43 protein-coding genes and 1 pseudogene (1 of these 44 running past the window's edge) are annotated in these 57,671 nt (G+C 73.8%); 25 read left to right on the plus strand and 19 right to left on the minus strand.

Features of this window, described 5'->3' with window-relative positions; all coding sequences use genetic code 11:
- The coding region (locus tag IEW03_RS11195) for a glycosyltransferase (protein ID WP_188523779.1) at positions 1–3,443 on the minus strand (3,443 nt) is incomplete at its 3' end.
- 283 nt (positions 3,444–3,726) lie between these two features.
- Here IEW03_RS11195 and IEW03_RS11200 point away from each other — a divergent pair.
- Positions 3,727–4,950: a sulfotransferase family protein gene (locus tag IEW03_RS11200; protein WP_188523780.1), complete on the plus strand. Its 1,224-nt coding sequence runs from the start codon at positions 3,727–3,729 to the stop codon at positions 4,948–4,950.
- 102 nt (positions 4,951–5,052) lie between these two features.
- On the opposite strand, the gene IEW03_RS11205 is transcribed toward IEW03_RS11200, so the two are convergent.
- The 3 genes from IEW03_RS11205 to IEW03_RS11215 are packed head-to-tail and all read right to left on the minus strand — an operon-like array spanning position 5,053 to position 8,917.
- Positions 5,053–7,014, minus strand: a complete 1,962-nt coding sequence (locus IEW03_RS11205; RefSeq protein ID WP_188523781.1) for a glycosyltransferase family 2 protein — start codon at positions 7,012–7,014, stop codon at positions 5,053–5,055.
- The gene (locus tag IEW03_RS11210; protein WP_188523782.1) at positions 7,011–7,361 is read right to left on the minus strand and encodes a hypothetical protein; all 351 of its coding nucleotides are present in this window, start codon (positions 7,359–7,361) and stop codon (positions 7,011–7,013) included. The genes IEW03_RS11205 and IEW03_RS11210 overlap by 4 nt, the downstream gene beginning before the upstream one ends.
- 26 nt (positions 7,362–7,387) lie before the next feature.
- The gene (locus IEW03_RS11215) at positions 7,388–8,917 is read right to left on the minus strand and encodes a LicD family protein (protein WP_188523783.1); all 1,530 of its coding nucleotides are present in this window, start codon (positions 8,915–8,917) and stop codon (positions 7,388–7,390) included.
- A gap of 176 nt (positions 8,918–9,093) precedes the next feature.
- Here IEW03_RS11215 and IEW03_RS11220 point away from each other — a divergent pair, with 176 nt between their 5' ends.
- From IEW03_RS11220 to IEW03_RS11240, 5 genes are all read left to right on the plus strand, one after another.
- Complete coding sequence (locus IEW03_RS11220) at positions 9,094–10,956, plus strand: glycosyltransferase (RefSeq protein ID WP_188523784.1); 1,863 nt, start codon at positions 9,094–9,096, stop codon at positions 10,954–10,956.
- 101 nt (positions 10,957–11,057) lie between these two features.
- Positions 11,058–12,428, plus strand: coding sequence for a polysaccharide pyruvyl transferase family protein (locus IEW03_RS11225; RefSeq protein WP_188523785.1), 1,371 nt, complete (start codon positions 11,058–11,060; stop codon positions 12,426–12,428).
- 34 nt (positions 12,429–12,462) lie between these two features.
- Positions 12,463–14,313: a glycosyltransferase gene (locus IEW03_RS11230; RefSeq protein ID WP_188523786.1), complete on the plus strand. Its 1,851-nt coding sequence runs from the start codon at positions 12,463–12,465 to the stop codon at positions 14,311–14,313.
- A 37-nt stretch (positions 14,314–14,350) separates the two neighbouring features.
- Positions 14,351–15,484: a UDP-galactopyranose mutase gene (glf, locus tag IEW03_RS11235; RefSeq protein WP_188523787.1), complete on the plus strand. Its 1,134-nt coding sequence runs from the start codon at positions 14,351–14,353 to the stop codon at positions 15,482–15,484.
- A 128-nt stretch (positions 15,485–15,612) separates the two neighbouring features.
- On the plus strand, positions 15,613–16,695 hold the full coding sequence (locus IEW03_RS11240; protein WP_188523788.1) for a hypothetical protein: 1,083 nt from the start codon (positions 15,613–15,615) through the stop codon (positions 16,693–16,695).
- A gap of 74 nt (positions 16,696–16,769) precedes the next feature.
- Here the strand turns inward: IEW03_RS11240 and IEW03_RS11245 are convergent, their stop codons facing one another.
- Together IEW03_RS11245 and manA are read right to left on the minus strand one after the other, a co-directional pair.
- Positions 16,770–18,878: an acyltransferase family protein gene (locus IEW03_RS11245; RefSeq protein WP_188523789.1), complete on the minus strand. Its 2,109-nt coding sequence runs from the start codon at positions 18,876–18,878 to the stop codon at positions 16,770–16,772.
- Positions 18,879–19,023: 145 nt separating this feature from the next.
- Positions 19,024–20,328 (minus strand): mannose-6-phosphate isomerase, class I, encoded by a 1,305-nt coding sequence (manA, locus tag IEW03_RS11250; RefSeq protein ID WP_229737929.1) that lies wholly within the window; start codon positions 20,326–20,328, stop codon positions 19,024–19,026.
- A 59-nt stretch (positions 20,329–20,387) separates the two neighbouring features.
- On the opposite strand from manA, the gene IEW03_RS11255 reads away from it, so the two are divergent.
- From IEW03_RS11255 to IEW03_RS11265, 4 genes and pseudogenes are all read left to right on the plus strand, one after another.
- A complete protein-coding gene (locus tag IEW03_RS11255; RefSeq protein WP_188523790.1) occupies positions 20,388–21,161 on the plus strand; it encodes a sulfotransferase family protein in 774 nt (257 codons plus the stop codon).
- A 157-nt stretch (positions 21,162–21,318) separates the two neighbouring features.
- Positions 21,319–22,392 (plus strand): annotated as a pseudogene (locus IEW03_RS20405) (cytidylyltransferase domain-containing protein); the annotation flags it as partial.
- 180 nt (positions 22,393–22,572) lie between these two features.
- Positions 22,573–23,478, plus strand: coding sequence for an N-acetylneuraminate synthase family protein (locus IEW03_RS20410; protein ID WP_229737954.1), 906 nt, complete (start codon positions 22,573–22,575; stop codon positions 23,476–23,478).
- A 41-nt stretch (positions 23,479–23,519) separates the two neighbouring features.
- On the plus strand, positions 23,520–24,593 hold the full coding sequence (locus IEW03_RS11265; RefSeq protein WP_308808208.1) for a glycosyltransferase: 1,074 nt from the start codon (positions 23,520–23,522) through the stop codon (positions 24,591–24,593).
- Between the two features lie 54 nt (positions 24,594–24,647).
- On the opposite strand, the gene IEW03_RS11270 is transcribed toward IEW03_RS11265, so the two are convergent.
- Both IEW03_RS11270 and IEW03_RS11275 read right to left on the minus strand, forming a co-directional pair.
- Positions 24,648–25,862 (minus strand): DUF6716 putative glycosyltransferase, encoded by a 1,215-nt coding sequence (locus tag IEW03_RS11270; RefSeq protein ID WP_188523792.1) that lies wholly within the window; start codon positions 25,860–25,862, stop codon positions 24,648–24,650.
- On the minus strand, positions 25,859–26,884 hold the full coding sequence (locus IEW03_RS11275; protein ID WP_188523793.1) for a hypothetical protein: 1,026 nt from the start codon (positions 26,882–26,884) through the stop codon (positions 25,859–25,861). The genes IEW03_RS11270 and IEW03_RS11275 overlap by 4 nt, the downstream gene beginning before the upstream one ends.
- A gap of 201 nt (positions 26,885–27,085) precedes the next feature.
- Between IEW03_RS11275 and IEW03_RS11280 the strand changes: the two genes are divergently transcribed.
- The 3 genes from IEW03_RS11280 to IEW03_RS11290 all read left to right on the plus strand — a co-directional run bounded on the left by IEW03_RS11280 (position 27,086) and on the right by IEW03_RS11290 (position 30,615).
- On the plus strand, positions 27,086–28,069 hold the full coding sequence (locus IEW03_RS11280; protein WP_229737930.1) for an ABC transporter permease: 984 nt from the start codon (positions 27,086–27,088) through the stop codon (positions 28,067–28,069).
- Complete coding sequence (locus tag IEW03_RS11285) at positions 28,062–29,099, plus strand: ABC transporter ATP-binding protein (RefSeq protein WP_188523794.1); 1,038 nt, start codon at positions 28,062–28,064, stop codon at positions 29,097–29,099. The genes IEW03_RS11280 and IEW03_RS11285 overlap by 8 nt, the downstream gene beginning before the upstream one ends.
- A 112-nt stretch (positions 29,100–29,211) precedes the next feature.
- Positions 29,212–30,615, plus strand: a complete 1,404-nt coding sequence (locus IEW03_RS11290; RefSeq protein ID WP_188523795.1) for a glycosyltransferase family protein — start codon at positions 29,212–29,214, stop codon at positions 30,613–30,615.
- A 31-nt stretch (positions 30,616–30,646) separates the two neighbouring features.
- Here IEW03_RS11290 and cysC read toward each other — a convergent pair whose 3' ends face one another.
- Entirely contained in the window at positions 30,647–31,888 is a 1,242-nt protein-coding gene (cysC, locus tag IEW03_RS20605; RefSeq protein WP_188523796.1) for an adenylyl-sulfate kinase, read from the minus strand.
- Entirely contained in the window at positions 31,885–32,913 is a 1,029-nt protein-coding gene (locus tag IEW03_RS11300) for a sulfite exporter TauE/SafE family protein (protein WP_188523797.1), read from the minus strand. Before IEW03_RS11300 ends, cysC begins: the two co-directional genes overlap by 4 nt.
- A 142-nt stretch (positions 32,914–33,055) precedes the next feature.
- Between IEW03_RS11300 and IEW03_RS11305 the strand changes: the two genes are divergently transcribed.
- The 6 genes from IEW03_RS11305 (at position 33,056) to IEW03_RS11330 (ending at position 40,508) form a co-directional block, all read left to right on the plus strand.
- Positions 33,056–33,913: an inositol monophosphatase family protein gene (locus IEW03_RS11305; RefSeq protein WP_188523798.1), complete on the plus strand. Its 858-nt coding sequence runs from the start codon at positions 33,056–33,058 to the stop codon at positions 33,911–33,913.
- Positions 33,910–34,812, plus strand: coding sequence for a sulfate adenylyltransferase subunit CysD (gene cysD / locus IEW03_RS11310; protein ID WP_188523799.1), 903 nt, complete (start codon positions 33,910–33,912; stop codon positions 34,810–34,812). Before IEW03_RS11305 ends, cysD begins: the two co-directional genes overlap by 4 nt.
- A gap of 3 nt (positions 34,813–34,815) precedes the next feature.
- Positions 34,816–36,126: a sulfate adenylyltransferase subunit CysN gene (gene cysN, locus IEW03_RS11315; protein WP_188523800.1), complete on the plus strand. Its 1,311-nt coding sequence runs from the start codon at positions 34,816–34,818 to the stop codon at positions 36,124–36,126.
- Positions 36,127–36,322: 196 nt separating this feature from the next.
- The gene (locus IEW03_RS11320) at positions 36,323–37,561 is read left to right on the plus strand and encodes a hypothetical protein (protein WP_188523801.1); all 1,239 of its coding nucleotides are present in this window, start codon (positions 36,323–36,325) and stop codon (positions 37,559–37,561) included.
- A 134-nt stretch (positions 37,562–37,695) separates the two neighbouring features.
- Positions 37,696–39,768, plus strand: a complete 2,073-nt coding sequence (locus IEW03_RS11325; protein ID WP_188523802.1) for an acyltransferase family protein — start codon at positions 37,696–37,698, stop codon at positions 39,766–39,768.
- A gap of 101 nt (positions 39,769–39,869) precedes the next feature.
- Complete coding sequence (locus tag IEW03_RS11330) at positions 39,870–40,508, plus strand: sulfotransferase family 2 domain-containing protein (RefSeq protein WP_188523803.1); 639 nt, start codon at positions 39,870–39,872, stop codon at positions 40,506–40,508.
- Positions 40,509–40,521: 13 nt separating this feature from the next.
- Here the strand turns inward: IEW03_RS11330 and IEW03_RS11335 are convergent, their stop codons facing one another.
- The 7 genes from IEW03_RS11335 to IEW03_RS11365 all read right to left on the minus strand — a co-directional run bounded on the left by IEW03_RS11335 (position 40,522) and on the right by IEW03_RS11365 (position 49,094).
- Positions 40,522–42,102, minus strand: coding sequence for a glycosyltransferase family 61 protein (locus tag IEW03_RS11335; protein WP_188523804.1), 1,581 nt, complete (start codon positions 42,100–42,102; stop codon positions 40,522–40,524).
- 68 nt (positions 42,103–42,170) lie between these two features.
- The gene (locus IEW03_RS11340; RefSeq protein WP_188523805.1) at positions 42,171–43,040 is read right to left on the minus strand and encodes a class I SAM-dependent methyltransferase; all 870 of its coding nucleotides are present in this window, start codon (positions 43,038–43,040) and stop codon (positions 42,171–42,173) included.
- A 107-nt stretch (positions 43,041–43,147) separates the two neighbouring features.
- Entirely contained in the window at positions 43,148–45,058 is a 1,911-nt protein-coding gene (locus tag IEW03_RS11345) for a gamma-glutamyltransferase family protein (protein WP_188523806.1), read from the minus strand.
- Positions 45,058–45,759, minus strand: coding sequence for a YoaK family protein (locus IEW03_RS11350; protein WP_308808209.1), 702 nt, complete (start codon positions 45,757–45,759; stop codon positions 45,058–45,060). The genes IEW03_RS11345 and IEW03_RS11350 overlap by 1 nt, the downstream gene beginning before the upstream one ends.
- A 142-nt stretch (positions 45,760–45,901) precedes the next feature.
- Positions 45,902–46,822: a glycine betaine ABC transporter substrate-binding protein gene (locus IEW03_RS11355; protein WP_188523807.1), complete on the minus strand. Its 921-nt coding sequence runs from the start codon at positions 46,820–46,822 to the stop codon at positions 45,902–45,904.
- 59 nt (positions 46,823–46,881) lie between these two features.
- A complete protein-coding gene (locus tag IEW03_RS11360) occupies positions 46,882–47,766 on the minus strand; it encodes an ABC transporter permease (protein WP_188523808.1) in 885 nt (294 codons plus the stop codon).
- A complete protein-coding gene (locus tag IEW03_RS11365; protein WP_188523809.1) occupies positions 47,763–49,094 on the minus strand; it encodes a quaternary amine ABC transporter ATP-binding protein in 1,332 nt (443 codons plus the stop codon). Before IEW03_RS11365 ends, IEW03_RS11360 begins: the two co-directional genes overlap by 4 nt.
- Before the next feature lie 624 nt (positions 49,095–49,718).
- Here IEW03_RS11365 and IEW03_RS11370 point away from each other — a divergent pair.
- The 5 genes from IEW03_RS11370 to IEW03_RS11390 all read left to right on the plus strand — a co-directional run bounded on the left by IEW03_RS11370 (position 49,719) and on the right by IEW03_RS11390 (position 55,670).
- Positions 49,719–50,360: a sunset domain-containing protein gene (locus tag IEW03_RS11370; RefSeq protein WP_188523810.1), complete on the plus strand. Its 642-nt coding sequence runs from the start codon at positions 49,719–49,721 to the stop codon at positions 50,358–50,360.
- 185 nt (positions 50,361–50,545) lie between these two features.
- Positions 50,546–52,096, plus strand: a complete 1,551-nt coding sequence (gene ahcY / locus IEW03_RS11375; RefSeq protein WP_371870620.1) for an adenosylhomocysteinase — start codon at positions 50,546–50,548, stop codon at positions 52,094–52,096.
- Between the two features lie 96 nt (positions 52,097–52,192).
- Positions 52,193–53,572 (plus strand): sensor histidine kinase, encoded by a 1,380-nt coding sequence (locus IEW03_RS11380; RefSeq protein WP_188523811.1) that lies wholly within the window; start codon positions 52,193–52,195, stop codon positions 53,570–53,572.
- Positions 53,573–53,598: 26 nt separating this feature from the next.
- Complete coding sequence (locus IEW03_RS11385; RefSeq protein WP_188523975.1) at positions 53,599–54,267, plus strand: response regulator transcription factor; 669 nt, start codon at positions 53,599–53,601, stop codon at positions 54,265–54,267.
- Positions 54,268–54,431: 164 nt separating this feature from the next.
- A complete protein-coding gene (locus IEW03_RS11390) occupies positions 54,432–55,670 on the plus strand; it encodes an acyltransferase family protein (protein ID WP_188523812.1) in 1,239 nt (412 codons plus the stop codon).
- Here IEW03_RS11390 and IEW03_RS11395 read toward each other — a convergent pair.
- Positions 55,646–56,461, minus strand: coding sequence for an RDD family protein (locus IEW03_RS11395; protein WP_188523813.1), 816 nt, complete (start codon positions 56,459–56,461; stop codon positions 55,646–55,648). The two genes, IEW03_RS11390 and IEW03_RS11395, sit on opposite strands and share 25 nt — an antisense overlap.
- A gap of 75 nt (positions 56,462–56,536) precedes the next feature.
- On the opposite strand from IEW03_RS11395, the gene IEW03_RS11400 reads away from it, so the two are divergent.
- Complete coding sequence (locus IEW03_RS11400; protein WP_188523814.1) at positions 56,537–57,526, plus strand: stage II sporulation protein M; 990 nt, start codon at positions 56,537–56,539, stop codon at positions 57,524–57,526.
- Positions 57,527–57,582: 56 nt separating this feature from the next.
- On the opposite strand, the gene IEW03_RS11405 is transcribed toward IEW03_RS11400, so the two are convergent.
- Positions 57,583–57,671, minus strand: the final stretch of a protein-coding gene (locus IEW03_RS11405; RefSeq protein WP_188523815.1) for a DUF58 domain-containing protein. Its footprint extends 1,318 nt past the window's final position; 89 of the gene's 1,407 nt are visible here — the last part of the coding sequence; its start codon lies beyond the right edge, outside the window — the gene reads right to left on this strand; its stop codon occupies positions 57,583–57,585.

Here is a 57,671-nt window from a genome sequence, read left to right on the forward strand (position 1 = left end):
GGCACGTCGAGGGCGTCGGCGAAGATCAGGCCGTGCATGGAGGAGGAGAGGACGACGTGGCAGGCCGCGATCTCGCGGGCGACTTCTTCGGGCGTCCAGGCGACGTCGATGCGGCGGGTGCCGGGCAGGGTGGTGAGGGCGCGGATGGTGGGGTCGGTGGCGTCCTTGTAGTGGGGGATGACGCCGAGGGTGTATCTCTTCGTGACGGGTCCGTCGACGAGGCGGTCGGCCAGGATGCCGGGATCGCCCAGCGCGGTGCTCGCCTGCGCCGCCGGCGAGAGGCTCTCCAGGCTGAGACGGCCGCGGACGGCCAGCGGGACGAAGTCGGCCGGCGCCTCCTTCGTGAACGGCCGGATCATGCCGGCGCCCCAGACGGCGGGCATGTCGGAGCCGCGCTCGCGCAGGGCCATCTGGAGCACCGACCCGGCGCCCACGAGCTCGGCCTGCGCCATCGGGGTCCAGACGACCCGCCGGCCCGTCAGGCGCTCGACCAGCGGCGCCGTCACCTCGTCGCCGAAGTTGAGCTCGGTGGGGAAGCGCCAGCGCCACCACCACATGCGGATGGGGTCGTCGGCACCGCTGGCGGCCGCCGCGCCGGTGCGCGGGCGCTCCGGCGCGCGGGCGCCGGACGTCCGCGTGACGCGGACCGTGGCGGCCGTCCGCGGGCCGGGCCCGCCGGGGGCGCTCTGGGCCACGACCGTCGCCGAGCCCTCCCGGAGCGGGACGTCGCCGACGACGGGGGACAGGAGCTTCCGCTGCGACAGCGCGAGCGTCATCGTGGACGTGCTCGCGGTGAACGGCACCGGGAGCCGGGCGGCGACGTGCTCGTCGTCGACGCGGGACCACGGGAGCCGCTGGCGGCTCTCGGCCTGCTCGAGGTAGGCGTACACGCGGACGGCCGACGTGCCCGGTCCGACGTGCAGGACGGCCTCGGGCCGGCCGTCGGCGTCCGGGCGCAGCGCCGTGAGCCGCGCCGGCCGCACCGTGTGGTGGGCGCCGTCGCGGTCGATCGCGAGGTGGCCGGTCCGGTCGGACCGGAACAGCACGGACTCCGTGCCCTCGAGGGCGACGGCGTCCGTGTCCACGGAGCGGTCGCGTTCCGCGCCGAGCTGCACCGGCGCGCCGGCCGCGGCCCCCCAGAAGGGGGTGACCCACAGGTCCCACAGCCCGGCGGCCGGCAGCGTGCCGACCTCCGTCTCGATCGAGAACCGCACGGCGTCCGGGGCCCGTGAGCCGGCGGTGGTGCCCAGGACGGTGCCGCGGGCCTCGACCGACTCCGCGGTGGCCCTGCGGGGCCCGCGCCGGCGCCAGTGCGCCTGGACGCCGGTCGGGAGTGCGGCGCCCGACGGCGGGTGCATCCGGCCGAGCGCGGTGACGTGGCCGCCGGCGGTCGTGAGCCCGGTGAGCTGGAGCTCGACCGGCGGTGGGTCCACGCGGAGCGCGTCGCGGCCCACGGCTTCCTCGACGCTCGCCGGGACGGCCAGCCGGATCCCGTCCTCGTCGGTGATGACGGCGAGACGGCGCGGATCGCCCCCCGCGTGCTCCACCAGGGCCGTGAGGTTCTCCGGGTCGCGCGCGAACACGAGGTCGTACACCGGGCGGGCGTGGTGCACGACCCGCGCGCGCAGGCCGGGGGTCCACAGGTGCCCGAGCTCGTCGGCCACCCGGTCGACGAGCTCGGCCCGTGCGGACGGTTCCAGGGCGAGGTAGGCCTTCCGGAACGCTCCCTCGAGCGCGCGGTCGCCGAACGGTCGCGGCAGCAGGGCATCCCGGCGGTCCCCGGGCTCGGTGTGGCGCTCGACCAGCCGCGTCAGCAGGCGCGTCTTGCGCAGCCGGATGTCGATGACCGACTCCGTCGGCGGCGTGTGCCGCACCTCGTGGCCCCGGACCCGGTAGTACACCGCGTCCGTGAGGATGACGATGCGGCGCGCCGTGAACTCGGCCTCCACGACGAACGCCTGGTCCTCGCCGTGGCGCAGGCCCGCGGGGAACCGGATGCCCTGGCGCTTGATGTGCTCCGCGCGGAACATCTTGGTGGGCCCGAGAGCGTTCATCATGGAGTTCGCGACCATGTCGGCGTCCACGGTGGTGCGCCGGAACACGCGGCGGGGAACGTTGGTGCGCCCGGCGAAGCCCTCCATCTTGCCGAGCACCACGTCCGCCTCGAGGGCGTCCGCGGCGTCGGCCATCTTCTCCAGGGCGGTCGGCGTGAGCAGGTCGTCGGAGTCGAGGAAGAACAGGTGCCGGCCCGTCGACGCCTCGATCCCCGCGTTCCGCGGGGCTGCCGCCGTCCCGCTGGGCGCCTGGGTGAAGACCTGCATCCGGGGGTGCTGGCGCTGCAGCCGTCGCAGGATCGCCAGGGAGTCGTCGGACGAGCCGTCGTCGACGGCGATGATCTCGACCTGCTCGGGCGGCAACGACTGGGCGAACGCCGAGCGGACGGCCTCCTCGACGGTGTCGGCGGCGTTGTACACCGGCATGACGACGGACACGCGCGGCGGTGCCGACACGGCCGCGGCCGCCGGCTCCGCCGGCGCTGCGACGACCTGCGCGGAGCCGTCCCTGCCGAGGCGCACCAGCAGCGGGAGCGGGGTGCGGGACCCGTGGGCCGTCGTCGCGACCCGCCACAGGCCGGGCGTCGCCGCCACGGTGACGTGCAGGACGGCGTCGTCGCCCTCGGCCACCACGGTGAACCTGCCGGTGGCCGCGGGCGCGCCGGCACGGCGACGCATCTTGCGCAGCACCCGGTCGGCGAACGAGACGTCCGCCGCCTCCAGCTCGACGGTGCCGCGCCCGACGGCGTCGCCCCCGCCGGCGGGGAAGACGCGGACGCCCTCCACGGGGACGGCGACCCGGACCGTGGTCCGCCCGCCCTCGCCGGGCGCGGTGTCGACCCGGGCCGCGGCGGTGCGCAGCCGCCGGCCGTCGACGAGGGTGCGCGCCTCGACGCCCGACTCGAGGCACAGCGTGCCGTCCTGGTCGCCGCGCGCGAGGTACGGCACCGTGCCGACGACCGCGGGCCGTGCCGGGACCTCGTGCTCGTCCTCCACCAGGACCGGGTGGAGGTCTCCCCGGGCGGAGGGCTCGGCGCACACGTCCCAGGTGCCGCCGTCCTCCTGCGGAAGCTCGCGCGGGTCGAGGCGGGCCTCGGTGCGCACCCGGACGGTCACGCGGTCGTCGTCGCCGGGGACCGGGACGAGGACGGCGGTGCTGCTGGTGGGCAGGTCGTGGGTGGTGCGTCCCGCGCGCGACCGCGCCAGGAGGCGGCAGGTCAGCCCGTCGGCGACGTCGTCGGCGCCCGGCCGGCGCACCGTCCGCTCCGCCCCGTGCTCGTCCACCCAACGGGTGGTGCCGCGCAGGTGCAGCACGCCGTCGATCCACACCGTGCCGTCGACGGACGACCGCGCCTGGTGGCGGCCCTCGTCCCTGTGCTCAGCGTCCACTGGGCTCCTCGAGAAGGTATCGGCGCCGCGCGGCGTCAAGGGTGGCGGGCTGTCGCCGTGGTGCCGTCAAGGTCATGCTTCCTGCTCCTCGTGCCTGCGCGTTCCGGCGGCGTCCGGTACCCCCTGGGCGGAGGGGATCGCCGCTGGATGCTGCCGAGGCGGTCGACGAGCCGAGCCATCTTCCCATACGGGAAATCGTCGTTCCGACACCCGCGCCGGCGCGCGTCGGAACGGCGGTAGAGTGTGCGGTCATCCACCCCGCCCCGTGACTGATGGAAGTTCGATGACCGCCACTGAACCGCGCCAGACATCGCTGCTGCTGCCCGAGCGCGCCCGCCTCTTTCACATCGGTCTGCCGAAGACCGGGACCACCCATCTGCAGAACGCCGCCGCCGCGCTGCGCCCCGAGCTCCTCGCGCACGGTGTGCACTACCCGGGGCGGACGTTCAACCACCGGCGCGAGGTCTCCTCGTTCATGGGGCGTGGCTGGGGCTGGGGGGAGAAGCCCACGCGCGAGAACTGGGACCGCCTCATGGCCGAGGTGGAGGCGGACACGGAGAACCGGATCTGGCTGGGGCACGAGTTCGCCTCGGAGAGCTCCGAGAAGACGGTGCGCAGCTTCCGCGAGGCGCTCGGCGAGCGCATCCACGTGGTCGTCACCCTCCGTCACTACGGCTCGATCCTCGCCTCGTCCTGGCAGCAGTACATGAAGATGGGCGACGTCGTCGGCTTCGAGGCATGGCTCGACGCCGTCCTCGCCGACCCGCCGAACCGCAAGGTCACCAAGACGTTCCACACCCGCAACGACCAGGGGCTCGTCGTGTCGCGGTGGGCCGACGTCGTCGGTCCCGAGAACGTCACCGCGATCGTCATCGACAAGGCGACCCCGAACCTGCTCACCGACGCCTTCGAGGACCTGCTCGGGCTCCCGCGCGAGCTGCTCGCGACCGCCGAGCAGGACGGCTACTCGTCCAACCGGGGCATGTCGGTCGAGGAGGCGGAGCTGCTGCGGGCGATCAACGCCGAGTTCCGCCGGCGCGAGCTGCCCTGGACGGCCTACGAGCACTGGATGCGCCAGGGCGTCGCCGGGCACATGATGAGCGCCCGCCTGCCCGGCGACCGCGACAGCTCGTTCGAGCTGCCGGAGTGGGCGGCGGCCAAGGCGACCGCACGGGGCAACCGGTACGTCGACCAGATCGAGGCGACCGGGGTCCGCGTGGTCGGGGACCTGGACGTGCTGCGGGTGCCCGCCCGGAGCAGCAAGGACCCGGTCTTCACCGTCGACCAGGTGCCCCTGGACGCGGCCACCGAGGCGGTCCTGGGGTCGATCGAGGCCGGGCTGAAGAAGGAGGAGAAGCTCGAGGCCGCGAAGGAGAAGCTCGCCGCCCAGCGCCGGCGGCAGCAGCAGCAGCGGCCGACTCTCGACAGCTTCCGCGCCTCCGAGCTGGCGACCGAGGTGGGCCGTCGCGCGGCACGCCGGGCCAAGGGCCTGCTGCGCCGCGGCTGACGGACCGACGACGGCGGCCCGCGGCCGGCACCTCCAGGTGCCGGCCGCGGGCCGCTCGTCTCTGTACCGCTCCGTACCGCTCGCCTCAGGGTCGCGCGGGCCTCACGGGGCGGGGACGTCCCACCCGCGCTTCGTGCGGGCGCCGCCCGCCAGGCGCGGGCGGAGCTGCCAGCGCCACGCCGGGGCGCTGAACGTCGCCAGCAACCGGCTGCCGGACGGAGCGGCCTCGAGCGTCGCGGTCCCGCGCGCGGGCAGGTTCCGGGCCAGCGGCCGCGCGACCGGGCCGACCGCGGCGTGACGCTCGGCCGCCGAGTGCGGGACGACTCCCGCGGCGCCGGTGAGGCGGGCCTCCGCGTCGACGTAGAGGTCCGGCACCGGCACGTCGACCGTGTGCCGGCGCCACGGACCCCGGCCCGAGACCGTCACGGTGCCGTGCGCCCAGTCCGGCCGGAGGTGGTCCAGCACCCCGTGGCCCACCTGCCCGACGTCGATCGTCAGCGCGCCACGCCGGGTACGCGACGCGACGACGGTGCGTCCGCCCACGACGGCCGGACGGGCGGGCTCCGAGGAACGCACGGGGTGCAGGGAGAGCTCTCCCAGCAGCCGGTTCTTGGCGTGCACCACCCACTCCGCGTCCGCCAGGGCCTTTCCCTGGGCAGCCGTGGCAGGGGAGAGCTGGGTGATCGTCGACACCGCGACGCTCACGACGGAACCCTCCGGGGGCTCCGACTCGGCGCCGGGCCGAGCCATGCGCTCCAGGACGACCCGGCTGCGCGCCCGCAGGCTCCAGGTGTCCTTCGAGCGGTCGTCGCGCAGGACCAGGTGCGACGACGCCGCGCGGACGTCGTCGGTCACGTCGCGCAGCGCGGGTGGCAGGTCGGAGAGCGAGGGCGGCAGCACCCGGTGCAGTCGCCCGTCCGCCTCGCGGAAGCGCACGGGCCGGCCGCTCGTGTCGGTCCACCGCGCGGTCGCGCGGATGCGCAGCGTGCCCTTCTCCCACCAGATCGCGTCGACCGTGGAGTGCCCGACGACGGACGAGTCGACCCGCTGGAGCTCGCGCAGCAGGTCGACGCGCCGGCGTCGCAGCAGCCACGCCTTGGGCCGGTCGAGCGCGGGCAGGTCGGCGTCCCACGCCTCCGGGACGTGCTTCTCCACGATCTCGACGGCACGCTCGACGGCGTGCTCCGCCCGGTCGGCGTGGTGGCCCGAGCGCAGGTAGCTGGTGAGGCGTGAGAGCACCCGCAGGCGGTACTGGTGCATGAGCTGCGTCTTGCGGGCGTCGGCGAGCTCGTCGGTGTCGAGCGTCGCCGCGATGAAGTCGAACAGGGCGCCGAGCTTGTCCCAGAACTCGTCCTCCCACGGGCCGTACGTGGCGGAGTTGTTCTGGTCGGTCGCGTGCCACAGGTAGACGGGCGTGTCGGACAGGACCGACACGACCTGGGCGTGCTTGAAGCAGGCGACGTTGAAGTAGACGTCCTCCCACAGCATCCGGCGGCCCTCGGGGAACCGGATGTCGTGCTCGAGGAGGAAGTCCCGGCGGTAGAACTTGTGCGGCATCATCGGCATCAGGGCGTTGATGCCGCGGCGGGGCAGCGCGTTGGGGATGTTCCCCGTGTAGTTGCCGAGCCCCCAGCGCGGGTCGGAGGTCTTGAGCTCCTTCGGGCTGAGCACGTCGGCGTGGTGGGCCGCGGCGTACTCGTAGGAGGCGCGCAGGCCGTCCGGGAGGATCTCGTCGTCGTGATCCATGAACAGCACGTACTCGCCGCGCGCCATGCCGATGCCGACGTTGCGCGGGCGGCTCGGCCAGCCGGAGTTCTCGATGCGCTCGATCCGGACGTTGGGCCGTTCGGCACGGATCGCCTCGAGCCGCGACCAGGTGTCGTCGGGCGAGCCGTCGTCGACGATGATCAGCTCGAACTCGTCCTGCGGCAGCGTCTGCGCCGCGAGCGAGTCCACGACGCGCCGGATCCCGTCGCCCGGCCGGTACGCCGGCACGACCACCGAGATCTTGAGGGTGGCAGGCGGCACGGTCTCTCCGGTCGAGGGGGCGAGCGGCTGGGTCACGCGCCGGGCTCCTGCGTCGCGGTACCTCGGCCCTTCTCGGACTCGAGGCGCTCCTCCAGCGCGGCGACGGCGCGGTCCGTGACCTCGCGGTCGGGGGTCGGGGCGACCCCGCGCTCGGCGGCGTCGCGGCGCGCCTGCTCGAAGACGACGTCGTAGAGCTCGGCGACGCGACGGCTGTCGCGGCGCAGCGCGTCGACCTCGCGGCGCAGGTCCTGCAGCTCGCGCTCGTAGGCGACGAAGCGCAGGGGCCCCTCGCCGTGGTCGGCCGTGAGGTCGCTGAGCGCCTCGAGGTTGCGGACGGTGCGCGGGGCGACGCGGCGGGCGATGCGGGCGACGTAGGTCTTCATGGTGCAACGGCTCCTGTGGGGTGGGGTCAGCGCCAGATCAGCGTGGTGAGGAACTGCCGGTCGCCGATGGACGTCGGCTGCTCGCTGGACTCGATGGTGTGGATGCCGAGCTTGAACCGGCGCGTCTCGGACCGGAGCTTGGCGACGGAGAGCGCCCAGGTCTCCGGGTCCTGCGGGTCGCGCAGCGGCCGGTCGGTTGCCACCGTCGCGAAGCAGAACGTCTGGGCGTCGAGGGATCCGTGCAGCAGGGTCTGGAAGAGGTCGGCGCGGCCGAGCTCCGGCATCTCGTGCAGCAGGTGGTGGGCGAAGAAGTACGGCTGGCGCCCCTTCGCGATGAGCTCCAGCGTCAGCCGGAGCAGCATGTGCCGGTCGTTGAAGTTGCAGAACCGGTACTCGACGTTCTCGGGCCGGGTCTGGCCGGCGAGGCGCAGCGCCTCGTAGCTGTAGTCGAGGCCGAGCACGTCGTGGCCCGCCGCGGCGATCCGTTCGGTGAGCCGGCCGTCGCCGGAGCCGAGGTCGACGACGAAGGCGTTCTCGGGCAGCAGCGAGAGGAACTGGTCCACCTGTCGCTCGCCGCCGGCCGGCCCCTCGGGACGGGTCGAGTACTTCTCGTAGTGCTTCTCCCAGTAGACGCGCTGCCGGTTGAAGACGCCGAAGTGGTTGTCGAAGCGGCGCCGCGTGGAGCGCGGGGAGACGAAGACGAACGAGGGGTCGGGCACCCGCCACGAGGGCCCGTACGCGAACTCGAGCCAGGCCTCCGGGCTGGCGGGCGCGGGCAGGTCGACGCCGTCGATCCGCATCGTCGACACCGGGACCAGCGTCTCGCGCGGGAGCTCGCCCCGCAGCGCGAACGGCTGGTTGTAGAGGCCGTCCTCCGTGTGGTAGCCGGTGAAGATGTCGATGTAGTGGTCGGTCTCGCCGTCGTCGGTGAAGAAGGTCACCTGCAGCTGCGCGAGGCTCAGCACGATCGCGGTGAACCCGGCGTCGGCGAGCTTGCGCTGCAGGTCGTAGCTGACCTGACCGGCCTCGAGGTCCGTCCGCGCCTCGGACAGGAAGGCGAAGTCGATGTCGTCGTCGTGCGGCAGCATCCCGCCGTTGCGCATGGCGCCGAGCAGGCTGCCGCCGACCATGTAGATCGGGTAACCCCACGACTCCATGAGGTCGGCGAGCCGGCGACCGTTGGCGAGCAGCCGGTCGCGCACCCCGTTCTCCGAGCCCTCGAGGACGGGACCCAGCCGGTTCCACTTGTTCATGGCCAGCCAGCGGCCCTGCGTGTCGGTCACGCTCACCCGGGTGTCGCGGTCGCCGCCACCGAAGCGCACGTCGCCGGTCGCCAGCACGGCGTCGTCGGCGGAGCGGCGGACGGTGAGGGTGGTGCGCCCGCGCAGGTACGGCCGCAGCGAGTCGGGCCAGGAGAGGCGCCGGCCGAACAGCGAGCGGCGGTGCGGGGGCAGCTTCGTCGACCACACACGATGCCCGTCGAAGAGCACGTCCACCGTCTCCGCGGGCTGTTCGGCGGGGACGCGGACGCGCAGCCCCAGACGGGAGGCGGACACGGAGGTCATCGCAGGAACGGCCCTTCGTCGGTGGCTGGAGCAGGTCGAGAGTCTACGGGACCGCCCGGAAGGGGCGGTTCGTGGTCCTGCTCTCGCGCCGCCGCGACGGACGCTCGACGGACGCTCGACGGACGCAGGGGGCAGTGGTTCCGAACGTTAGGGTAGGCACGCTCCCGATGACCAGCCGACGGAAGGTCTCCATGCACGTCGCCCACGTGCTGTCCCTGCCCAGCGCGGAGGACCGCCGCTCGCTCTATCTCGAGGGAAGGGGCGGCAAGGACGACCGCGCGGTCGTGCGCACGGACGGCACGCTGCTCGTCCCGGCCGACTCCTCCCAGGGCTTCGCGACCTACTTCGCGGCCTTCCCGGCGTCCTACTGGGTGCGGTGGGCCGGTGCGTCCGTGGTGCGGCTCGAGCTCGAGCTGTCCGGGGCCGGCACCGTGCGGGTGCTGCACAGCGACGCGGCCGGGACCGCGCGCGAGGTGGGGCGGGCGGACGTCGCCGCCCGGGCGGCGGTCGACGTCCCCGTCGACGGCGCCGCGGACGGCGGCTGGCTCTGGTTCGAGATCGACGCGCAGGACGACGTCGTGCTGCACGGCGCCCGGTGGCTCGTCGACGTCGCGCCGCGCCGCGAGGGCCGGGTGTGCCTGGCGATCACCACCGTCAACAAGCCGGACTACTGCGTGGCCACGCTGCGGGCGATCGCGGCGGCCCCGGCGCTGCGCGAGGTGGTCGAGACGGTCCTCGTGGTGGACCAGGGCACGCGCAAGGTGGCGGACGAGGAGGGCTTCGCCGAGGTGGCGCGGGAGCTCGGCGCGCAGCTCACCGTCATCGACCAGGGGAACCTCGGGGGCTCGGGAGGGTTCTCCCGCGGGATGCTCGAGACGCTCGACCGCCCGGGCTGCGACGCGGTCATGCTGATGGACGACGACGTCGCCGTCGACCCCGAGGCGCTCCTGCGGGCCGTGCGGTTCCACCGGTCCGTCGTCGACCCGGTCGTCGTGGGCGGGCACATGCTCGACTACAACGAGCCGACCGTGCTGCACGCGTTCAGCGAGGTCGTGGACCAGCGGCACTTCATGTGGGGCTCGCCCGACCGGGAGCACGAGCGGCACGACCTCGCGACGGGCCCGCTGCGCGACACGCCCTGGATGCACGAGCGCGCCGACGGCCAGTTCAACGGCTGGTGGATGTGCCTGATCCCGGTGACCGCCCTGCGGGCCGTGGGGCTGTCGATGCCGTTCTTCCTCAAGTGGGACGACGCCGAGTTCTGCCTGCGCTCCGGCGAGGCCGGGTTCCCGACCGTCTCGCTGCCGGGCGCGGCGCTGTGGCACGTCGCCTGGGTGGACAAGGACGACACGGTGGAGTGGCAGGCGCTGCTGCACACACGTAACCGGGTGGTCACCGCGCTGCTGCACGCCGAACGACCTCGGGGCGGCGCGCTGCTGCGCGACCTCCTCGCGACCGACCTCAAGATGCTGCTCGGCATGCGCTACTACCCCGTGGAGCTGCACGTCCAGGCGCTGCGCGAGGTGCTCTCGGGCCCGGAGAAGCTGCACGCCGAGCTCGAGAGCACCGTCACGGACGCGCGGGCCGTGGGGGCCCGGCACCCGGAGACCGTGCGGCACGCGGCGGGCGAGGACGTCTTCGACGCCGCCGTGGCCGGGCCTCGCGCGGGCGGGGGCCGGCCCAAGCCGGCCACGCGCGGCGCGCAGGCGGCGTTCGCCGCGCGCAGCGTCCTGGGGACGTTGCGGCCCGTCCCGGCCGCGGCCCGCCGCCGGCCCGCCGTCGCGCTCGAGCGGACGCAGGCCACCTGGTGGGAGGTGCCGCACCACGACTCCGTGCTGGTCCTGGCCGCCGACGAGCGGTCGGGGACCTGGCTGCGCCGCGACCCCGCGACGTTCTGGCGCCTCGCGGCCGCCACGCTCGGGGCGCACCTGCGTGTCGCCGTCCGGTGGCGCTCGCTCGCCAGGACGTGGCGCAACGCCGCGCCCGGGCTGACCTCCACGGACGCGTGGCGGCGCACTTTCGGGGCGTGAGCAGGACTTCCGACGGCCCGAGCGCGAGGGGCCACGGGGCGGGTATGACAGCCCCCAGGAATTCCGACTAGTATCATCGGACTTTCTCTCCTGGAGGCCACATGACTTCGACCTCGCCCGGCCCGTCCGCACGCCGGCGTGTGCTCTTCGTCGGCGCCTACGAGCGCGACAACTTCGGCGACCTGCTGTTCCTCCTCGTGAGCGAGCAGTACCTCGCCGAGGCCGGTTTCGAGGTCGTGGCGGCCGCACCGCTCGCCGCGGACATGACGGAGCTGCTCGACCGGAAGGTCGGCGCCTTCGTGCCGCTGCTCGAGTCGGAGCGCTACGACCAGGTGTGGACGGTCGGCGGCGAGGTCGGCGGCACCCGGGTGCACACGGCGCTGTGGATGTCCGTGCCGCGGGCGACCTTCCGGCGGTACAAGGCCGCGAGCCCGGCGGAGAAGAGCGCCATGCGCGCCGAGCTGATCGGCGGGACGGACATCGAGTCGCCCTACATGCCGCGCCTCTCGCAGTTCCCGCTCAACGCCACCACCCCGTCCGTCCTCAACTCGGTCGGCCTCGCGGGGATCGGCGGTCGCGACGCCGCCGACCAGGAGAAGCTGCTGCGCATCCTGCGCGAGGCCACCGCGGTCTCGGTGCGCGACCAGCTCTCGAGCGACCTGCTCGACCGGCACGGGGTGGAGCACCGTCTGGTGCCCGACGTCGTGCACACCATCCGCTACACCCACCCTCGCCCGCAGGGCGAGGAGGGCAGCGGCGCGGTGCTCGTCCAGGTCGCGCGGCGGATGCTCGCGAACGTCGGCCTCGACACGTTCGCGCAGGCCCTCGCGACCTCCGAGGCGCTCGCGCCGTACCCGATCCGGCTCTTCGCGGCCGGCCTCGCGCCGAACCACGACTCCCTCGAGGACTACGAGAAGATCGTCGAGGCGGTGCGCCGGCACGACCCGGACCGCGACATCGCCGTGCTGGACGGCTCGCGCCGGCCCTGGGACCTCGTCGACGAGATCCGGCGGGCACACCTGTGGATCGGCGGCTCCCTCCACGGCCGCATCGTGTCGTCGGCGTACGACGTCCCCCGCATCAGCTTCCCGAAGCGCAAGCTCGACACGTACGCGCGGACGTGGGACCCCCACATGCCGTACGGCACCACGCCGGAGAGCCTCGACGACGACGTGCGCCGGGCCCTCGACCCGCGGACGCAGAAGCGCGCGGCGGGGACCGGCGAGCGGCTCGCGAGGCTCGCCGACGAGAGCATCCGGGCGGCGGTCGCCGAGGCCTCCCGCGTCACTCCCGACGAGACGGCGGCCCGACGACGCACCGCGACGCAGCTGGCGGTCGAGGAGCGCGAGGCGCGGGAAGGTCGCGAGCAGCAGCCGGAGGGCCCGGCCCCGACGGCAGGGCTGGTCTCCCGGCTGCGGCCGCTGGCCGGCGCGGTCCGGCGGCGGGCGGGGCGGCTGCTCGGGCGGGTGTGATCGGCACGGGTTGCGCACCACTAAGATGTGCGGGATGCCCACCCCTTCTGTCGTCGCCGTCGTCGTGTCGTACAACCGGTCCGCGCTGCTCGGCGCGGCCCTCGACGCGCTCGCGGCCCAGACGCGGCCCGTCGACCGCGTCGTGGTGGTCGACAACGCCTCGACGGACGACGCCCTCACCGTGGCGCGCGAGCACCCCAGCGCGCCCGCGGTCGTCGCGCTGAAGCGCAACACCGGAGGTGCGGGCGGGTTCGCCGTCGGCCTCGCGGCCGCCGTCGCCGACCACGGCGCCGACCTCGTGTGGCTCATGGACGACGACACGGTGCCCACCCCCACGGCGCTCGGCGCCCTGCTCGGCGCGCGCGACGCCTACGACGGCGACGTCACCGCGATGGCCAGCCGGGTCGTGTGGACCGACGGCTCCGACCACCCGATGAACACGCCCCGCAGCCGCCCGGGCGCCTCGCCGGAGGCGCTGCGCCGGGCGAAGGCCGCCGGGGCGATGCCGGTGCGGTCCATGTCGTTCGTGTCGATGCTCGTCGACGCCGGCGCGGTGCGGCGGCTCGGGCTGCCGGTGGCGGACTACTTCATCTGGAACGACGACTTCGAGTACTCGACGCGGCTGCTGCGCCGCGGCGTCGGCCTGTACGTGCCGGGCAGCGTCGTCGAGCACCGCACGGCGCGCCTGGTCGGCACCGACCACGACCCGGGCCCGCGGTTCTACTACGAGGTGCGCAACAAGGTCTGGACGTTCACCCGCTCGTCCGCGCTCAGCGCCTCCGAGCGGCTGCTCTACGGCGGGTCGACCCTGCGCCGCTGGGCGCGCACGGTCGCGCGCTCGTCCGACCGGGGCACCCTGGCCAAGGCGGGCGCGCGAGGGCTCTGGCACGGGACCGTGCGCCGGCCGCGCGCCGCCACCGAGGTGCTGTCGGGCGTTCGCCCCGCCGCGCTGAGCGTGGCCCGCCTGGAGGCGGGCGCGAGCGCCCCGGCGGCCGCGCCGGTCGCCCGGGTGGCCGCCGCGCCGGCGCCGGCCCCCGGCTCCGTGGCCGACGACCACGGGTTCTCGGTGCTCCTGCCGGTGTACGCGGGCGACGACGCCGCGCACCTGGAGCGCGGCTTCCTCTCCGTCACGCGCGACCAGACGCTGCGCCCCCACGAGGTCGTCGTCGTGCGGGACGGCCCGGTCGGGGACGACATCGCCGCGGTGCTCGCGCGGCTGCACGAGCTCACCGACGTCCCCGTCTCGCTGGTGCCGCTCGAGCGCAACGTCGGCCTGGCCCGCGCGCTGGAGGCCGGGCTCGAGGCGTGCAAGCACGAGATCGTCGCGCGCGCCGACGCCGACGACATCTCCCGGCCCGAGCGCTTCGCCGTGCAGGTGCCGCTGGTCGCCGCCGGGCACGACGTCGTCGGCTCGGCCATCCAGGAGTTCGAGGACGACGAGCTGGACCCCGGCATGGTCCGCGTCCCCCCGACGGGGGACGAGATCGCGGCGGCCGCCCGGTTCCGCGACCCGTTCAACCACCCGTCGGTCGTGTACCGGCGCTCGGCCGTCGCCGCGGCCGGGGGGTACGAGCACCTGGACCTCATGGAGGACTACCTGCTCTTCGCCCGCATGATCGCGGCGGGCGCCCGCGCCGAGAACGTCACGGAGCCGCTGGTGCTGTACCGGGTCGGCGCGGGCGCGTACGCGCGCCGCGGCGGCCGGCGCCTGCTGGCCTCCGAGCTCGCGCTCCAGCGCACCCTGCACTCCGAGGGCTTCGTCACCGGACCGCAGATGGTGCGCAACGTCGTCGTGCGGGCCGGGTACCGTCTCGTGCCCGAGGGGGTGCGCAAGGTCGGCTACCGTGCGTTCACCCGCCTCCGCGGCGGCTACGTCCCCGACTGACCCAGACCACCGCCGAACCCACCAGGAGGCAGCCACCATGACGGACCTCGTCGTCGTCGGCACCGGCTTCTTCGGCCTCACCGTCGCCGAGCAGATGGCGAACCAGGGCCGCAAGGTGCTCATGATCGACCGCCGTGACCACATCGGCGGCAACGCGTACAGCGAGGCCGAGCCGGAGACGGGCATCGAGGTGCACCGCTACGGCGCGCACCTGTTCCACACCTCGAACGAGCGCGTGTGGGAGTACGTCAACCGGTTCACGTCGTTCACGTCCTACACCCACCGCGTGTACACCACGCACCGCGGCGAGGTGTTCCCGATGCCGATCAACCTCGGCACGATCAACCAGTTCTTCCGGTCGGCGCACGGCCCGGACGCGGCGCGCGCGCTCGTGCGCGAGCAGGCGGCCGAGCTCGGCGGCAAGCGGCCCGAGAACCTGGACGAGCAGGGCGTCTCGCTCATCGGCCGCCCCCTGTACGAGGCGTTCATCAAGGGCTACACGGCCAAGCAGTGGCAGACCGACCCGCGCGAGCTGCCGGCGTCGATCATCTCCCGGCTGCCCGTGCGGTACACGTACGACAACCGGTACTTCAACGACGCGCACGAGGGGCTGCCCACCGACGGGTACACGGCGTGGCTCGAGCGCATGGCCGACCACCCGAACATCGAGGTGCGCCTCGGCACGGACTTCTTCGACGACGCCCAGCCGGCGAGCAAGAAGGCCGTCGTGGGCCAGGTCCCGGTCGTGTACACCGGCCCCGTGGACCGGTACTTCGACCACGCCGAGGGCGACCTCAGCTGGCGCACGCTCGACTTCGAGCAGGAGGTCCTGCCCGTCGGGGACTTCCAGGGCGCTCCGGTGATGAACTACGCCGACACGGACGTGCCGTTCACGCGCATCCTCGAGTTCCGGCACTTCCACCCGGAGCGGGACTACCGCGACGACAAGACCGTCGTCGTGCGCGAGTACTCCCGCTTCGCGGAGCACGGCGACGAGCCGTACTACCCGATCAACACCCGCGACGACCGGGACCGGCTCAAGCGCTACCGCGAGCTGATGGCCGACGAGCCGCAGGTGCACTTCGGCGGGCGGCTGGGCACGTACCAGTACCTCGACATGCACATGGCGATCGGGTCGGCGCTCTCGATGGTGGACAACAAGCTCCAGTAGCGCCGAACAGGCAGTTGCGCTCGGATTCGTCGCCCAAAGCAAGCGGAACTGCCTGCTCGGGCTTGGCTGGTCGGGAGTTCTCCACAGACCGGCCGCCACCCCCCGCGGAGGACGGTCGTCCTGGTGGGATGAGCGCCGTGCGCACCTTCGCCGAGATCCCCGCCGCGCTCCTCGCGCTCGCCGACGCACAGGAAGGGCTGCTGAGCGTGCAGCAGTGCGACCGGAACGGTGTCGACCACTCGCGGCGGACACACCGGGTACGCGCCGGGCTCTGGCGCGTGGCTGCCCGCGGTGTCGTCGACACGTGCCCGGTCCTGCCTGGCGCCCGCTCCGCCTCGGACCTCCCGCAGCGGCCCGTCGCCCCCCTGGTGGTCACGGACGACGCAACCGCCTGGGCGCGGTCTCGCGAGGCGTGGGCGGCAGCTCGACGGTCCCGCTCGCCGGCGGACCGGCTGTTCGACCATCTGCGCCGTCGGTCGGCATGGGCAGGGATGCTCGCCTATGGACCGGACGCGATCGCGGTCGCCTCGTGCGCGCTCGCCTGCCACGGGGTCGAAGGGCTCCCGGTGCACATCGCACCGCAAGCGGCGTTGCCCACCGGATCGAGACGACGAAGCAAGGCGGGGGTGCGGCTCAGGCAGTTCGACGACGGCATGATGACGGTCGCGTTCGGAGACCGTCGGACGGGCGTGCGCCGGATCGCGAGCGCGGAGCGGGCGTTGGCGCAGGCAGTGCCGGAGCTGCCGGCGATGCACGGTCTGGCGGTGCTGGACTCGGCGCTGCGGCTCGAGGTCGTGAGCCGGGCCGGCGCCGCACGGGCTCACGACCACGCCCGAGGACGACGGGGCGTGGCGGCCCGGCACGAGCTGTGGGACCTCGCGGACCCACGCGCGGAGTCGCCGCTGGAGTCGTTCGGGCGTTGGCAGTGCATCGAGGCGGGCGTTCCGCCGGACACCCTGCAGCGTCCCGTGCGCGATCGACACGGCCGGCTGCTCGGCGTCGGCGACATGGCGTGGGAGCTGAACGGGGGCGGCTGGCTCGTCGTCGAGATGGACGGGTACACCTGGCACGAGGGTGACGCCGGGCGGGCGCGCCGTGACCGTGATCGCGACAACGACTTCGCCGCCGCGGGCATCCATGTGCTGCGTTTCGATGCCCGGCACGTGCGGGAGCATACGGTCGGGACCCGGGTGCGTTCCTTCCTCGGCTGACGTCGCCGAACAGGCGGTTCCGCTCGTCTTGCCCCGCCGATACGAGCGAAACTGCCTGCTCGGCGGGGTGGTAGTCAGTCCAGCGCCCCCGCGCGGCGCAGCTCGCGCAGCAGGTACGGCGCCATGGTCTTGGTGTAGGTCGTGGTGAGGTGGTGGGCGTCGCGGTAGACGTTGACCCCGCCGATCACCGCCGGGCAGGTGACGTCCCGGCAGTAGAAGTCCGTGAGGTCGACGTACGACGCGCCCGGCACCGACTCGGCCGCCGCGGCGAGCGTCTGGTGCTCGGGGAGGACCTGCCGGCGCGGGGACGCGCAGCGGTCCGCCTCGGCCCGGGTGACCTCGCCCAGGCACCGGGCCGGCTCGCGCGGGTGGGACGGGTTGTCGGAGAGCGCCACGACGGGCACGCCCCGGTCGGCGACCGGTCGCCATGCCGTCGCCATCTCGCGGGCCTGCTGGTCGGCGCCGCCCGTGAGCTTTCCCTGGTAGGCGGTCGTGACGACGAGGTCGGTCTCGGCCGCGTGCCGCACGAGCCACGGCGCGAGCCGGTCCCGCCACCGTTCGCAGGTGCGGGCCTGCTCGCCCTCGGGGTCGGAGGCGACGGCGCCCGTGCTCCAGGCGCACGCGGACTTGACGTGCGCCGTCAGGCTGATCCGTCCCTGGGCGGCCAGCCCGACGAGCGCCGGCATCATCGCCCGGGCGTGCGAGTCGCCCACCAGCACGACGTGGGGCACGTCCGCGTCGTCGACGGGGCCGAAGGTGCAGTCCTTCAGCTCGTCCTCGTCGACGTCCACCCAGCAGCCCGGGTAGTCCGCCTTGTCCTCGCTGACGGCCTCCGGGGACGGCACGACCATCCGCTCGAGCCCGGGGTTCTCGCAGGGCTCCTCCGGGTCCATGGCGGCGGCGCCGAAGCATTCCGGCTCGTCCCGGACGAGCTGCTGGGCGAGCTCCCCCTGCTTCTTCGTCTCGTGTGCCGCGACCCCCCACGCGCAGCCGGCGGCGAGGGCGAGGACCGCGGCCCCGGCGGCGGTGAGGCCGAGGGCCCGACCGGTGCGCTGCATCCCCCACCGGTGGGAGAACCGGGCCGGGTCCTCGACGAACCGCTTGGTCGCCACGGACAGCAGCACGACGCCCGCCAGCAGCGCGACGCGTTCGGCGAGCCCGGGCTCGTGACGCAGGACGAACGGGGCGAGGACGATCGCCGGCCAGTGCCACAGGTAGAGCGCGTACGAGATCTCGCCGGCGTACTGGACGGGCCGCCAGGTGAACAGCGGCGCGGGGGACAGGCGCCCCGCCGGGGTGCCGGCCCAGATCACGGCGGCCGTGCCGAGCACGGGCACCAGCGCGGCCGTCCCCGGGAACGGGGTCTCGGCGTCGTACACGAAGGCGCACGCGACGACGACCGCCAGCCCGGCCCAGCTCACCGGCGTCCGCCAGGCGTCCGGGACCGGGCGCCGGCGCTGCCGGGCGAGCGCCAGCGCGAGCAGCGCCCCCGCGCCGAACTGCCAGGCGCGCGTCGTGGTGACGAAGTAGGCCGACGAGGGGTTCTCGGTCGTCAGCCACAGCGAGTACCCGAACGAGGCGACGGAGGCCACGCCCAGCACCGCGGCCGTCACGCCCCGCGCGGAGCGGCCCGCGCGTGCGGCGCCGAGCGTCGCGAGCAGGACGAGCAGCGGCCAGACGAGGTAGAACTGCTCCTCCGCCGAGAGCGACCAGTGGTGCTGCACGGGCGACGGGTCGGTCTCGGCCGCCAGGTAGTCGACGGCGTCCGCCGCGAGCACCCAGTTCTCGGCGTAGAGGGTGGCGCCCAGGATCTCCCGGAACCACTGCTGCCACAGGATCGGCGGGACGAGCAGCAGGGTCGCGGCGGCGGAGACCGCGATCACGAGGTAGGCGGCCGGCAGCAGACGGCGGGCGCGCCGCGCCCAGAACCGGCCGAGCCGGACCCGGCCGGTCGTCTCCGCCTCCCGCAGCAGGTGGCCGGTGATGAGGAACCCGGAGATGACGAAGAAGACGTCCACCCCGACGTACCCGCCGGGCAGGCGGCCGGGCCAGAAGTGGAAGGCGACGACGAGGCCGACGGCGAGCGCGCGCAACGCCTGCACCTCCCACCGCAGGGCGCGCCGGGGCGCGGCGGTGGTGCCGTCGTGCGGTGTCGGTCGGGACTGGTCCAGCGTGTGGCTCACGGTGCGAGGCCTCGTGGTGCGGGGTCTGGCGGGTGCGTCACGTGCGTCGGATGCCTCCAGCGTGGGGTGCGGGGTGCGACGGGCCACGCTAGCCCGAACCTGTTGCTCCGCCGAACCGGCAGGTCAGGCGTGTCTGAGGGCCCGGTCAGGGCACCCAGGCGCAGACCACGTGGGCGCCGCCGTCGACGGTGAGCGGGCCGGCGGCGTCCGGGACGAGGCACGACTCGCCGCGCCGCAGCGTGACGTCCCCGGCGGTGGTGAGGAGCCGTGCCTCGCCGTCGAGGGCGAGCACGATCCGCGGGCCGTCGGCCGCCAGCGCCACGGGCTCGCCGCCGACGACGTCGGCGAACGTCAGCGCGAACTCGCCCACCGGGGCACGGTAGGTCGTCACGACGCTCAGCTCCCCGGACACGGTGGTCTCCGGGCGCGCGGGCGGCCGGGGCGCGAACGAGGCGCACTCCAGCAGGGCGTCGGCGTCGACGTGCTTGGTGGTCAGGCCCGCCCGCAGCACGTTGTCGGAGGCGGCCATGACCTCGATGCCGAGGCCGGACAGGTAGGCGTGCACCTCGCCCGCGGGCACGAACATCGCCTCGCCGGGCTCGAGCGTCACGCGGTTGAGCAGCATCGAGACCAGGGCCCCGGGGTCGCCGGGGTGCTGCGCGGCAAGCGCGAGGACGGTCGCGTCGGCGCGGGCGGTGGACGACGCGGGCGCGCCGGCCGGAGCCGGGCCGGCGTCGTGCCGGGCGGCGACCGACGCCACGGCCTCGGCGACGTCGGCGGCGCAGGTGGGCGAGGTGCGGGCGGCGACGAGGACCTCGGTCGCGGCCCGGACCCCGGACGTCGACGGGCCGGCGTCCAGCGCCGCGCGGACGTCGTCGAGCAGCGTGCCCGCGAGCCCGTCGAGCAGCGCGCGGGCGGACCGGCGGCTGCGGAACCCGGCGAGGGCCTCGAACGTGCTCAGGGCGACGACCATCTCGGGCTTGTGCTGCTCGTCGTGGAACGACCGGCGGGGGTCGCCGGCCTGCAGGCCGGCCCGGACCTCGCGGTGGTAGCCAGCGCGGGCGAGGTGCGGGTGCGGGTGCACCTGCAGGGACAGGGCCCGCTCCGCCGCGAGCACCTTGAGCAGGTAGGGCAGCCGGGGGCCGAACCGGTCGGAGACCCGCGAGCCCAGCGTGCCGAGCGGGTCGGACGCCACGAGGTCGGCGAGCGAGCGCCGCGGGCCGCCGTCCGGGGCGTGGACGTCCGACGGCGCGCCCGGGTGGGCGCCGAGCCACAGCTCGGCGGCCGGGCGCCCGTCGGGCTCGTGGCCGAGCAGGTCGGGGATGAGCGTGGGGGAGCCCCAGTCGTAGGTGCGGACCGCGTTGCGCATCCGCAGCACGGGGAGTGCACCGATTGTTGTCCTGGCGTTCATCACCATGTCGTCGACTTTCTTCTCGAATGGATGCTGCACTGTGCGACCGGACGCAACGCTGTGTCCCACCCGGTGACCCGAAGAAAGGCCGTTCCTTCGTGCACGCATTCGTCTCGCTCGCTTATCTGGACGTCGAGAAGTCCGGGTCCACCTTTGTCTCGGGGTTCCTGCGGGACTTTCTCGACGACGAGGAGGTCGGCTTCGGCAAGCACGAGCCCCTCGAGGACTCCCCGCCCGCGGGGCGCCTGCACGTCCTGTCGGTCCGCGACCCGTTCGACACCTACCTGTCCCTGTACTCCTACGGGTGCCAGGGGCGCGGCGTCCTGGGGCGCAGCCTGCGGCGGGAGGGCTTCGGCGTGCTCTACGACGGCACCGCCGAGGGGTTCCGGCGTTGGCTCGACGTCGTGCTGGACCCGGCGCACGCCGCCCTGATGCGACCGCTGGGCTACCACCGGTCGGGCGTCGCCGAGCACGTGGGCCTGCTCTCGTTCCGCGTGGCGAGGCTCTCGGCGCCCCGGCCGCTCGAGTGGTTGTCGCAGGTGGGCAGCGCCGACGAACTGGTCGCGGCGTACCGGTCGCGGTCGGTCGTGGACGAGGTGCTGCGCAACGAGTCCCTCGTCGCGGACCTGGAGCGGCTGGTGCGCCGGCCGGACCTGCGCTGGCGCCCGACCCGGGAGGCGGCCCTGGAGGCGCTCGGGGGCCTGGCGCGCGTCAACGCGAGCGAGCGGGTCGACCGCGGCCCGGGCTTCACGGTCCCCCCGGGGGCCTGGGAGGCGGTCGCCGAGCGCGAGGTGCTGCTCACCGAGGTCTTCGGCTACGACGGCGCCCGGTGGTCCGGTGAGGCTCATCGTGGGCTCCGATCGCGGGTGTGACAACTGCGGTTCCGCCTCTATGAAAGGCCACGAAAAAGGCCGTCCCGGCCGTTCCGCAGGCCGATCGACAAGAGTTCACCTGACCGCGTCATGATGTTTGCCGACAGTTATCCGAAAAAGTCCGGTCGGGTCTTGTCGCGCTCTTAGTGTCAGCCCCATGAACGACAACCACCCCGACGGTGGCGCCCTCGTCGTGATTCCCGCCCGAGGCGGTTCTGCGGGGATCCCGCTGAAGAACCTGCAGCGGGTCGGGGGCACGACGCTCGTCGCCCGGGCCGTGCGGTCCGCGCTGGCCGCCCCGTCCGTGACCAGGGTCGTGGTCTCGACCGACCACGACGAGATCGCCCGCGAGGCGGCGGCCCACGGCGCGCAGGTCGTGTCGCGACCGGCGGACCTCGCCGGCGCGGCCGCGAGCTCGGAGTCCGCCGTCCTGCACGTCCTCGACACGCTGCTCAGCGAGGCGGGCGCCGACGGGCGCGACCCGGCCGTGACCGTGCTGCTGCAGGCGACGTCGCCGTTCGTCGACCCGGCCGACCTGGACGCCGCGGTGCGCCGGGTCGCGGGCGGTGCCCAGGACGTCGTGGTGGCGGTCGCGCCGACGCACGACTTCCAGTGGCGGCTGGACGGCGACCTGCCCGTCCCCGTCGGCCACGGCACCGACCACCGGCCGCGCCGCCAGGACCGGGCGCCGCACTTCCGCGAGACCGGCGCCTTCTACGCCATGGACACCGCCGGGCTGCGCGCGTCGGGCAGCCGGTTCTTCGGCGCCGTCGGCCTGCAGCCGGTCGCGCCCGAGTGGTCGCTCGAGATCGACGAGCCGCGGGACCTGTGGCTCGCGCGCACGCTGCTCGAGCAGCCAGGGGCCTCGACCGGCCCGGCCGACGTGATCGACGTCGACGCCCTGGTCACCGACTTCGACGGCGTGCACACCGACGACGCGGCGTACGTCTCGCAGGACGGCACCGAGCAGGTGCGCGTGCACCGCGGCGACGGCATGGGCGTGGCCCGGCTGCGCCGCGCCGGCGTCCCGATGCTCATCCTGTCGACCGAGACCAACCCGGTCGTCGCGGCCCGCGCCCGCAAGCTCGGCGTCGAGGTCCTGCACGGCGTGGACGACAAGGCCGCCGCGCTGCGCGACTGGTGCGCCGTGAACCGCCTCGACCCCGACCGCGTCGCCTACGTCGGCAACGACGTCAACGACCTTCCTGCCCTGGACGTCGTCGGCTGGCCCGTGGCCGTCGCCGACGCCCGCCCCGAGGTGACCGCCGTCGCGCGCGTCGTCCTGGACCGACCGGGCGGCCACGGTGCCGTCCGGGAGGTCTGCGACCGCGTGCTCGGCGCCCTCGACACCGCCCGCGGGACCTCCCGCGCGGCGGGCACAGCACGACCCGCACCCCGAAAGGACATCCCGATGACCAGCACCACCGCCACCACCGCCCCCGCCGAGCGCTCGGTCCAGATCGGCGACCACGAGGTCGGCACGGGGCAGCCCGTGTACGTCATCGGCGAGATCGGCATCAACCACAACGGGGACGTCGACATCGCCAAGCAGCTCATCGACGTCGCGGTCGCCGCCGGCTGCCAGGCCGTGAAGTTCCAGAAGCGTACGCCGGAGATCAGCACCCCCAAGGACCAAAGGGACAAGATCCGCCAGACGCCGTGGGGCGAGATGACGTACCTCGAGTACAAGTACCGGGTCGAGTTCGAGCAGGACCAGTACACGGAGATCGACCAGTACGCCAAGGCGAACGGCATCCAGTGGTTCGCCTCCCCGTGGGACGTGCCCTCGGTCGAGTTCCTCGAGGGCTTCGGGGTGCCGACGCACAAGATCGCGTCCGCGTCGGTGACCGACCTCGAGCTGCTGCAGGCGCTCGCCGACACCGGCAAGCCGATGATCCTGTCGACCGGGATGTCCACGCTCGAGCAGATCGACACGGCGGTGGAGATCCTCGGCACCGACGGGCTCGTCATGCTGCACGCCACCTCGACGTACCCGCTGCCGCCGGAGGAGGCGAACCTGCGCACCATCGCGACGCTGCAGGAGCGCTACGGGGTCCCCGTGGGGTACTCGGGCCACGAGACGGGCCTGCAGATCTCCCTCGCGGCGGTCGCCCTCGGCGCCGTCGCCGTCGAGCGGCACATCACCCTCGACCGGGCGATGTGGGGCTCCGACCACGCGGCGTCGCTCGAGCCGAAGGGCCTCACCAACCTGGTGCGTGACATCCGCATCCTGCAGGACGCCCTGGGCGACGGCGAGAAGCGGGTCATGCCCGGCGAGCTCGCGCCGATGTCGCGCCTGCGCCGCGTCGACGCCTGACGGATGGGCCACAGGTCCGCGGTCCGCTCGCGGGAGGTGTCGTGACGCAGGTGCGTGCCGACGCCGACGCGCGGGCGGACCGCCGCCCGCCCGCCGCCCCGCCCGGGGTCGCCGTCGTCGCGTGCGTGCGCGACGAAGAGCCGTACCTGGCGGAGGCGGTGGGCTCCGTGCTCGCGCAGGACTACGACGGCACGTTGCAGGTGGTGCTCGCCGTCGGGCCGTCGCACGACGCCACCGCGCAGGTGGCGGCGGCGCTCGCCGCCGCCGACCCCCGCGTGGTGGTCCTCGACAACCCGACCGGGTCGCGGTCCGTCGGCCTCAACGCGGCGATGGCGCTCGCGGGCGCCGCCGACGAGGTCCTGTTGCGGGTCGACGGGCACACCGTCCTCCCGCCGGACTACGTCCGGCGCGCGGTCGCCACGCTGGAGCGCACGGGGGCCGCCGGCGTCGGCGGCCTGATGAGCCCGGTGGGGACCGCCACCGTCCAGCGGGCCGTCGCGCGGGCGATGAGCCACCCGGCCGGGATCGGCGCGGCGTCGTTCCACGTGGGCGGGGCGGCCGGGCCGTCCGAGACCGTCTACCTGGGGGCGTTCCGCCGGACGGCCGTCGAGGCCGTGGGCGGGTACGACCCGTCGCTGGTGCGCGCCGAGGACTGGGAGCTGTGCCTGCGGCTGCGCCGGGCGGGCGGGCTGCTCTGGTTCGAGCCCGCCCTGCAGGTCACCTACCGGCCGCGGCGCACGGTGCGGGCGGTCGCGAAGCAGTTCTGGCGCACGGGCATGTGGCGCCGCGAGGTGATCCGCCGCGACCGCTCCACGGCGAGCGTGCGCTACCTCGCGCCGCCGCTGCTCGTCCTTGCGCTGGGGCTGTCGGCGCTGGTCGGCGTCGCCGGCGCGCTCGCGGGGCTGCCGGTGCTCGGCGCGCTCGGCGCCGTGCTGCCCGCCGGCTACGTCGTCGGCGTCGTCGCGGCGTCCACGCACGCGGCGGTGCGCCGGCCCCGGCTCGGCCTGCGGGAGGCGCTCGTCCTGCCGCTGGTCGTCGCGACCATGCACCTCGCCTGGGGGGCGGGGTTCGTGCGCGGGCTCACCGCGCGGGCGGTCGCCGACCACCGCGCGTGAGACGCGCGCCGCGATCCCCGGACCGCCTGTGCGGCGGGCGCGGTCGCAGGCCGGTCAGCGGCGCAGGGCGCGGGCGAGCGGCGCCGGCAGCGCCGAGCGGGCCGCCGTGTACACGTAGCGCGGCCGGGACCAGGGCCGCAGGCGCACGGCCGGCAGGTCACCCTCGCGGGCCCGCCGCGCCAGGTCGGCGACGGCGGCGGGCAGGCCCGAGGCCTGGGGGTGCAGGTAGTGGTCAGCCCGCCACGCCGGGGCGGGCACGGGCCCCCCGGCACGCAGCGTCGACGCCACGTCGTCGAGGCGGCGCAGGCACCCCGACGCGGCGAACGGCTCGTTGAGCAGCTCGGGGGAGACGCCGAAGTCGGCGACGAAGACGGTCGGCAGGCCGCGCGCGAGGGCCTCCAGGCCGGCGGTCGAGCTGACGGTGAGCAGCGCGGCGTCGGGCGTGAGCTGGTCGCTCATCGGCCCGGTCGCGAAGCCGACCGCCCCCGGCGCGTGCCCGAGCGTCGCGTGCTCCGCCGCCCACAGGGCGTCGAGCGGGTGCTCCTCGTGGTGGGTCTGCGGCTCGCCCGCGCGGGCCCGCAGCTTCACGACGACCTCGTAGCCCTCGCCGGCCAGCCGCGCGAGGCCGTCGAGCAGCGCCACGCGCTCCGGGCGCGTCGCCGGGACCTTGGCCTGGGCCGCGAGCACGACGCGGCGCACCGGGGCGCTGGCACGGTTCGCGGCGCCCGCCTCGAGCGTGTCGAGGAAGGGCAGGCGCGTGAGGACGAGGTCCGGTCGCGCACCCCGCCGCGCGAACTCCTCGGCGTACGGGGCGGCCTCGGCGTGCGCGTGCACGACGAAGGCGTCGCACCAGCGCCGCCAGCCGGTGCCCTGCGGCGTGGCGGGCAGCGCCATCCCGGGCAGCCCGGTCACCAGCGCGGGACGACGGCCGGGCGGCAGCGCCCGCAGGACCTGCCCCGCGGCCAGCTCGGCGACGGGGCCGGTGGCCGCGACCAGGACGACGTCGGGCCGGGTGCGGCGCACCAGCCGTCGCAGCGCGCCCGGCGTCACCACCACCGGCGGCGCGACGCCCGTGCCGTCGACCGCGGCCGCCACCTGGTCGCCGCTGGGCGCGAGGGGCGAGCGGACCACGACGGCGGACACGCGCGGCGCGTCGCCCGGGAGCGGGGACGCGGCGTCGCGGAGGCGGGCGAGGGTCCACACCGCCCACTTGAGGTAGGAGTCGGAGTCGGCGACGGCCAGCACCCGCGGGGTCGTGCCTGCGGTCATGCGGCGACGGTGCGGCGCGGTGCGCCGGCAGGACGCGCCGCCGGTGCGGCGCTCTGCGCCGCCGCCCGGGTGGCGAGCTCGTGCGTGCGGCCGAGGTGACGCCGCAGCTCGGGGACGGCGCGCTCCGTCCACCAGGCGTCGGGCACGGCGTGCGGGGCGACGGCCACGCCCCGGGACACGAGCAGCCGCGACAGCGTGACCGCCGACGTCGACGGCAGCGTCACGACGCGCTGCCCCGCGCGCAGCCCCCGCAGCCGGAGCTCGACCGGCGCCCGCGGCTCGTCCACGACGATCCCGGGCAGCCCCTCCAGCAGGGCGGTGACCAGCGGGTCGTGACGACGGTGCGGCACGTAGCGCACCGGCCCGTCCGCGGCGATGCCACGCACCCAGGCCGCGTACCGGTCGGCGTGCACGAGCCGGTCGGCCACCAGCGCCGACCCGACGACGACCGTCGGCTCCGCGGGCGCGTCCCGCTGGGGCCGCGACCGCAGCCAAGCGAAGTCGTGCGTCCGCACGTCGACCCCCATCCGGTCGAGGCCGTCGAGGGCGTCGTCGTCGAGCGGGACGGTCGTGCACAGCGTGAGCCGGCCGGCGTCGACGACGCGGCGCAGCCGGCGCGCGGCGAGCGTGCCCAGCCCGTAGCGCAGGGGCCCGGGCGGCGCGGTGAGCCGCACGAGCGGGGCGCCGGTCAGCAGGCGCCGCGCCAGGTCCAGCGTGGCGAGGCCGTCGTCGACGACGACGATCCGCTCCGGCGGGCGCGGTGCGCGCAGGAGGGCGGACTGGAACGCGCCCGAGAACGGGTCGCCGACCACGACCACGCCGCCCGGCAGCCGGCGCGGCGCCGGCGCGACCTCGACGTCCAGGCCCGGCGGGAGGCCGAGCGCCTGCACGGCGTCGATCCCCGCGGTGAGCGCCGGGACGTCCGCACGGGCCAGGACCCGGGTGCGCGGGCCGGCGAGGCCCTGGGCGTGCGCCTCGACGGCGCACAGCAGCTGGAGCGGGGACTCGACGAACGCGGTCACGGTCCCGAGCATCACAGCCCCGGGCGTCGCCCCGGCATCGTACGGACGGCCGGGGGGCGTCGAGCAGGTGACCAGGCGGTGAAGGCCTGACGGCGCACCGATGTCGAACCTGCGTCCCGACCCCGGAAGGCCTGATGAGGATGCCCGCTCTAGTAGGATTACGCGGTCGATTCATTCCTGAAGGACGGGTTTCCCCACACCGTGACCACTCAGACCAGCGAGGCGACACCCGCTCCGGGTCCCGGCGGCGATCTGCCGTCACCGCCCGCACCGATCGTCCCCGACCTCACGTCGGCGGAACGACACGCTCTCGCCGAGCAGCACTCCCTGCGCCCGATGGGCGTGCGGCCCCCGCTGCTCGACTACGTCCGCGACGTCTTCTCCCGCTGGGCCTTCATCCGGGTGCTCGGCACCTCGACCGCCTACGCGAAGAACCAGAACAACTACCTGGGCCAGCTCTGGGCCCTGCTGAACCCGATCCTCAACGCCACCGTCTACGTGCTGGTGTTCGGGATCCTGCTCGACGCGAGCCGAGGCGTGGACAACAGCATCGCGTTCATCGTCATCGGGGTCTTCCTGTTCCGCTTCATCGACCAGTCGGTGCACGGCGGGGCGCAGTCCATCGCCAAGAAGACGAACCTCATCCGGTCGTTGCACTTCCCGCGCGCCGTCCTGCCGATGTCGCAGGTCGTGTCGCTGCTGACCACCCTGGTGCCGACGCTGGTCGTGATGTGCGCGATCGTGCTGCTCAGCGGACTGGTGGGGAGCAACGAGCCGATCCCGGTCACGTGGGAGTGGCTGCTGCTGCCCTGCATCGTGGCGCTGCTGTGGCTGTTCAACACCGGGCTCGCGTTCATCATGGCGCGGATCGTGGCGATCACCCCGGACCTCGACAACATCATCAACTTCGTGATGCGTTTCGCGATGTACGGCTCGGGCGTGATCTTCCCCGTCACCAAGTACGCGGAGGAGCTCCCGCAGGCGGCCCAGGCGATCGTCGAGCCCATCCTCGAGTACCAGCCCATCGGGGTGTTCCTCTACGTGGCGCGGTCGATCCTCATGCAGGAGGAGTCCTTCCCGCCCAGCGGCGAGATGTGGCTCTGGGCGGTCGGATGGGCCGTGGTGACCCTGGTCGTGGGCTTCATCGTGTTCTGGCGTGGCGAGGAGAGGTACGGGCGTGACTGAGGCAGACCTGGATCTCGACGTCGACCTGGAGGGCGAGTTCGAGCCGGAGGACCTCCAGGGTCCGAAGCCCGTCGCCCACGTGGGGCCGCCCGTCCTCGTCGTCGACGACCTGCACATCGTCTACCGCGTGTTCGGCGGCAAGGCTCGCGCGGCGGCGAAGTCCGGCGCCGCCAACGTGCGCGCCGCGAAGGTCGAGAAGCCGTCGTTCGTCAAGCGCCTGCTGAGCTCGGGGTCGGGACACGTCGGCGCCGTGAGCGAGGTGCACGCCGTCCGGGGGATCTCGTTCGTAGCCCGCCACGGCGAGGCGATCGGGATCGTCGGCGTCAACGGGTCGGGCAAGAGCACCCTGCTGCGGGCCGTCGCGGGGCTCATCCCGCCGGCCTCCGGGTCGGTCTACGTGGACGGCGAGCCCGCGCTCCTGGGCGTCAACGCGGCCCTGATGCCGCAGCTCACCGGGGAGCGCAACATCATGATCGGCGGCCTGGCGCTGGGGATGACGCCCCAGGAGGTCGACGAACGCTTCGACGAGGTGGTGGAGTTCGCCGACATCGGCGACTTCGTCTACCTGCCGATGAAGACGTACTCCTCGGGCATGGCGGCACGGCTGCGGTTCGCGATCTCGTCCGCGGCGCGCCCCGAGATCCTCATGATCGACGAGGCGCTCGCCACGGGCGACGCCGCGTTCAAGGCGCGGTCCAAGGCGCGCATCGACGAGGTCCGCAAGAACGCCGGCACGGTGTTCCTGGTGAGCCACTCGATCGCGACGATCGAGGCGATGTGCACCCGGGTGCTGTGGGTGCACCAGGGCCAGCTGGTGATGGACGGCCCGGCGGACGAGGTCGCGGAGGCGTACAAGGAGTTCGTCCGCGCGCACCGTCGGGCCAACACCTCCGCTCGGGCGGGCGGGGTCGGGCCTCGCGCCCGCAGCAAGCGCCGCAACCGGGAGGTCGCCGAGGCCAAGACCGGCGACGCGACGCCCAGCGACGGTCAGGCCACCGACGCCGCGGACGCGAAGCCCACCGCCGAATAGGGCGTCCGGCCCGTCGGTCCACAGGTGACCTGATCGAGGTCGTGGTCCGTGTATTCTCGCGTCGGCCGCAGCCGACGAGGATGGCGGTTCGGACTCTCGACGGGACGACTCGATGGCTCTGCGACACGTGCTGATCACCCAGTGGCGGATGTGCCAGTTCACGGGCTCGGAGATGGTGACCCTCGAGCTGGCGGAGCACTTCGCGGCTTCGGGCGCAAAGGTGACCGTGGTGGTGCACGAGGGCGGCGAACCTGTCAGCGCGCTCTTGGCCGCGGCGGGGGACGTCCGGCTCTGGTCCTCGACGGACGCGGGGCTCGACGAGTTCCTGCGCGCGGACCCTCCGGACCTGGCCTGGCTCCAGCACCAGATCATCCCTCGGTTCGTGCTCTCGGACGACTTCGCCGGGCACGTCGTCGTCAACCATATGTCGGCGTACCAGCCGCTCGAGAACGCTCTCGCACCCGAGGTCGAGCGGCGCCTGGCGACCGTCTCCGTCTTCAACTCGGCAGAGACCCTTGACCGCCTGCGGGACAGCGGGGTCCTCGACCGGTTCGACCCGGAACGGCTGCGGGTCTTCCCGAACCCCGCACCGGACGACATCGCGGAGGTCAAGCCCCGGGTCAGGGGCGACGGCCCGGTGCGTCTGCTGCTCATCTCGAACCATGTGCCGCAGGAGCTGGCGGAGGCTGTCGATCTGCTTCCGTCCGGGGTCGAGATCGTCTTCGTCGGGGCGCAGACGGGCAAGGGCGCGTCGCCGGCCCGTGTCGACGCGGAGCTCTTGTCGACGGTCGACGGAGTGGTGAGCATCGGGAAGTCCGTGCAGTACGCGATCGCGGCAGGCCTGCCCGTCTACTGCTACGACCGGTTCGGCGGTCCCGGCTGGCTCGACCTCGACAACGTGTCCAGCGCTCGGTACCACAACTTCTCGGGACGGGGGTTCGAGCGCAAGGACGCCGCGACGATCGCCGAGGAGCTCGCCCACGGCTACGCCGGTGCGGCCGAGTCGGTCGACGCCATGCGAGCCGCCTGCGGACCTGATCTCGTCCTCGGGCCCGCGCTCGACGCCCTGTGGGAGCACTGTGAGGAGAACCCTCGGCCTGTCCCCGGGATCGACCCCGCCGCCCGGGCGGCGCAGCAGAGCGTCGCCGCCCTCGGCCGCCTCTGGACCACCACGCACGCCCGGGCCAAGCGGCACGGCACCGCCTTGACGAAGTCCCGCAGCGACCTCGCCCGCCTGTCAGACAGGCGCCGTGCGGAGGACGCCCGAAATGCTGAGACGATGGCCAGGCTGCGGTCTCGCCATGCCGAGCAGCTGGCCACGCTGCGGTCTCGCCATGCGACGAAGCTCGAGCGCCGGACGGCGACGATCGCCACCCTCAAGAGCCGCCTCGCCAGCACGGAAGCCGAGCTCGGTCGACTGCAACGGTCCCACGACCGCCGGATCATGCGCGCAGCCGCCGCGGTGGCGCGCCTCGTCGACGCCCTCGCCCAGGTCGTGCGCCGCCGGCCCGCCTGAGCGGGCGGCGCCGTCGGCCCCTGGTGGCGGCTCAGCCGTCGAGGCGGGCGACCAGCGCCGCGCGCACCTGGGCGACGGCGTCGGCGACGTCCACCTGCGAGGTGTCGATCACGAGGTCGGCGTCGGTCGGCACCTCGTACGGGGACGAGATGCCCGTGAACTCGGGGATCTCGCCGCGGCGCGCCTTGGCGTACAGGCCCTTGCGGTCGCGGGCTTCGCACACCTCGAGCGGCGTGCTGACGTGCACCAGGAGGAACGTGCCCGCCGCCTCGGCGTGCTCGCGGACGCGGGCGCGCCCGGACGCGAACGGTGCGATGGGGGCGGCCACGGCGACGCCACCGTGCGACGCGACCAGCGACGCGACATAGCCGATGCGTTCCACGTTGAGCTCGCGCGACTCCTTGTCGAAGCCGAGGCCCTTGGACAGGTGGTGACGCACCTCGTCGCCGTCCAGCAGGGTCGTGTGCAGCCCCTCGTCGTCGAGCTCGGCGGCGAGCGCGCGGGCGACGGTCGACTTCCCCGACCCGGACAGCCCGGTGAAGAAGACGACGGCCCCGGACCGGCGGGCGGTGCGTGCGGCGCGCACGACCTCGCGGGCCGACGGCTCGGGGTAGAGGTCCGCGACCTCGTCGGCCCACAGGGAGCCAAGGTCGCCGACGCGCTCGCGGTCGGCCTGGTCCCGGTGCTCGGCGAGCACGACGCTGCGCGTGGCGCCATAGCGGGCGGCGACGTCCGCCCAGCCGGGCCGGGCGGGCGAGGACGCGGGCCACGGCACGACGACGACGTCGACGCGGGTGGCGTCGGTGCGCAGCCCGTCGGCGAGGTCGGCCGCCACGCGGACCAGTCCGGGGGCTCCGACGGCGCCGGCGGCGGGGGCGCGGCGCGAGGCCGGCACGAGGAGCAGCACGCGATCCGCACCGGACGTGAGCGCCGGCAGGACGGTGACCTCGCTGCGCGTGGGCGCCTCGGCGACGACCACCGCGGCCACGTCGGCCCCGCGCACCTCGGCCCGCACGTCGTCGGCGCCCCGGCGCAGGGCCGGGTCCCAGTGCGGACCGGCGGCGCGAGCGAACGGCTTCACGGCGCGCACGCCGTCGTCGTCCGCCACCGCCAGGGGGGTGTTCTCCGCGTCGGTGAGCGTCACCGGCGTCGGGCCCTCCGGTGACCAGGCGGGACCGCCGGAGAGCGCGAGCTCGAGCAGGTCGAGCTCGTCGGCGGTCAGGACGCGGGTGCGGGCGGGGAGGTTCTTGGTCGGGTGCGCGGGGAGGTTCATGGGCGGGCGGGACCGTCCTTCGGGTCGGCGGGCGGCGTCGTGGTGGCCGCGGAGGTGGTCGTCGGAGGGTCGGCCGGTAGCCCGGGCGGGGCGGGGGCCGGTGCACTGACCGTACCGAGCCGCAGCGGCTTCGGCGGCAGCGTCTTGATCCGCTCACGCACGACGATCCACAGGACGTTGCCGATCACGAGCGCCCCGGCCGCTGCGCCGATGACGATGCCCAGCGACGCGCCGAGCAGCTTGAGGCCCGAGGCGAGGAGCAGGATCGCGAGCGCGCGGCGGATGATGCCGCCCGGCGCCCGGCTGGAGACCTGGGCGCCGAACCATGCGCCCGGGATGGCGCCGATGAGCAGGGAGGTCGTGAGGCCGAGCTCGAAGTCGCCGTACAGGATGTGCCCCAGGGACGCCGCGGCGACGAGCGGGACCGCCTGCACCAGGTCCGTGCCCACGAGGTTGGACGCCTTGAGCGCCGGGTACAGCATCAGCAGCACGACGATGATGATGGAACCCGCGCCGACCGACGTCAGCCCCACCATGAGGCCGGCCACGGCGCCGAGGATCAGCGTGGGGACCTTGCGGACGACGACGTCGGCGTTGCTCGGCGCGGCCGGCCCTTCCCCGAGCGCCGTGCGGCGCTGCAGCATGCCGAGCACGGCGCGCACGACGAGGCCCGCCGAGGCGATGAGCAGGGCCACGCCGAGCACCTTCTTGAGCGCCTCGTCGAACCCGTCGCCCAGGGGGAGCCACTGGATGAGCAGCGCCCCGGAGAAGGCGGCGGGCACGGAGCCGATGCACAGCCACAGCACCAGCTGGAGGTTCACGGTCTTGCGGCGCAGGTGCACCACCGCGCCCGCCGGCTTCATGAACAGGCTCGCCACGACGTCGCTCGAGACCGCCGTGAGCGGGTCGACCTTGAAGACGAAGATCAGCATCGGCGTCATGAGTGCGCCGCCGCCCATGCCGGTGAGGCCCACGATGAATCCGACGATCAGCCCGCCGAGGATCAGAGGCAGGTCGATGTCCATGTCCACCAGTTCTGTCGGGAATAAGAAGAGCAGTGCGCGCGGGCCGGGCGGTGATCACCTCACAGTCGCACGCATGGGGGGAATGGTAGCCTCGGCGGCGGCCTGCACGGGCCTCCGACGAACCCCTCGACCGAGGAGCTGCATGTCCGAGCCGAGTCCGACGTACCCGGACCCGTCGCTGAACGACGCCGCGCTCGCCGCGGCCCTGGCCGACGGTGCGGGGGCGGTCCTGCTGGGCCTGCGCGCGGCCGTCGACGCCGCCGGCGGCGGCTTCGAGGCGCGCGCCTTCAAGGATGCCGGGGACGCCGCGAGCCAGGAATGGCTCGCCGCCGCGCTGGCGCACGCGCGGCCCGGCGACGCCGTCCTGTCGGAGGAGGCGAAGGACGACGCGTCCCGCCTCTCCGCCGACCGGGTCTGGATCATCGACCCCCTCGACGGGACCCGCGAGTTCGCCGAGCGGCACGCCGACGGCGACCGGTGGCGCGACGACTTCGCCGTGCACGTCGCACTGTGGCAGCGCGGCCGGGGGCTGACCGCGGGAGCGGTGGGCCTGCCCGCACGCGGCACGACGTTCGCCACGGCCGACGCCGCGGGGCCCGCCGCCGAGGCGGCCCGCGAGGTCCTGGAGGGCCGGCGGCCGCTGCGCATCGCGGCGAGCCGCAGCCGCCCGCCGGAGTTCGTGACCGCCCTCGCCGCGCGGGACGACGTCGAGCTGGTCCCGATGGGGTCGGCAGGCGTCAAGGTCGTGTCCGTCGTCGACGGGACCGTCGACGCCTACGTGCACGGTGGTGGCCAGTACGAGTGGGACTCCGCCGCCCCGGTCGCCGTCGCGGCCGCCGCGGGCCTGGACTGCACGCGCCTGGACTCCTCCCCGCTCGAGTACAACCGCCAGGACCCCTGGCTCCCTGATCTTTTCGTGTGCCATCCGGCCCTGGCGTCGCACCTGCGCGCGGCGCTGACCCAGGTCGGGGTCGACATCAAGGAAGGTGCCCAGTCGTGACGTCCCACGTCCTGAGCCAGCTCCGCAGCCTCGAGGCGGAGAGCATCCACATCATCCGCGAGGTCGTGGCGGAGATGGAACGCCCCTGCCTGCTCTTCTCGGGCGGCAAGGACTCCATCGTCATGCTGCACCTGGCGGCCAAGGCGTTCGCCCCCGCGCGCATCCCGTTCCCGATCATGCACGTGGACACGGGCCTGAACTTCCAGACCGTGCTCGACACCCGGGACCGCTGGGTCGAGCGCACCGGGGTGCAGCTCGTCGTCGCCTCCGTCCAGGACGCGATCGACCGCGGCCTGGTCGCCGAGGAGCCGAACGGCTCGCGCAACCGCATCCAGACGCCGGTGCTGCTGGAGGCCGCGGAGAAGAACGGCTTCGACGCGCTGTTCGGCGGCGGCCGCCGCGACGAGGAGAAGGCCCGCGCCAAGGAGCGCGTGTTCTCCTTCCGTGACGACTTCGGCCAGTGGGACCCGAAGAACCAGCGTCCCGAGGTCTGGAGCCTGTACAACGGCCGCGTCCACCAGGGCGAGTCGATCCGCGTGTTCCCGCTGTCCAACTGGACCGAGCTGGACATCTGGGCCTACATCGCGGCCGAGGGCATGGACATCCCGGACCTGTACCTCGCCCAGGAGCGCGAGGTCGTGGACCGCGGCGGCATGCTGTTCGCCGTCAACGAGTTCACCCCGCTCAAGGAGGGCGAGACCGCCGAGGTGCGGTCCGTCCGCTACCGCACCGTGGGCGACGCCAACCTGACGGCGGCGGTCGAGTCGACCGCCACGACGCTGCACGAGATCGTCGAGGAGGTGGCCGCCGTCCGGCTCACCGAGCGCGGCGCGACGCGCGGCGACGACAAGGTCAGCGAGGCCGCCATGGAGGACCGCAAGCGAGAGGGCTACTTCTAAGCCATGACCACCACGATCGAGACCACGGCCGAGGCTCTGACCGACGGCTCCACGGACCTCCTGCGCTTCGCGACGGCGGGCTCGGTGGACGACGGCAAGAGCACGCTCATCGGGCGCCTGCTGTTCGACTCCAAGACGATCTTCGAGGACCAGCTCGAGTCGGTGGAGAAGGTCAGCACCGAGCGGGGCAACGACTACACCGACCTGGCGCTGCTCACGGACGGCCTGCGTGCCGAGCGTGAGCAGGGCATCACGATCGACGTCGCCTACCGCTACTTCGCGACCCCCAAGCGCAAGTTCATCATCGCGGACACCCCGGGCCACATCCAGTACACCCGGAACATGGTCACGGGCGCCTCGACCGCCGACGTCGCGCTGATCCTCGTGGACGCGCGCAAGGGCGTCATCGAGCAGAGCCGCCGCCACACGTTCCTGGCCACGCTGCTCGGCGTGCCGCACATCGTGGTGTGCGTCAACAAGATGGACCTCGTCGACTACTCCGAGGAGGTCTTCGAGAACATCCGCAAGGACTACACGGACTTCGCCTCCCGGCTGCGCGTGCCCGACCTGACGTTCATCCCGGTGTCCGCCCTCGCGGGGGACAACGTGGTGAACCGCAGCGAGAACATGCCGTGGTTCGACGGCCGCCCCCTGCTGAGCCATTTGGAGAGCCTGCACGTCGCCAGCGACCGCAACCTGCAGGACGTGCGGTTCCCGGTGCAGTACGTGATCCGGCCGCAGTCGCACGACGCGCGCGACTACCGGGGCTACGCCGGCACCGTCTCGGGCGGCGTCATGAAGCCGGGCGACACCGTGCGCGTGCTGCCGTCGGGCCTCGAGACGACCATCGAGGCCATCGACACCGCCGACGGTCCGGTGGACGAGGCGTTCCCGCCGATGGCGGTCACCGTGCGCCTGGCCGACGAGATCGACATCTCGCGGGGCGACATGATCTGCCGGCCGCAGAACAGCCCGGCCGCGCTGCAGGACATCGACGCGCAGATCTGCTGGATGGACGAGACCGCGCCCCTGGTCAAGGGCAAGAAGTACGCCATCAAGCACACGACCCGGTGGGCCCGCACCATGGTCAAGGACATCAACTACCGCATCGACGTCAACACGCTGCACCGCGACGAGGACGCGACCGAGATCGGGCTCAACGAGATCGGCCGCATCCAGCTGCGCGTCACCCAGCCGCTGTTCGTCGACCCGTACCGGCAGAACCGCGAGACGGGCGCGTTCATCCTGGTCGACGAGTCCACGAACAAGACCGTGGCGGCCGGCATGGTGGGCGGCCTGCCGCACGCCTCCTGACGACGGGGTGACCGACCCGGCTCGGACACCCGCCTGACCCCGCGGCACCGCCGCACCGACGTCGGCCTCGCGCTCGAACGAGCGCGAGGCCGACGTCGTGCTGCCGGGGGAGTGCGACGAAGCCCCAGATTTCACCCTGGCCCGGGGCACCCGGTTCCACCATCATGAGCCCAGATCTCAAGAGGAAGAGGGCTCAATGAAGCGCATTCTCGGTGCCGCGGTCGTCGCGGTGCTCGCTGCGGGTGCCGGTCTCGGTGTACCGGCGGCCGCGACGGCGGCCGTCCCGTCCGGCGTCGTGACGTCGAAGGAGTTCGCCAAGGTCGCGTACGGGAACTCGATCTCGTACGTCCGGTCCACCTTCGGCAGCAACGGCAAGGTCGTCGACCGTTACGACGGTCCCGGCACGGCGGACGACTACGTGCGGGTCGAGTTCCCGACCTACTACGCGGCCGGGACCGTCGAGATCGAGTTCCTCCGCCGCTCGTCCGGGACCTGGTACCTCGTGGCCAAGTACGCCCTGTGGGGCAACACGGCGAAGCGGACGGCCGACAAGGCCACCCAGTCGGAGTTCCACACCGTCAAGCAGGGCAACACCATCACGCACGCCCGCAGGGCCTTCGGCACGAGCGGCACGATCACGGAGGTCTACGAGGCGCCCGGGACGAAGTTCGACGGCGTGGTGCTGGAGTGGCCGACGGCGTCGGTCGACGGCTGGGTCCAGGTCTACTTCACCAAGAGCCCGTCCGGCACGTGGAAGGTCGACACGCGCTCGGCCTACTGGGCGGTCGAGCCCAGGCGGACCGCCGACAAGGCGACCGAGGCGGAGTTCGACGCGGTCAGGATCGGCAACTCGCTCGACCACGCCCGCAGCACCTTCGGTACCGGGGGGACGATCGGGTACTCCTACGACGCACCCGGCACGGTCGACGACGCGACGATCATCGGCTGGCCGACGGAGTCCCCCGACGGGTACGTCGAGCTCGAGCTCGGGAAGCGGTCCTCGGGCGCCTGGGCGGTCGCCGCGAGGCACGCGTACTGGGCGGTGCCCGCGAAGGCGACCACGAACCCCGCGACGGAGGCGGAGTACGGCACGCTCAGGGACAAGCTCGCGAACGGGTACCAGGTCTCGCTCAGCGAGGCGCGCGGCGTCTTCGGCAGCGCCGGCACCGTGGTCTACCGGGGCGACGGCCCGGGGACGGACGGCGACCAGCTGCTCGTCCACTGGTACACCGGGACCGACGGCGCGGACGTGCTCATGAACTTCGTCGTGTCGGGCGGCACGTGGACGGCCCTGACCGTCGACGACATCGCCGGGCCGTGGAGCGGTGCGGCGGCCCGACGCTCGCTCAGCTCCCCGGAGCCCTCGGAACCGGCACCGGCTCTCGACCGGGACCAGCCGGAACGGCCGTCGTGGGACCTCCGCTCCGACGGCTGAGCCCGGGCGGCGGAACCTGACGAGTACCTCGGTGGTCGTGCCCCTGGTGCGGGGGCACGACCACCGGTTTGTGCGCGGGGCCTAAGATGTCCTGGGCCCGTTCTCGGGTGCCGACGACCGACGGAAGGCCTGGTTTGCTGGAGACTGCTCAGACTGCGGAGCCGCGCGCCGAGCGCGCCGCACCCCGCGCAGGCGGGACCCGCAAGGACATCCAGGCGCTCCGCGCGATCGCGGTGGGCGTCGTCGTGGTGTACCACCTGTGGCCCGGGCGGCTCCAGGGCGGCTTCGTCGGCGTCGACGTCTTCTTCGTCATCTCCGGCTTCCTGATCACGTCGCACCTGCTGCGCCGGCCGCCCCGCAGCGGGCGGGACCTCGCGACCTTCTGGGCCCGGCGGGTGCGCCGCCTGCTGCCGGCGTCGTTCCTCGTGCTCCTGGTCACGGTGGCGGCGACGTTCGCCCTGGCCCCCAGCACGCTGTGGGCGGACACGCTCCGGGAGGTCGGTGCGGCGGCGCTCTACGTCGAGAACTGGTCGCTCGCCGCGTCGTCGGTGGACTACCTGGGCGCCGAGGCCGCGGCGTCGCCCGTGCAGCACTACTGGTCGCTCTCGGTCGAGGAGCAGTTCTACCTCCTGTGGCCCCTGGTGCTGGTGGTCGTCGCGTGGTTCGCCGCCCGTCGTGGCGGCGACCTCGTGCGGCGGGCGTCGGTGGCCATCGGCGTGATCGTCGCGGTCTCCCTGACCTGGTCGGTCGTGGCGACCGCGCTGCGACCGGCGAGCGCGTACTTCATCACGCCCACGCGGATCTGGGAGCTCGGCGTCGGGGCGCTGCTCGCGACGCTGAGCATCCACGTCGCAGCCCGGTGGCGCACCCCGCTCGCCTGGACGGGCATCGCGATGATCCTGGCCGCGGCGGTGGCCTACGACGGCTCGCTCCCGTTCCCCGGGTACACCGCCGCGCTCCCCGTCGTCGGGTGCGCGCTGGTGATCGCGGCCAGCAGCGAGCGCACCCGCTGGTCGCCGCGGGCGATCGGCGACGCCCGCCCGGTGCAGTGGCTGGGTGACGTCTCCTACTCGGTGTACCTCTGGCACTGGCCGCTCATCGTGCTCGCGCCGTTCGTCCTGGGGCACAACCCCGGGCTCCTCGAGCGGGTGGGCGTGCTCGTGGCGGCGCTCCTCCTCGCCGGGCTCACCAAGCCGTTCGTCGAGGACCGGTTCCGTCGTGGCCGCGGGAGCTCCGGGCGCGCGATCGCGCTGGCGCTGGGCGCGTCCGTCGTCATCGGCGGGGCCGCGATCGCCGGCTCGTACGCGCTCGAGGCCTCGGCCGAGGCGAACATCGAGCGGGCCGCCCAGGCCGCGCAGGGGCCGTGCGCCGGTGCGGCGGCGATGGCGCCCGGCGCCGACTGCGAGACGTCCGGCGACGACGAGCTCATCCTCTCCCCGGTGGAGGCCGCGGACGACAAGCCGGCCGCGTACGAGGACGGGTGCTGGGAGTCGCCGCCCTTCGAGGGCACCAAGACCTGCCACTACGGCTCCCCGGACGCCGGCACCCGGGTGGCGCTCGTCGGCAACTCGCACGCGGGCAACCTGCTTCCGCCGCTGCAGGACCTGGCGGAGAAGAACGGGTGGTCCGTCACGACGGTGGTCGCCTCGCAGTGCCCGACGTCGGACATCCGGTGGCAGTTCGACACGCCGCAGGACACCGAGGGGTGCCACGCGTGGGGCCAGCGCGTCCTGGACGAGGTCGACGAGGGCGACTTCGACCTCGTCGTCACGTCGCAGCTGACGCCGTTCACCGCCGCGGGCGTGGCCCCCGCCGAGAGCGACCAGGCGATCGCCGACGGCTACGCCCGGTACCTCGAGGACCTCACGGCCACGGGCACACCGACGCTCGTCGTGCGCGACTTCCCGTACCCGAAGCACACGATCCCGTCGGTGCCGGACTGCCTGGCGGCCGCCGGCTCGCCCTCCGAGTGCGACGGGGAACGGTCGCAGTGGCTCACCCCGGACCCGCTGTACGACGCGGCCGAGGGGCTCGACGACCCCGCGCTGTCGACCGTCGACCTCAGCGGCTACACCTGCACCGAGGAGACGTGCCCGGCGGTGATCGGCGGCATCGTCGCCTACTTCGACGCGTCGCACCTGACCGCGACGTTCTCGCGGACGCTGGCGCCCTACCTCGAGGAGGCCGTGGTCTCACGACTGCACTGACCCTCTGCCCGCGATCCGGGACGTCGAGGAAACGCCGGGGGAGAGTCCGTACGGTGCCCCGAGGCAATCGAGTTTCCGGCACCAGAGGAGTTTTCTGCGCCATGCCTGTCTTCATCAAGGACGACAAGGCCGTCCTGTTCGTCCACATCCCCAAGGCCGGCGGCTCCGCCATCGAGAAGCACTTCCGGGCGGCCGGGTACCGGATGCACTACCGCGACGGGCGGACCGGACCGGGCACCCTCAACCGGCTGATGCACTGCTCGCCGCAGCACATCCATGCGGCCCTGTGCGCCGACCTCTTCAGGCTGGAGCGCTTCACCGGCATCTTCACCGTCGTACGCGAGCCGATGGCCCGGTTCCGCTCCGAGTACGCGATGCGCAACACGAAGGCCGTCGACGGCGAGCGCCGGCTCGACACGAGCGCGTCCGCGGTCGACCGCTGGGTGGACGACGTGATGAAGCGCTACCTGAAGGACCCGTACGTGTACGACAACCACATCCGGCCGCAGTCGGACTTCGTCGTGCCCGGTGCGCTGGTCCACCGTCTCGAGGACGGGATGAACGGGCTCATGACCAAGCTCAACGAGTCGTTCGGGCTCGGCCTCCCCGAGTCGGTGGAGGCGGTGCGCACGAGCGAGAAGGTCAGCGGCGTCTCCAGCGACCGGGTGGAGCTGTCGCCGGCCGTGGAGTCGCGGTTGCGGACCTTCTACGCGGACGACTTCACGACCTTCGGCTACTGAGCCGACGCGGCGGTCAGGCGGGCGCCGCCCCGTCGAGCACCCGCCGCAGGAACGCGCCTTCGCGGTCGGCGTCGAAGGTGAACGGGGCGTGCAGCCGCGCTCGGGACTTGATGGGGACGCCGGGCGGGGCCTCCCCGCGGCACCACGCCATGTAGAGCCGATGGCCGTTGATCGCGGTGATCATCGCCTCGTTCTGGACGTAGTAGGTGTCGGCCGAGACCAGGATGACCCGCTTGGGCTCGGGCGCGAACGCGAGGCTGAGCATCGCGCTGCCACCGAAGCCCGCGACGTCGCGGGCGGAGCGGAACAGCTGCGCCTGCTCGGTCAGCGGGTAGTCCTCGGGGAACAGCACCTCGAACCCTCGGGAGGCGAAGAACTCCTCGACCTCGCCGGTGTTGCGGCACTCCCGCTTGGAGATCCGGCGCGAGCAGAAGATCCGGTCCGGGTAAGCCCGGTCAGGGGCTTTGGACGCCAGGGCGTCGCCGGTGCGCCGGTACACGTCCCGGACCGCGGGGTGCACGTAGTTGGGCTGCGAGAAGGCCGGCGTCGCGGCCACGAGCCGGTCGGGCCGGACCGGACCGTCGACGAGCACCAGGTCGGCCGGCGCGACGCCCGCCGCCTCGTAGAGCTGGTGCTCCCAGCCGGCGAGCGTCGGGTACGGCCTCCGGGTGTGCACGAGCGCCTTCGCGTCCGGGTAGCGCCGCTTGACCTCGGGCCAGGCCCACAGCCGGGAGAGCTGCTCCGTCATGGCGTGCCCGAAGTGCCCGCGGAACTCGGAGTCGAGGAGGAAGTAGACGCCTTCGAGCCGGGCCGGGGACTGCATCGTCCTCAGGTGGGCGAAGTTCCGGTCCACGCGCTGGATGAAGTGGTTCGTGAGGACGGGGCGGATGAAGTGCCGGAAGGTGTCCGGGAGCACGACACGCCCCTGCGTCACGACCTGGCCGCGTCGCGAGACGGGCTTCTCGTACTCCCGCAGCTGGAGCGGCGGCGCGTCGTACGCGTTCGCGCAGTCGACCGCGTCGTCGCTGGCGCTCGCCACCACCTCGTCGTGCCGCACCACCCGGGCTGCCGGCAGCTCGTGCAGCACGCGGCCCGCGCGCGGGCCCATCCGGGTGAGGTACTCCGCCGCCTCCTCCTCGCGCACCTTCGTCCAGGTGCGGCGGCCGCTGACGAGCCACAGGTGCGTCTCGTGGACCCCCACGCGCGCCAGCACCGGGACGGTCGGCGGGCGGTCGCCCTGGGCCGGTCCGGCGCACACGGAGGCGCGCAGCCCTGCCTCGACGAACGGTCCCACGCGGCGCATGAGCACGTCGGCGCCGACGACGCGGGCCGCGTCGCGGAGCACGAGCACCCCGCCCTTCCTGAGGTGCGGCAGCAGCTCCCGGGCACGGCGTGCACGACCGTCGCCGTTCGTGGTCAGGTCGACGATCGCGTCGAGCGTCCCGGAGGTCGCGAGCACGAGCCGGACACCGGCCCGCCCGGCCCCGGCGTCGACGTCGAGGACCACGACCCCCGGGCACAGGTCCCGGATCTCCCGGGCGAGCTCGGGCTCGGGCACGCGCGAGACGAGGGCGAGCCGCCGCAACGAGCTCACCCCTGCCTGCCGGGTCGCCCCGACCAGTGACCGTGCCTGTGCCTCGCACGCCCCCGTCACGGCGCCGGTCACCTGCCTCGGGCCCGGGACGAGCCGAGGGCCCGTCCCGGCACGGGTGCGCGGGCGCCGACGCGCTCGGCCTGCTCGCGCAGCGCCCGCCGCCGGCGCCGGTAGTCGGCGGGACGGTGCAGCGCCTCCTGGACCTGCGCCAGCCCGCGCTCGCGCCTGCGCCACGGCCGGTCGCCGCGGTGCAGGAGCCCCCAGACCGGGAGGGCGGCCAGGGCGTGCGCGTCCCACGCGCCGTCGCGCCGCAGGACGGAGGCGGGCACCTGCTGGGGGTCGTCGCGCACGTACTCCGCGACGATCTCGTCGTAGTGGTCCTGGAGCACCGTGCTCGACGGGTCCGCTCCGAGGACGACGACCACGCCGGTCGGCCTGGTGTCCACCGGCAGGACCGTGAGGTCGGGCCGGTACGCGCGCAGGACCTCCGCGAGCCAGAACACGTCGCCGGCCCAGGCGCCCGTGTGACGGCCACGGGCCGCCTCGCCGGTGTTCCGCGGCAGCATGTCGTCGAGGACGATCACGCTGGACCACCGGCAGTGCTTCTCCACGTTGATGAAGTCGCGCAGGGCGTACTCGAAGAGGTGCATGCCGTCGATGAACGCCAGCTCCACGGGGCCGCCGAGCCAGTCCTCGGGGTCGGTCGTCGCGAAGTAGTCGTCGGAGGTCGTCCGGGCGAGAGCGACCTTGGCGTGCAGCTCGGACCTGACCCGGAACGCCGGATCGATCCCGACGCTGGGCACCGTCGACAGCCCGAGGCTCTTGCCGGTGGACACGCCGACCTCCAGGTACGTGCGAGGTCTCAGCCGTTCGTGCAGACGCGTGAGGAACTCGTGCCTGCTGAGACGCTTCTTCGCCCGGCGACACGTCTGTGACATGGGTCATATGGTCGCGCGTCGCGCCCGGCGTGGGAAGGACGGCGGCGGATGAGATCGACGGGGACGTGGCCGCCCGGCTCTCGGGCGCGCGGCTCTCGGGCGCGCGGTCAGCGGCCCGTCGCGTACCCCTGCGCCCCCCGGGGGTTGGCCGCGGCGCCCAGGACGCCCGTGGCCGGGTCGCGGGTGACGGCGGACAGCCGGCCGAGCGCCCAGTCGCCGGCGAGGGTGAGCACGTGCCCGCGGTCGGCGAGACCGGCCAGCACGTCGGCGCCGAGCCGGTCCTCCACGACCGCGCCGCCGGGGGTCCAGGTGCGCGGCCAGAACGACCCCGGGGCGGACGTGGTGTGCAGGGCGGGCGCGTCGATCGCCTCCTGCGGCGTGTAGCCGCCCACCAGCACGCGCAGCAGGAACGCGAGCTGCCACTGGTCCTGCTGGTCGCCGCCGGGCGACCCGCACGCGAGCACGGGCTCCCCGTCGCGCAGCACGAGCGTGGGCGTGAGCGTGGTGCGCGGTCGGCGCCCCGGCTCCAGGCGGGAGGGCGACGACTCGTCGAGCCACGTCATCTGCAGCCGCGTGCCGAGAGCGAAGCCGAGCCCCGGGACGGTGGGGGAGGACTGCAGCCAGCCGCCCGACGGTGTCGCGCTGATCATGTTGCCCCACCGGTCCACGACGTCCAGGTGGCAGGTGTCGCCGCGGGTCGCGCCGGCGGCGTCGGTCTCGAGGCCGTCGCCCGCAGACGCCGCGGCGGCGGGAAGGACCACCGTGGGCTCGCCGACGCCCGCGGCGCCGCCCGCCGGGGCGCCCGGCAGGGCGGCAGCAGGCATGTCGGTCGCGTACGTGGTGCGCAGCGGCGGCACGGCCGGGGTGGTCCGCCCGGCCACGGCGCCCGGGCGCACGTCGTGAGACGCCCGCTCCCCGACGAGATCGCGGCGCGCGGCCGCGTACTCCGGCGACAGCAGCACGTCCAGCGGCACGCGGTCCTCCGCGCCGTCCTGGTGCCCGCCGTCCCCGTACCAGGTGTCCCGGTCCGCGAGGGCGAGCTTCAGCGCCTCGAGGACGGTGTGGGCGCCGAGCTCGGTGGAGGGGTCCAGGCGCTCGTCGTCGAACCCGTCGAGGATGCACAGCGCCTGCAGCAGCGCCGGCCCCTGGCCCCAGGCGGCGGTCTTGGCCACGGTGTGCCCGCGGAAGTCGATCGTCGTGGCGTCCTCGGAGGAGGCCTCGAACGCGGCCACGTCCGCCGCGGTGAGCACGCCGGCGTGGTCGCGGCCGTCGGAGTGCCGGTGCGGGGTGCGCAGGAACTCCTCGGCCGCCTCGCCCACGAGCGTGCGCCAGGCGTCGCGGGCGGCGTCGACGGCCGCTGCCCGGGACGCGCCGCCGGCCGCGGCGGCGTCGGCCACGGCGGCCAGCCGGTCCAGGACGGCGGCGAGCTCCGGGTTCGTCACGAGCTCGCCCGGCCGCGGCGCCCGGCCGCCCGGGAGCCAGCGCTCGGCGGACGTGGGCCAGTGCTCGCGGAACAGCTCGGCGACGCCCTCGACGGTGCGGCACACGCCGGCCAGGACGGGGTGGCCGTCGCGGGCGTAGCCGGTCGCGGTGGCGAGCACGTCGGCCACGGTCCAGGTGCCGTGGTCGCGCAGCAGGAGGAGCCAGGCGTCGACGGCGCCGGGCACGGCGGCGGCGAGGGCGCCCGAGCCCGGGACGAGGTCGAGGCCCTCGACGTCGCGGTAGTGCGCGACCGTGGCGCCGGCGGGTGCCGGCCCCTGCCCGACGAGCACGCGCGGGCGGGCGGGCTCGTCGGCCGCCGCGAAGACCGCCGTCATGTCCCCGCCGGGGCCGTTGAGGTGCGGCTCGACGACGTGCAGCACGAACGCGCCGGCGACGGCGGCGTCGAAGGCGTTGCCCCCGCGCTCCAGCACCGACTGGGCACTCGATGACGCGAGCCAGTGCGTGGACGACACCATGCCGAACGTGCCGCGCAGGTCGGGTCGGGTGGGGTGCGTGCCGGGCGGCGTGAACGTCATCAGGCTTCCTCCGAGGTGTGTCCGAACGGGTGTCCCAGCGCGGCGACGGCGAGCGTGAGCACGGCGCTCACCGCCACGCCCCACGCGAGGTGCGCCTGCAGCAGCAGGGCGCCGGCGGCGGCCCCGGCGCAGATGAGCGCGATGGCGAGGATGCGTCGCGCGGCGTTGTCGCCGTGCCCGCCCGCGAGGCGCGAGTCGGCGGCCAGGCCGGTGATGGTCGACGTGACGACGACCGTCGTGACGTCCTTGACCGCCAGGTGCCGCGCCGTCGCGGCCTGCGTGCCCATCGCGAACGCCAGCAGCCCCGTCACGGTGAGCTGCACGCCGTGCGGCAGGTCGTCGTCGCTCACGACGAGCACGACCGCGATCGCGGCGAGGACCAGGCCCACGGTGACGAGCATCCCCGTGGTGCGTGACGTCCAGCCCACCGGGGCCGGCCGCAGCACGACCCCCGCGACGACGGCGCCCGCCATGAAGGTGCCGAGCGCCAGCAGCGGCCCGGCGACGGGCAGGTCGTCGCCGCCTGCGAGCGCCATCCCGAGGATGACGACGTTGCCCGTCATGTTGCCGGTGAACACGCGGTCCAGGCCGAGGTAGCCGACGGCGTCCGCGATGCCGGTGGAGAAGGTGAGGGCGAGCATGAGGACCAGGTGCAGGCGGTCATGGTCGCGGCCGAGCGGGCCGAGGAACGAGCGGGGCACCAGGTCACCGTACCGACCGTCGCCGCCGGGCCGGGACGCGCGGGGCCGGGCGGATCGGGCCGGGGACGAGAAAGCGCCGGGGTGGTGCGGGCCCGAAGGCCCGCACCACCCCGGCGCGATCCGTGCTACCTCGGCGGGAAGGTCACTTCGCGGCGCCGCCGGTGACCTGGTCGACGAAGTCGGGGTTCTCCTCGAGCCACGCGTCGACGGCGGCCTCCGGGTCGTCCGCGTACTCCTCGTTGTTGAACATGAGGTTCTCGAGCGAGAACAGCTGCTCGTCGTCCAGGGTGAAGTTCTTCAGCCAGCCCTGGAGCTCCGGGTAGCGGTCGCCGAAGTCCTCGGCGCCCCACATGTGGATCTCCTCGGCCTCGCCGAGCGCGCCCTCCGGGTCTTCCAGGTCGCGCACGGGGAACTCGTCGTAGGCCCAGTGCGGGCGCCACAGGGTGACGGCGATGTTCTCGCCGGCGTCGGTCGCGCCCTTGAGCTCGGCGAGCATCGCCGGGGTCGAGGAGATCGAGTAGTCCATGCCCTCCAGGCCGTAGGTCGGGATGACCTCGTCCTGGGTGATCTGGGTGAGGCCGGCGCCCGCCTCGATGCCGACGAGCTTGTTGCCGTACTCGTCGGACATCTTGGCCAGGTCCTCGAGGCTCTTGGCGGGCGAGTCCTCGTTCACGGCGATGGTGAGCTTGGCGTTGTCGTACCAGACACCGAGGTCGGTGACCTGCTCGCCGTACTTCTCCTCGTAGGCGGCGTGCGTGTAGGGCAGCCACACGTCCATCGTGAGGTCGAAGTCGCCGCCCGCGAGGCCGGTGTAGATGACGCCGACGTCCGCGGTCTGCGACTCGACCTCGTAGCCCTTCTCCTCGAGGATCGAGATCCACAGGTTGGAGACGGCGATGCCCTCGTCCCAGCCGGAGGGGATGCCGATCGAGATCTCCTTCTCGTCCCCGCCCTCGCCGTTCGTGGCCTCGGGCTCGTCGGAGCTGCAGGCGGCCAGGGAGACCGCCAGGGCCAGCGTGCCGCCGATGGCGGCGAACCGTCGGGTGCTACGTCCGAAAGTCATGATGTCCTTCCTTGTCGTTCCCCGCGCCGGGCCGGCCGGGCGGGCTGAGGTCAACGGGCTCAGCGCGTGGCCTTGAGTGCCTTCGCGACGGGGGCACGGTCGGCCAGCGCCGAGGTCACGCGGTCAAGGAAGATCGCGAGGATCACCACGGCCAGGCCGGCCTCGAACCCGAGCGCGACGTCCACGCGCTGCAGTGCCGCGACGACGTCGTCCCCGAGGCCGCCGGCGCCGACCATGCCGGAGATGACGACCATGGACAGCGCGAGCATGATCACCTGGTTGACGCCCGCCATGATCGTGGGCATCGCCAGCGGGATCTGGATCTGGCGCAGGATGCGCCGGTCGGTCGAGCCGAACGCGCGGCCGGCCTCGACCACCTCGGCGTCGACCTGCCGGATGCCCAGCTCGGTGAACCGGACGCCCGGCGCGATCGCGAAGATGACCGTCGCGATGATGCCCGGCACGGGGCCGGTGAGGAAGATGACGACCGTCGGGATCAGGTACACGAAGGCCGGCATCGTCTGCATGAAGTCGAGGATCGGCCGGACGACGCGCGAGACGTGCTCGTTGCGCGCGGCCCAGATGCCCAGCGGTATCCCGACCACCAGCGCGACCACGGAGGCCACGATCACCAGCGCCAGGGACTCCATCGCGTTGTCCCACTGGTTCATGGCCGCGACGAGGCAGAAGCCCAGGAACGTGCCGATGCCGAGCTTCCAGCCGCGCGCCCAGAAGGCGAGCGCGGCCAGCACCAGGGCGACGACGAAGAACGGGGGAGTGCTGAGCACCCACGCGAGCCCGTCGTACGTCGACTCGAAGAACGTCTTGATCGCGTCGAAGACCGGGTCGAACGTGTCCGTCATCCAGCTGATGAAGGACTCGACCCAGGCACCGAGCTCGATGCGGGGGACGAACGTCCCCGTGTCGGTGGCGGCGGCGATCATGCCGAGGCTCCTTCCGTCGGGTGGTCGCCGTCCGCGAGAACCTCCGCCGGCGTGCTGTCGGCTGCGCTCTCGGGGCTGTCGTCACCGTTGCTGTCGTCACCGTTGCCGTTGCCGTTGTCGCCGGGGGCCATGGCCTCCAGCAGCGTCACGCGGGGCACGATGCCGAGCAGGCGGCCCTCGTCGTCGACCACCGCGAGCGGGACGGAGGTCCCGGCGGCGGGCGCGAAGAGCTCGGCCAGCGGGGTGTCCGGGTGCACGGTCACGACGTCGGGGTCGACGAGGCCCTCGAGCTTCTCGACGCCCTCCCGGGCGGCGGGCACCGCGGCCTCGGCGTGGACCAGGCCCTTGAGGGTGCGCTTGCGGTCCACGACGTACGCGGACGTCACGTCGGCGTCGCGCATCTCGCGCGCGGCGAGGCGCGGCCCGCTCCCGATCGTCACGGTGACGCGGGGGCGCTGCATGACGGACGACGCCGTGAGCACGCGGGACCGGTCGACGTCGGCGACGAACTTCTCGACGTAGTCGTTGGCGGGGTCGGACAGGATCTGCTCGGACGTGCCGATCTGGACGATCCGGCCGTCACGCATGACCGCGATGCGGTCGCCGAGGTGCATGGCCTCGTTGAGGTCGTGCGTGATGAAGATGATCGTCTTGCCGAGCTTCTCCTGCAGCTCCAGGAGCTGCTCCTGCATCTCCGAGCGGATCAGCGGGTCGAGGGCGCTGAAGGCCTCGTCCATGAGCAGGACGTCGGTGTCGGCGGCTAGCGCGCGGGCGAGGCCGACGCGCTGGCGCATGCCGCCCGAGAGCTGGGAGGGCAGCGAGTCCGCCCAGCCGCTGAGGCCGACCATGTCGAGCGCCTCCTGGGCCTTCTGCTGCCGCTCGGCCTTGCCGACCCCCTGGATCTCCAGCGGGTAGGCGGCGTTCTCGAGCACCGTGCGGTGCGGCAGGAGGGCGAAGTGCTGGAACACCATGGACACCCGGCTGCGGCGCAGCGCGCGCAGCTGCTTGCCGTCCACCTTGGCCAGGTTGGCGTCGCCGAGCAGCACGTCGCCCGCCGTCGGCGCCCACAGGCCGTTGAGCATGCGGATGAGGGTGGACTTGCCGGAGCCGGACAGGCCCATGACGACGAAGATCTCGCCGGGCGCGACGTCGAAGCTCGCGTCGATCACCGCGGCGGTGCCGAGGCTCTTCACCTCGTCGCGCGAGGAACCGGCCTGCAGTCGCCGCACGGCTTCGCCGGGCTTGGGGCCGAAGACTTTGTAGACGCCGCGCACCGAGACCGCGGGGGCCTCGGCGGGCGCTGGGGTGGTACTGCTGTCTCCCGTCATACGGGCAGGGCTCGCCACCTTCCATCACGTTCGGACGCACCCACGGTCTCACCGGACGACGTCGAGCGCCGGTCACGAGTTGCCGTGCTTCCGGGATCGGGTGGGCACAAGGGCAACATGCACCTTGCAACGTCGACAGGGGCCGTGGCTAACTGCTCCTTCGGGACCATATTGCCCCCATATTCGGCTGTGCGCTGGGGTTTCACCGTCGAAACCAGGGCTGAAAGGCCTCCGTCATCGTTATTCGAATGTGATCTTTGCCGTGATCTGCCTCACGACCTGGGCGTTTGTCCACCATCGTGCCACGAAGGGGCGGTCAGGCGTCGCGCCGCCCGGGTCAAGCCGCGGTCTGTGCCGCTTCATGTCCGGACCGGACGGCGTCGGCACGAGCGCGGTCGACGAGATCCGCACGGCCGGAGGCCCGGGCGGTCGACGGGCGAAGTTCACCCTCGGCAGGCGGGTGATCTCTCGCGCTTTCCTGCCGGTTCCGGCGTTTCCGTCGGATACTTGACGCGCGACACCGTCCGCACCTCAGGCAGGACACGCCCCCACCGTCCTGCCGGTGCGGCACCGGTGTCGCACCACGCCCCCGCCCGCCCCGTCGGCGCACCCCAGGAGCAGACCGTGAACCACCCCATGCCCGCGCGCGGTCGCGGCCGCCTCGTCGCCCTCGTCACGGCCGTGACGCTGCTGGCCGCTCCGCTCGCCGTCGTGCCGGCGACCGCAGCCGCGCCGACGGCCGCCGCCGCGACGTCCGCGACCTCGCTGACGATCAAGAAGATCGGCACGAAGACCGCGCCCTACAAGAAGAAGGCGACGGTCAAGCCGCGCGTCACCCGCAAGGGGAAGGTCTCGGTGAAGTCCGCGACCCTCACCGTCGCGCAGCACGGCAAGCACATCGCGAAGAACAAGAAGAAGGTGGCCCTCAAGGCGGGCACCTACCGGGTGCGGACGAACGTCACCTACCGCACGTACACGATCAAGCCGTCGACGGGCGCCAAGGTCTGGTCGAAGGACAAGGTGAAGACGAAGGCCCAGAAGCTCGTCGTCAAGCAGGGCAAGAAGCCCTCGCGCACGTCGCCGATCAGCCAGAAGAACTGCCCGACGTGGGCGCCGATCAAGGGCAACCGGACGACGGCCAAGAAGGGCGACTGGATCTACCACGTGCCGGGCGGCCGGTACTACAAGGCGACCGCCCCGGAGGAGTGCTTCACCACGGCAGCGGCGGCCCGCAAGGCCGGCTACCGCGCGTCGCAGAACGGCTGACCTTCCGGCACGCCGCGACGAGGCCGGCACCCGACTCGGGTGCCGGCCTCGCTGCGTCCCCGAGGCACCGCGGACTACTCTGGGTGCTGGCTCGCGCCGACGACGGCGGGCCACGCGCAGACGGGAGCCCCCAGCGCGCACGTCATGACCCATGAACGACTCCGCGACTCCCTGGGAGGGTCACCGTGTCCACCACCGCTGAGGCACCCACCGCCACGTCCGGCTTCGACGAGGTGCCGGGCCGCTACAAGGTCCGCTCGCTCGCGCTCTCCGAGGCGGGCCGCCACCAGATCCGGCTCGCCGAGCACGAGATGCCCGGCCTCATGGCGCTGCGCGCCGAGTACGGCGAGTCGCAGCCGCTGGCCGGCGCCCGCATCGCCGGGTCGCTGCACATGACCGTGCAGACCGCCGTGCTCATCGAGACGCTCGTGGCCCTCGGCGCCGAGGTGCGCTGGGCGAGCTGCAACATCTTCAGCACCCAGGACGAGGCAGCCGCCGCGATCGCCGTCGGCCCGCACGGCACGCCGGACGACCCGCAGGGCGTCCCGGTCTTCGCCTGGAAGGGCGAGAGCCTCGAGGAGTACTGGGACTGCACCGAGCAGATCCTCGTCTGGCCCGGGGACGGGGACCAGGGTGGCCCGAACCTCATCCTCGACGACGGCGGCGACGCCACGATGCTGGTGCACCTGGGCCTGCAGTACGAGCGCGCGGGCGTCGTCCCGCCGGACACGCTGCCCGGGGAGCCCGACCACACGCACGAGATGAACGTCGTGCGCGGGGTGCTGCGCCGCGCGCTCGAGTCCGACCCGCTGCGCTGGACCACGGTCGCCCAGGCGATCGGCGGCGTCACGGAGGAGACCACCACGGGCGTCCACCGCCTGTACCACCTGGCGGAGTCCGGCGAGCTGCTGTTCCCGGCGATCAACGTCAACGACTCGGTCACCAAGTCGAAGTTCGACAACAAGTACGGCATCCGCCACTCCCTGCCCGACGGCATCAACCGTGCCACCGACATCCTCATCGGCGGCAAGGTCGCGTTCGTCGCCGGCTACGGCGACGTCGGCAAGGGCGCCGCGGAGGCGTTCCGCGGTCAGGGCGCGCGCGTCATCGTCTCCGAGGTGGACCCCATCTGCGCGCTGCAGGCCGCGATGGACGGCTTCCAGGTCGCGCGGCTGGAGGACGTCGTCGACCAGGCGGACTTCTTCATCACGACGACGGGCAACAAGGACGTCGTGCGGGTCGAGCACATGCTCGCGATGAAGGACAAGGCCGTCGTCGGCAACATCGGCCACTTCGACAACGAGATCGACATGGCCGGCCTCGCCGCCGTGGCGGGCGTCGTCAAGACGGAGATCAAGCCGCAGGTGCACGAGTGGACGCTCCCGGCCGGCACGGGGCCCGGGGGCGGCGGCCGCGAGCGGTCGCTCATCGTGCTGTCCGAGGGGCGCCTGCTCAACCTGGGCAACGCGACCGGACACCCGTCGTTCGTCATGTCGAACTCGTTCGCCAACCAGGTGATCGGGCAGATCGAGCTGTTCGCCGACATGGCCCGCGACGCCCAGGAGCGCCAGTACGCCCGCCAGGTCTACCGGCTGCCCAAGGTGCTCGACGAGAAGGTCGCGCGCCTGCACCTGGACGCCCTCGGCGTGCGGCTCTCGGAGCTGAGCCGCGAGCAGGCCGACTACCTCGGCGTGCCTGTCGAGGGGCCGTACAAGCCCGAGCACTATCGCTACTGAGCGACGGCGGCGCCGTCCCCGGGCGGGGGACTGCCCCCGCCCGGGACGGCGGCCCGCCCCGTGGCCCGGCGGCGTCGTCGTCGCGATCCTGGCACCATGACCGCCACCATGACCAGCACGACGACGCCAGCCGCGGCGGGGCCGCCCTTCCTCCTCGCCCCGTTCGACCGGCGCACGTGGCGCGCGTACGGCTACCTGTGGGTCGCGGTGCTGGTCGCGCCGTTCGCGCTGGCGTACGCGCTCTTCACCCTGGCGCTCACCGCGGGCATCGCCGTAACGGTCGTGGGCCTGTTCGTCGCGGGCGGGGTGCTGCTCGGCACGCGCGGCTGGGGCTCGATGTACCGGCGGATGGCGCGGCGGCTGCTCGGCGTCGACGTCGCCGCACCGTTCCCCCGCTCGCCCCGTCGCGGGTTCTGGCGCCGCCTGGGCAGCATGCTGGGCGACGCGACCGCCTGGCGCGCGCTGCTGTACATGGTCGTGACGTTCCCGCTGGCCCTCGTGGGGTTCGTCGTGAGCACCGTCCTCCTCGCCGTCGCCGCCGGCAGCATGACGCACTGGCTCTGGTCGCAGTGGCTGCCGCTGCAGCGCGCGTCCGACGGGACGCTGCACCGCGGGGCGTCGTTCGGCACCGACTGGTTCGTCGACACCCCGTCGCGGCAGCTCATGCTGATGGCCGCCGGCGTGATCCTGCTCTACCTGTGGCCGCAGGTGCAGCGCATCTTCGTGACCCTGTTCGCGCTGCTCGCCGCGAGCCTCCTCGGCCCCACGCGGGCCAGCATGCGGGTCGCCGACGTCGAGCGCGCCCGCGCGGTGACCGTCGAGGACGCCGACGCGCGCCTGCGCCGCATCGAGCGCGACCTGCACGACGGCACGCAGGCGCACCTGGTGGCGGTGGCGATGCAGATCGGCGAGGCGCGCGAGCTGGTGCGCGACGGCGCCGACCCGGCGGAGCTCGCCGCGGTGCTGGAGACCGCGCACTCCAGCACCAAGGACACCCTCGCGGAGCTGCGCGAGCTCGCCCGCGGCATCCGGCCCCCGGCGCTGGACGCCGGCCTGTCCGTCGCGCTCGAGACCCTCGCGGCCCGGGCGGCGTTGCCGGTGCGCGTGCACGCGGTCGGGCTGGACTCCGCCGACCTGCCCGCCAGCGTCACGGCGATCTCGTACTTCGCCGTCGCCGAGCTGGTCGCCAACGCGACCCGCCACGCCAGCGCCAGCGGGGTCGACGTCGTCGCCGGGATCGAGCCCCTCGCCGAGGGGCGCGGCCCGGCCGGGCGCGCCCTCGTGCTGCGCGTGCACGACGACGGCGTGGGCGGGGCCCGCGTGCGCGCCCCCGACTCCTCGGGCCGGGGCAGCGGCCTGGCGGGCCTGACCGACCGGCTCTCCGGCGTCGACGGCACCCTGCGGGTGGTCAGCCCGGCCGGCGGGCCTACGGTGGTCACCGTGACGATTCCCCTGAACCTCTCGGACGGGCAGTGACGGCGCCCGACACGTCCCGGCCGGCGCTGCGCGTGGTCGTGGCCGAGGACTCCGCGATCCTGCGCGACGGCCTCGTCGCGCTGCTCGCCCGCCGCGGCCACGACGTCGTCGCCGCCGTGGGCGACGGCGACGCCCTGGTGCGCGAGGTGACCGCGCTCGCGGCCGCCGACGACCTGCCCGACGTCCTGGTCGCCGACATCCGGATGCCGCCCACCCACACCGACGAGGGGCTGCGCGCGGCCGAGGCGCTGCGCGCCCTGCACCCGGGGCTGCCCGTGCTGGTGTTCTCGCAATGGGTCGAGACGCGGTACGCGTCGCGGCTGCTGGAGGGCGACCCGCACGGCGTCGGCTACCTGCTCAAGGACCGGGTCGCGGACGTGGGCGAGTTCGTCGCCGCGCTGGGCCGTGTCGCCGCGGGGGAGACCGTGCTGGACCCGGAGGTGGTGCGCCAGCTCATGGGCGCGCACCGCACGGCCGAGGACGGCATGTCGAGGCTGACGCCGCGCGAGAGCGAGGTGCTCGAGCTCATGGCCCTGGGCCGGTCCAACGGGGCGATCGCCCAGGAGCTGTACCTGTCGTACGGGGCGGTGGAGAAGAACGTGGCGTCCATCTTCACCAAGCTCGACCTGCCGCAGGACTCCGCCGACCACCGGCGGGTGCGCGCGGTGCTGCGCTACCTCGGCGTCGACGCCTGACCGACGTCGTCGCCGTGGGGGTGCCCGCGCAGCGGCGTAGTGGGGGATTCCCCCGCACCGGGCCGGGGGATGCGCCGCCCGGGGCCGGAGGCCAGCCGGATTCCTCGTGAACATGCAGGTCACGAGGCTGGAGGGGTCAAGCCCTCGAGCCTACGGAGCCCGTCATGGCAGTCGCCGCACCCGCCCCCGCACCACCCGCCGTCCTCCCGGGCGCGCCGCCGCGGGCGGTGCGGTCCGCCCCGCCTGCGGGAGGGCGGTCGCGGCGGGTGCCGCGCGACCCGTTCGTCGACGTCGTCCGCGCGATCGGCACCGTCGCGGTCGTGCTGCTGCACTGGCTCATGGCGGAGGCGACGTGGGACGGGTCCACCCTGCAGGTGGGCAACGCGCTGGGGCACGGCAGCGCCTGGGTCCTCACCTGGGGCCAGCCGCTGGCGCTGCTCTTCTTCGCGTCGGGCGCGTCGGGCGCCTACCAGCGGGTCGCCACGGCGACGGCGGGCCGTGGCTGGTCGGGCGTCCTCGGCTCCGCGCTGCGGTCCGTCGCCCGGCCGGTGGGCGCGTTCGTCGTCGCGTGGGGCGCCGGGGTGGCGGTGCTGCTGGCGGCCGGCGTCCCGGACGACGCGGTGTGGCGGATGGCGCGGATGGCGCCGCAGCTCCTGTGGTTCCTCGCGGTGTGGGTGGTGCTCCTGGCCCTCGTGCCGGTGCTGCAGGCTGCCTGGCGGCGCTGGCGGTGGGGGGCGCTCGCCCTCGCCGTCGCGCTGCCGCTCGCCGTCGACGCGCTGCGGTTCGGGCTGCCGGGGGACACGACGGCCGCCCTGGCCGGGGTGAACGTGGTGCTCGCCTGGGCCGCGCCCTTCGTCGCCGGGGTCGCGTACGCCACCGAGCGCTCGCAGCCGCGGCGCCCGGAGGCCGGGTCCGGACGGGGTGGCCGCGCGGTGCTCGTCGCCGTCGGCCTCGCCGCGGCGCTCACGACGGCGGTGCTCGTCGCCGTCGGCCCGTACCCGCGGAGCCTCATCGGCATGCCGGGGGACACGATCTCCAACCTCGGGCCGCCGACGGCGCCGATCGTGACGCACGCCGTCGCGCTGGTGTGCGCGGTGCTGCTCGCGCGCCGGGCGGCCGTGCGCTGGGCGACGTCGCCCGGGGGCCGGGCCGTCACCTCGACGCTGGCCCGCCGGTCGATGACGGTCTACCTGTGGCACCTCACGGCGATGTTCGCCGTCGTGGGGGCCGCGCTGCTCGGCCTCGGGCAGGAGCTGCCCGCGTCGTGGGGCGCCGACTGGTGGGCGTCGCGACCCGTCTGGTTCGCCGCCTACCTGCTGGTGCTCCTCGTGCTGGTCCGGGCCTTCGGCCGGTTCGAGGACCGGCGCCGGACCGTGCCTCAGCGGGGGTCGGGCACGCCGTAGGGGAGGCGGTGCAGCGACTGCGCGCGCAGCCGCGCGCGCTCGTGCTCGGCGCGGCCGCGGGCCAGCTCGCGGTCGCGCCGTTCGTGCAGGACGGCGTGCAGGAAGGCCTCGGCGGGCGTGCCCGCCGGGGGCCCGGGGGCCACGTACGGCTCGACGCGCCCGGCGAGCTCGTCGGCGAGGCTCCGGCGGGAGGCCGCGGAGAGCCGCGGCGCCCGGTCGAGCAGCTGGCGCGAGGCCAGCGCGAGCCCGTCCGGCAGCCGGCGGATGTCGGCGGTCCGCGCCCAGGCCGCCAGCTCCGGCGGCATCGCCAGCGGCACCGACCAGCCGCGCCCGCCGCGCACCCGGATGACGTACGTGCCCGCGAGCATGTCGCCGAGCCGCTTGCCGCGCGCGTTCGCCAGGGACGTGATCAGCGCGACGCTGCCGAAGGTGAGCCACAGCTCGCCCACCCCGACGAGGGCGCGCACGAACGCGTGGCGGAAGCGCACGGGGCCGCCGTCGTCGCGCACCACCCGCAGGCCCGCGGCGAGCTTGCCCACCGAGCGCCCGCGGGTGAGCGTCTCCACCGTGACGGGCACGACGACCATCACGACCACCGACAGGACGACGAAGACGACCCGGAGCCACTGCTCGTCCAGCGAGCCGAGCTGCAGGTAGCCGACGAGGACCACGGCCAGGACGACGATCCCGACGACGGCCAGGTCCAGCAGCGCCGCCAGCGCCCGCGTCACGAAGGACGCCGGGCGCGCGTCGAGGACCACTCCCTCGCCGATGAGGATCCCGTCGTGCATGTGTCTCTCCCGCCTGTGCAGCCGGCCTGTGCAGCCGAGCCGTCGTGACCCGTCCCGTGTGGAAGGCTAGCGGCCGTGGACCTCGATGCCTTCACCGCCGTGCACAGCGACGAGTGGGACCGGCTGCACCGACTCGCACGCAGGCGCCGGCTCGACGGCGCCGAGGCGGACGAGCTGGTGCGCCTGTACCAGGCGGTCGCCACGCACCTGTCCACGGTGCGCTCGGCGGCCCCCGACCCGGTGCTCGTCACGCGGCTTTCCGACCTGCTGACCCGCGCCCGCGTGCGCATCGGCGGCACGCACGAGCCGGCGTGGTCCGACGTGACCCGGTTCGTCGCCGTCGACGTCCCCGCGGCCCTGTACCGGATCCGGTGGTGGTCGCTCGCCGTCATCGTCGGCTGCCTGGCGATCGGCGTCGTGTCCGGGGTGTGGGTCGCGACCCAGCCGGAGGCGCTCGCCGCCATGGGCACGCCGTCGGAGCGCGAGGAGTACGTCCAGAACGCCTTCGCGTCGTACTACGACCCGGGGGCGTCGTTCGCCGCCATGGTGTGGACCAACAACGCGTGGATCGCGGCGCAGTGCGTCGGCCTCGGGATCACCGGGGTGTGGCCCGTGTGGGTGCTGCTGCAGAACGCCGTGTCGGTGGGCGCCACCGGCGGGATGATGGCGGCCTACGACGAGCTGGACGTCTTCCTGCAGCTCATCGCGCCGCACGGGCTGCTGGAGCTCACGGCCGTCTTCGTCGCGGGAGCCGCGGGCCTGCGGATCTTCTGGACCTGGGTGGACCCCGGCCCGCGGCGCCGGGTCGTGGCCCTCGCGCAGGAGGGGCGCGCGCTGATCACCGTGGCCGTCGGGCTCGCCGGGGCGCTCGCGCTGTCCGGCCTGGTCGAGGGGTTCGTCACGGGCTCCGCCCTGCCGTGGTGGCTCAAGATCGCGATCGGCGCCCTCGCGCTCGCGGCGTTCTGGACGTACGTGCTGGTCCTCGGGCGGCGGGCCACGCAGGCCGGGTTCACCGGTGACCTGGACGCCGACCGCGCCGGCGAGGTCGTGCCCACGGCGGGCTGACGGGCGGGCCCGACGAGCGGGGCGCCGGCGGGGAGGTCGCGGTCGGCGCCCGGGCGTCAGAGGCGCCCGGCGGCCTTGAGCGCGAGGTACGTGTCGGCGAGCCGCGGGGCGAGCTCGTCCGGCATCGCCTCGACGACCTCGACAC

This window comes from Isoptericola cucumis (genome assembly GCF_014635665.1).
GTDB lineage: Bacteria > Actinomycetota > Actinomycetes > Actinomycetales > Cellulomonadaceae > Isoptericola > Isoptericola cucumis.

What these genes read in the sequence shown, in the direction of transcription:
- IEW03_RS11230 (WP_188523786.1), top strand. Translation starts at nt 12,463, where the DNA reads ATGCCCACCCCTTCTGTCGTCGCCGTCGTCGTGTCGTACAACCGGTCC.
- IEW03_RS11240 (WP_188523788.1), top strand. Translation starts at nt 15,613, where the DNA reads ATGAGCGCCGTGCGCACCTTCGCCGAGATCCCCGCCGCGCTCCTCGCG.
- IEW03_RS11330 (WP_188523803.1), top strand. Translation starts at nt 39,870, where the DNA reads ATGCCTGTCTTCATCAAGGACGACAAGGCCGTCCTGTTCGTCCACATC.
- IEW03_RS11225 (WP_188523785.1), top strand. Translation starts at nt 11,058, where the DNA reads ATGACTTCGACCTCGCCCGGCCCGTCCGCACGCCGGCGTGTGCTCTTC.
- IEW03_RS11365 (WP_188523809.1), bottom strand. Translation starts at nt 49,094, where the DNA reads ATGACGGGAGACAGCAGTACCACCCCAGCGCCCGCCGAGGCCCCCGCG.
- IEW03_RS11290 (WP_188523795.1), top strand. Translation starts at nt 29,212, where the DNA reads ATGGCTCTGCGACACGTGCTGATCACCCAGTGGCGGATGTGCCAGTTC.
- IEW03_RS11345 (WP_188523806.1), bottom strand. Translation starts at nt 45,058, where the DNA reads ATGACGTTCACGCCGCCCGGCACGCACCCCACCCGACCCGACCTGCGC.
- IEW03_RS11360 (WP_188523808.1), bottom strand. Translation starts at nt 47,766, where the DNA reads ATGATCGCCGCCGCCACCGACACGGGGACGTTCGTCCCCCGCATCGAG.
- IEW03_RS11395 (WP_188523813.1), bottom strand. Translation starts at nt 56,461, where the DNA reads ATGCACGACGGGATCCTCATCGGCGAGGGAGTGGTCCTCGACGCGCGC.
- IEW03_RS11320 (WP_188523801.1), top strand. Translation starts at nt 36,323, where the DNA reads ATGAAGCGCATTCTCGGTGCCGCGGTCGTCGCGGTGCTCGCTGCGGGT.
- IEW03_RS11390 (WP_188523812.1), top strand. Translation starts at nt 54,432, where the DNA reads ATGGCAGTCGCCGCACCCGCCCCCGCACCACCCGCCGTCCTCCCGGGC.
- cysC (WP_188523796.1), bottom strand. Translation starts at nt 31,888, where the DNA reads ATGAACCTCCCCGCGCACCCGACCAAGAACCTCCCCGCCCGCACCCGC.
- IEW03_RS11305 (WP_188523798.1), top strand. Translation starts at nt 33,056, where the DNA reads ATGTCCGAGCCGAGTCCGACGTACCCGGACCCGTCGCTGAACGACGCC.
- IEW03_RS11300 (WP_188523797.1), bottom strand. Translation starts at nt 32,913, where the DNA reads ATGGACATCGACCTGCCTCTGATCCTCGGCGGGCTGATCGTCGGATTC.
- IEW03_RS11200 (WP_188523780.1), top strand. Translation starts at nt 3,727, where the DNA reads ATGACCGCCACTGAACCGCGCCAGACATCGCTGCTGCTGCCCGAGCGC.
- glf (WP_188523787.1), top strand. Translation starts at nt 14,351, where the DNA reads ATGACGGACCTCGTCGTCGTCGGCACCGGCTTCTTCGGCCTCACCGTC.
- IEW03_RS11355 (WP_188523807.1), bottom strand. Translation starts at nt 46,822, where the DNA reads ATGACTTTCGGACGTAGCACCCGACGGTTCGCCGCCATCGGCGGCACG.
- IEW03_RS11340 (WP_188523805.1), bottom strand. Translation starts at nt 43,040, where the DNA reads ATGTCACAGACGTGTCGCCGGGCGAAGAAGCGTCTCAGCAGGCACGAG.
- IEW03_RS11210 (WP_188523782.1), bottom strand. Translation starts at nt 7,361, where the DNA reads ATGAAGACCTACGTCGCCCGCATCGCCCGCCGCGTCGCCCCGCGCACC.
- IEW03_RS11380 (WP_188523811.1), top strand. Translation starts at nt 52,193, where the DNA reads ATGACCGCCACCATGACCAGCACGACGACGCCAGCCGCGGCGGGGCCG.
- cysN (WP_188523800.1), top strand. Translation starts at nt 34,816, where the DNA reads ATGACCACCACGATCGAGACCACGGCCGAGGCTCTGACCGACGGCTCC.
- IEW03_RS20410 (WP_229737954.1), top strand. Translation starts at nt 22,573, where the DNA reads ATGACCAGCACCACCGCCACCACCGCCCCCGCCGAGCGCTCGGTCCAG.
- IEW03_RS11270 (WP_188523792.1), bottom strand. Translation starts at nt 25,862, where the DNA reads ATGACCGCAGGCACGACCCCGCGGGTGCTGGCCGTCGCCGACTCCGAC.
- IEW03_RS11220 (WP_188523784.1), top strand. Translation starts at nt 9,094, where the DNA reads ATGACCAGCCGACGGAAGGTCTCCATGCACGTCGCCCACGTGCTGTCC.